The sequence below is a fragment of the Kitasatospora sp. NPDC059462 genome, from assembly GCF_042749955.1.
In the GTDB taxonomy this organism is placed as follows: Bacteria; Actinomycetota; Actinomycetes; order Streptomycetales; family Streptomycetaceae; genus Kitasatospora.
Map to the genome: position 1 here is coordinate 1 of NZ_JBHYUU010000024.1, position 57,370 is coordinate 57,370.

Here is a 57,370-nt window from a genome sequence, read left to right on the forward strand (position 1 = left end):
GGCGGGGCGCGGGGCTGGTGTTCGCGCCACCGGCGCCGCCGGTCACGCCGGGCGCGGACTCGCCGGTGGCCGCCGCCGGGACCGGCTCGATGCCGGCGGGCGCGCCGTTCACGCCGCCCCCACCGTTGCCGCCGCCCGCGCCCGCCGCACCGTTCACGCCCCCGCCCGCCTCACCGGGGGCCGCGTTCGTCCCCCCGGCCGGCGCGCTCTGCGCCTGCGTGCCCGCCGCCCGCTCCGAGCGCCCGGCCGCGACCCCCGGGTGGCCGGCGCCGCTCGGCGAGGCCGAGGCGGTCGTCCCGGGCCTGGTCGGCGTCCCCGCCTGGCCGACCGGCACCACACCGTGCCGCTCGTCCGCGCCCGGCCCGACCGACATGCAGCCGGTCAGCCCCAGCCCGGCCACCGCCAGGACCGCCGCGCCGCGCACCACGGCACTCCGGACCACCGCCGTGTCCCGCTCCGTCACCGCACGCACCACCCGCACCGCACGCATCGCCGCCACCGAGTCCCTCTCCTGCACCCGCCCCGCCCCGGCCGCCCACCCACGCGCGCGGCCACCCTTGCGGGTGTCCAACGCCCGCCCGGGGCGCGCGGACACGGGTGGCACGGCCGGAAGCACCCGGACGGGCACCCGCAGGAGCGCCGGACGAGCGCCCGCAGGAGCCCGGGCCGCCCGCGTTCAGCCCCAGAGCGCCGCGGCCAGCTCCGCACCCGCGTACACCGCCGCCAGGCCCGCCGCGACGCTGCCCGCCACGTTCGCCAGCGCGTACCGCCCGGCCCCGCCGACGGCCAGCCGCAGCGTCTCGTACGAGAACGTCGAGTACGTGGTCAGCGCCCCGCACAGCCCGGTCCCGAGCAGCAGCTGGACGTGCGAGGACGCCGCGCCGGCCGCCACCGCCCCGGTCACCAGCCCGAGGACCAGGCAGCCGGACACGTTCACCACGAAGGTCCCCCACGGGAACACCGAGTCGTGCCGGGACTGCACGGCCCGGTCGGTCAGGTACCGCACCGGCGCGCCGACCAGCGCCCCGGCCACCACCAGCAGCCAGTTCACGCCGCCCCGCCCTCCTCCGCCGCCCCGGCCGGCCCCGGTCCGCCGGGGCGTCCGGCGTACCGGAGCACCTCGCACCGCTCCAGGGTCACCAGCCCCTCCACCGCCAGTCCCTCCAGCTCGGGCAGGAACGCCCGCACCCGCTCCTCCGCGTCCACGATCACCACCGCCACCGGCAGGTCCTCGCTCAGCGACAGCAGCCGCGCCGTGTGCACCATCGAGGACGCGCCGAACCCCTCGACCCCCCGGAACACGCTCGCCCCGGCCAGCCCGGCCGCCCGCGCCCGGTGCACGATCTCGCTGTACAGCGGGCGGTGCCGGCACCGGTCGTTCTCGCCGACCAGCACCGTCAGCCGCAGCGCCGGTCCGCCCAGCCGGGGCCGCCCCGCGCCCGTCACACCGGCCGCCCGGGCCCGCGCAGCAGCAGACGGCGCGTCACCGCGGCCGCCGCCCAGACCGCCGTCAGCGCCGCCACCAGGGTCAGCCCCAGGTACGCCACGGCCGGTCCGGGCCGCCCCTCCTCCAGCAGCCGGCGGACGTCCACCGCGTACGTCGAGAAGGTCGTGAACCCGCCGAGCACGCCCGTGCCGAAGAACGGCCGCAGCAGCGGATGGGCCGGCCGGCCCTCGGTGACCACCACCAGGAAGACCCCGATCACGGCGCACCCGACCACGTTCACCAGCAGCGTCGTCCACGGGAACGCCGAGGGTCCGGTCGTCCACAGCAGCCCCGCCCCGTACCGGGCCGTCGCCCCCAGCGCTCCGCCGGCGGCCACCACCGCCACCGCCGGCCCCTGCCCGCGCAGCACCGGCGGACGCCGCCGCCGGGCCGTCCCGGCCGCCGCACCGTCCGCCACCAAGTCCTCCGAGGTCGCCACAGACCCATGAAACACCGGCCCCGACCGCCTGGCACACCGTCACCGCAGACCCGACAATGAACCGGTGGAGATGACCCGGGAAGAGTTCGAGGTACTGGTCGCCGACGCGCTCGACCGGATCCCGCCGCAACTCGCCGCGATGATGGACAACGTCGCCGTCTTCGTCGAGGACGAGCCCGACCCCGCCGACCCGGAGCTGCTCGGCCTCTACGAGGGCACCCCGCTCACCGAGCGCGGCGAGTGGTACGCGGGCGTCCTGCCCGACCGGATCATCGTCTACCGCGGCCCGACCCTGCGCCTGTGCGAGGACCGCGAGCAGGTCGTCGAGGAGGTCCGCACCACGGTCATCCACGAGGTCGCCCACCACTTCGGTTTCGACGACCACGAGCTCGACGAACTCGGCTGGTCCTGACCCCGCCGCCCACCCGGCCGAAACCCGTTTTGGCGTTCGGCCCCGCATCCCATATGCTTCTCGACGTCCCCGAACGCTGGAAACAGCCGGACAGGCCGCAAGCCCTCATCGTCTAGTGGCCCAGGACGCCGCCCTTTCAAGGCGGTAGCACGGGTTCGAATCCCGTTGGGGGCACGCAGTACCGTAGTAAAGTGTTGTGCCGCAAGACCTGAGTGGTTCGCCACTCCAAGGTCCCGTGGAGCAGTTGGTTAGCTCGCCACCCTGTCAAGGTGGAGGTCGCGGGTTCAAGTCCCGTCGGGATCGCTCGTCTCGCAAGAGACGGTGCAGTACGGCCAGGTAGCTCAGTTGGTACGAGCGTCCGCCTGAAAAGCGGAAGGTCGCCGGTTCGACCCCGGCCCTGGCCACAACGTATGACCAGGCATGATGCCCCTGAAGCAGGTCGCTTCGGGGGCATTTTCGTGCCGTTTGACGCCAACGCTGACGCCAACGGCCCCGAATCGCTCTGGATCTGAGCAGCCAAGATGGCTGCTCCCGGCAATGGGAGCACATGACGTCGATCACAGGACGTTGCCCCGCAAGGGCGGCCGGCGTCCGCAGAATCCCGTTGATCCCCTCCAGCCGAGACTGACACGATCGCCCGGTGGTGACTCCGGAGGACCTCGTCGGTCGGCAAGTGCAAGGCGTGACGTGCTCGTGGTTCCACTCCCGCGACGGCGGTGGCGCGCCCGAGCTGTTGCACATGTGGCTGCATGTGGAGGACCTCGGCCCGGTCCGGTTCCACACGCTGGACCACATACTTGATCTTCGGATCGATGAGCCCCACGACTCCTACGACATGGACACGCTTGGGCATGTCACGGTCAGCCTCGCACCGGATGAGTTCCCTCTCGCACCGTTCGCAGGCAACACGGTCGTCTCCATCCAGCACATCCGACAGCTGTCCATCGACAGCCGCGTCGGCTTCAAGATGACGTTCCAGGTTGGAAGTGTTCGGGTCCTCGCTCTGGCTGATGATCTGGTCGTCACGGCAGCCAGGCTGCCGGGGGGCTGGGAAGACGACCTGGTTCTTGATCCACCGGACACCGACCCGGCGTCCGAGGTTATGCTCCGCATCCTTGCGGAGCAGACTCAGGTCTGCAGGGCGGCACGGGAGGCAGTACTCACAGGCGGTGCCTGCAGGATCGGGGACGGAGTGGTGCCCGCGGAGGTGCTGGCCGGTACTTACGCTGTCCGGCTCGAACACACCCGGGCCGCGAACATCGAGACCATCGGGCTGCCCGAGACCGTGGCGGCCCTGAGGGAGCACGGCGCTCAGCCGGTCCAACTGGGGTCCATCGACAGTCCGGACGGCTCATGGCACTTCGTGGTCTTCCTCGCCACTGACGGTTCGCTGGCGGCCTGCACGGGCGTTCGAAAGATCAGCCCCGAGACAACCTGGGATCGTGGGTAGGCTCGATCATGACGGGCAACGCACAAGGGGCGGAGATCGCCGACTCAGGAGTGGACTGGTCGGGAGTTCGGGAGCAGGTTCTGGCCCTGCGGGACGCCCCGTTCGCGGGTGAGGTCTTCGGGGCTCGTTGGCAGGGTTTCGGGCATGACTTCCTGGTGGAGCCGCCCCTCAGCGAGACCGAGCTGGCGGAAGCCGAGGAAGAACTCGGCGTGTCCCTTCCGCCGGACTACCGCACCTTCCTCCTCGAAGTGGGCGCGGGCGGAGCGGGCCCCTTCTACGGGGTCTTCCCGCTGCGGCGCGACGAGCAAGGCTGGCACTGGTTGGACGGCAAGGTCCGAAGCGACAACACGCTCCTGGGGAAGCCGTTCCCTTCCACAGAGGAGCGGGCTCGCTGGGCGGAGGAACTCGACGCTCGCGAGCCCGTCAAGGACCGCTTCGCCGACGAGCAGTCCTATCTCGCGGCGTACCGCGCCTGGGACGACGAGTGGGAGAAGCTCAACGACGCGATGACAGCCGGGGCGGTATGCCTCAGCCACGAGGGATGCGGCTACTACACATGGCTCGTCGTGACCGGGCCAGAGCGTGGCACCCTCTGGAAGGACCTGCGGGCCTGCGACGGCCCCCTCCAACCGCTCTCCGCCGCCGGTCACGGCGTCAGCTTCAGCGAGTGGTACCTGGATTGGCTGGCCAAGGCAACCAGCCAAGCTCGCGGTCGGTGAGTTCCAAGGCGGCCCCACCGAGTAGCGTGCACCCATGACGTGGCGGGGACCGACGTATCGAACGGTGGACGGGGAGAGAATCGACGGGGCCTGGTGCCACGTCTGGCAGCGGAGTCGATGGGATGCCGAGTACTACCTCGACGACCTGATCGTCTTCGCGGACGGCGCCGTCAGGTGTCAGGACCGGACTGACCTGGCCGGCCTGGAGAGGCTCCTGGCCTCGGGCCGAATCTCCGTGACACGGCCCGGCGCTCCCGCTCTTCCTGACGAACCCTCGAAGTGGCGCTCCCGCCACGGTGAACCGTTGACCCCGGAGGGCTTCCTGAGCGAGGTCGCCGACAAGATCGAGGAACTCAACGGCCGACCGACCACCGGGCAGCGCTGCTGGGAGGCGATCCGCCGCTACCAGCAGGAGCCCGAGGAGCGGAATCGCGAGCTCCTTCGAGACGCCTATCTGGCAGTCCCAGCTCACCGCAGGATCTATGTCCTCGGCGACATGGACCTTCAGGACCGCCCCTTGCGGATCCTGCTCACCGACCTGGGTGAGGCCGTGAACGGGGATGGCCCGGTCGTGACGGCGGACATGCATCAGGAGTCCCTGGACTACTTCCGTCGCGGGGACGAAGGCGTGGCCCGCGAGCAGGAGAGGCGCGCCGTCCAGTACGCCGACGATCCGAGCGGGCCCGGCCAGGCGGCCGTCATCTCCCACCAGACCGTCTTCCCGCAGGGCTGGCCCAAGGCACTGGGCCTGTTCGTACTGCGCAACGACTACCCGGCGCAGATCACCTTCGCTGGCGGGACCTACCCGTCCGTGCTCCACGGCTACTGGGCCCTGTCGGCGGCCGACGCGGCCGATCGCCTGCGGATCCAGAAGGCGCCGTCCGGGCGAGAGGCACAAGACCTGGGAGGCCGGGCGGGCCAACGAGCGGACTGGCCTGCCGTCCGGCTCGCGGTCATGGGCGGACTGCTGCGCGCGAAGTTCACCCAGCACCCCGAGGTCGCCGCAGTCCTGCTCTCCACCGGGGGCGCGACGATCAGCTACACCGGCTTCTCGGACTCGCCCTTCTGGCGGGACGCTCCCGACAGCCGCGGGCGGAACTGGATGGGCCGCCTCCTTGAGCTGGTCCGGTCCGAGCTCCTAGCCGAGCTGTCGCTCGGCGGCCACCGCGATCCCGAGAGTCCAGCAGTGGCCGGGAAGTCCACGCGGTCGCAGATATGACGGGTGCCCACGACGGCCGGCTGCCGCCGGCAACGCCGAAGTCGACACCCACGACCGGGAGCACCGATTCGGGGGAGGTCGACGACCGGGACTTGGCGGCGCACCTGGCGGTCCAGGCGTTCATCGAGATCCGGTACCTGGCCGGCCGCGCTCGGCGGCTTCCGGAGGAGCTCTCGTCCGACGACGCCCTCGACCGCATCAGGCTCCTGGCCGACCTGGGCCACAACCTGCCCGTGGGCACCGGGCCGCGTGCTCGGCGCCCCGTCCGTGGGAAGCACGAAGGCAGGCGGGAACGGGCGATGAGGGAACGGCCGATGAGCTGGCTCTGGAACACTGCCGGCCTGGAGAAGCGAGCCTGGATCGTTTCGCACGTCGAGGATGCCGGACTCCGTTGGACTCCCCCGCCTCCGCTCCCGACCCCGCGCAAGGGGGTCCCCCCGCTCAGCGCGCGGCAACGCCTGGGCCTGCTGGCAGGCTGGCCGGTGAAGACCCCTGCCGGCCGTCGGCCCCTGCCCCGCGAGGCGCGGGTCATGAAGGCTCTGGACAACGAGGCGGTCTTCGCCCTCCACGAGGAAGCCGGGCGCCTGCGGCTCGGTCTGGGCGGGAGCAGTCCGTGGCTCCAAGCCCACCTCGCGCCGGGCGGTCCCCACTACCTGTTCCCTGATCCGGCCGACTACTACTGGCCGGACCCGGAGGCGGGGCGACGCTGGTGGCAGTGCCGCGTGCTCCTGACGATGTTCGACGGCGAGCAGGTCAGCAGCATGCTGGCCGTACTTCCCGAGACCTTCATTGCCCTGCCCTCAACAGTGCCGCGCTTCAAGCAGCGTCATCTCGCCCACATCTCTCGCGCCACCGAACGGGACACCAGCCTCTGGGGCCGGGGCCACAAGACGCGCTGCGGCCCGGAGCACTGCGGATACGTCCCCGCCGAGGAGGAGACCACCTCGACGTGACCGCCTGCTCATGCAGGACTGGCTCCAGGCAGTCGTCGCGCTACGGGGAGGGGCCGACAGCTCAAACCCGCGCCCGTCACCGCCGGTCGACCACGATCAAGGTGCCATCGGGACCGTAGGTCAACATCCGCGGCGGCCCCATCCTGCTGACGGCTGCCCGCAGCACGGCCTCCTTCTCCGCCGGCGTGGGCCCACCCGGCACCGTGAGGTGGAAGCCTCGCAGTGCCACCTCGTACGGATCGATGTCGTCGGGCTCGGGCATACCCTCCAGCACGAAGCCGAAGAAGGCGCGCAGTGCCTCCTCCCCGAGTTCGAGGGGGTGGAACGCCAAGGGGTACGGGTCCTGCTCGCGCCACGCCTCGTCCAGTTCCACCGGGTGCTCACCGGCCCAGAACGGCGCCTCGAACGCGAAGCGCTCGCCGATGTCCTCCACCACCCCGCTGTCGGGCGAGAGGCTGAGCGAGCGGACCAGCTGCCCGTCCTCCCAGACCGCGAAGGCCAGGAAGTCCACCACACTGTGCATCCAGTGCACGACGAGCCGACGCCCCGCGCTCGCGTCGATCAGGTGCTGCGGCAACCGTGAGGGGTAGTCGCTCATCCAGTGCCGGTCGCAGACAACGTCCACTCCGGGGAAGCTGCCCAGGTAAGCGGTCCCGTCCGGCGGGTAGGTCGCGTCGCCGAGCTCGCACCCAGCCGCCTCCGTGACCTCCCACCCAGGGTAGAGACGGCCGACCAGCTCCGCAGTCCGCTCCGGATCCGCTTCCGCTTCCGCTTCCGCCGACAGCCGCAGCGGGCCGGGCGAAGCAGCATCCATGTAGACGAGTAGTCCGGTCTTGGCTCCCACGTGTCGGCCCCTCTCCAGAACGATGACCCCTGGTTCCGGGGCAGGCCGCAAGCTACCAACCGCGTAAGACACCGGTGCCCGGCAAGACCTGGGTCTTGCCGGGCACCGGACGAACTGATGAGCCAAAGCGCGAGGCTAGAAGAGCGCCTCCCCGAGGCGGCTCAGGGCCTTGAGGCGTTCGGCGAGGGAGGCGTGCGCGTAGACCTTCATGGTCACGCCGACATCGCTGTGGCCGGCGATCTCCCGGACGATGTGCGGGGGGACGCCGAGGTCGAGCAGCAGGGTGATGCAAGTGTGGCGGAGGTCGTGGAAGCGGAGGTCGTCCAGGCCGAGACGACCGCGGACCGCGTGCCAGCTGCGGCGCAGGTTGTCCGGCTCGTACGGGGTGCCGATCCGGGACGGGAAGACAAGGTCGTTCTCCTGCCAGTCCATGCCGGCGGCGGCGCGCTCGACGGCCTGACGCTCCCGGTGGTCCACGAGGGCGGCGAGGACCGGCGCGGGCAGCGGCAGGGTGCGCTCGGAGGACAGCGTCTTGGGAAGGACGAGCCGCAGCTCGCCGTCGACCCGCTGGAGGTTGGTGCTCACCGTGAGGGTGCCGCGCTCTAGGTCGACGGAGCTCCAGCGAAGGCCGAGCAGCTCACCCCGGCGCATGCCGAGCATCAGCGCGAGGACGTACAGGGTGTGCAGGCGGTGGCCGCTCAGCTCCTTGAGCACGAGCTTGGCCTGAGCGGTGGTCAGGCCCTTGCCGATCCGGTAGTCGGGCGCGGGGACCTTCACGAGCTTGGCCACGTTCTTGTGGATCAGCTCCTCCCGCACGGCGTGCTCCAGCGCGTTGCGGAGCACGGCGTGCACGGACTGGATCATCCGCGCGGACAGCAGCCGCTTGCAGCACTCACCTGCGGCACAGCAGATCGGCTTGGGCCGCTGCGCGTCCCAGCCGCCCTTGCAGCACTGGCATTCGGCACGCACCCGGTTCAGCCAGACGCGGACCTCCTGGGCGCGCAGGTCGCGCAGCCGTTTGGTGCCGAGGCCGGGTATGAGGTGGACGCGGACCACGCTCTCGTAGCCCTGGTAGGTCTTGGGCCGGCGGTTGGGCAGGACCTCCTCGGCGAGCCAGTAGTTGAGGTACTGGCCAACGTTGGAGTCGGTGTCGGGCAGCGGGATGCCGTTGATGGCGTCGGCCTGCAGCTCGACGAGGGCGTTGTGGACCTCGTCCCAGGTCTTGCCGTAGATGGAGACCCGCTTGCGGAGGCCGGAGGTGGTGATCACGTAGGCGCGGCCGTGGTAGCGGCCGTCCTTGCGCAGGGTGATGCTGCCCGCGCCGTTGGGGTTGCGCTTGGCCATCAGGCTGCCACCTCCGCGAGCTCGGCGACGAACGTCCGGACGACGGCGGCCGGGACGCGGCGGGAACGGCCGATGGTCACCGAGGGCAGGCGGTGGGTGCGGATGAGGTCGTAGACGGTGGACCGGCCGAGCTGGAGCTGGGCCATGACGTCCGGGATGGTCAGCAGGAGCTGCTCGTGCGGGGCCATGGGGTCGGCCGCGCCGGCCGTAGCGGCGACGGGTGCCGAGGCGAGGACCGGACCGCCGAGCGAGCCGGCGGCTTCGGCGGAGGTGAGCGACGGCGGCGCCGGGACCATCGGCGAAGCAACGATCGAGAGTGCCATGCTAGGGACAGGACCCTTCAGTTGGCGGGCGTGCGAGCGCCCAGGTGCGGAGGGATCTGGCCCGGCAGGGGCGAAGGTTTGGCGACTGGACGCCTCTGCCGGGAACAGGAGAGAAGTCCCGACCGGCCCGGTGCGGGGCGGCGGGTGACTGGGAAGAAGCTGTCGGCCCGAAGGCGGCACCGGGACGTGGTCACCGGCGACAGCGTGGATGGACCGTCAGATCGGTCTGTGGGCCGCGCTCGCGGCGGGCATGGCAGGTACGGCGAGACGGCCGAGAATGACCTCGACCTGGGCCGGGCCAGTGGCAGTCTGGCCGACGGCATGGCGACGCGTGGATAGCACGCGGTTCCTTCCCCGGTGGTTGGTGGGCGGCAACCCGGCACCGTGGCTGATCGTCGTGGATGGGCGTTTCACGCGGTTGGTAGCCGCAGTGGGGTGTGACAGTAGCTCTGGATTCCGGCCGCACCAAATGGCACGGCGACGGCCGAGGGGTGCTCGGGCGGTCGGCCAGGAACGGGCTGGTTACTGGTCGATCTCCGAGGACTCCAGGTAGGCGAATTCATCAGGCAGCACGGGGGGCACGACCTCCAGTTCGCGCATGCGAGCACGCCAGTTGCGGAGCGACTGGATGTCTCGTGCGTGAATCCTGTCGAGCTCGGCGACCATGTCGAGGAACTTCGCCCGGTGCTCGGGATCTCTGGCCAGAGCCGCCTCGCGGCGCTTCTCCTCGCCCAGCTCGCGGCTGAGCATCGCGACCGAGACGAGGATGCCGTGCTCGCGGAACATGTTGAGCACGGTCTGCGTGGGCGCCTTCATCGCCTCCTCCCGCGACTCACCAGTCACCCAGGCCACCGCGTCCCACATCGACACTTCCCGCCCCGGCAGCACCTCGATGGTGGGGGCGGTACCGAGAGGGAAAAGCATGGTGATCGGGGGCACTCCGAGGACCTCCGCAAGGACGAGAAGCTCGGCAACATCGACACTCGCCCGCCGACCGCTCTCGAGGTTGGCGATCACGGTGCGCGGGATCGGGTACCCGAGCGCAGCGCATGCGTCGGTGACGTCCTGGGCGCTCAGGCCGAGCTCCTTGCGCCGCGCTCGAAGAGCGTCGGCCACGCGGGCTGTCACCTTGGACGGCCAGTCGGTCTGTGTCATGGATGCAAAATTAGCTCCGATTGTGTGTCGCCGCAAGTCCGTGGTAGGGATTGGGGCAACGACTTCCCGACCCACCGGACGAGGTGAGCCCATGAGTACACAGGAAGACCGGCCTGCTGTGTCGCAAGCCGAAGCCGCGGAGGAGTTCTCCAGACTTTCGCGCGGTGGCCGCTTCCGCCCCGCTAACGCGTAGCCCGAGCGGGCGCGTGCCCGAGCGCTGCCGGTAGACCGTGTCGAGCAGCCTCGCGACATCGGGCGGACCGCCCTGTCTGCCGTGAGCGGATGGGGCCGCTTCGCGTTGGATCTTCGAGGGGGACCGACATAGTGTCGAGCTCGCGCCGCCAAGCGGACGGTCGCTTCAACACCCTCTGCACGGCTGGAAGTTGACCAGCCCTACCGGCTCCATCGAAGGGGCCGCCCACCTACACCGAGGCCCCCGGTGCTACCAACACCGAGGGCCTCCACGGATCCCCTAACCGCCCATCCACGACGATCGACCACGGTGACCGGATTGCCGTCCGAAATGTCACCGGGGAAGGAATCTCCGTGCCCAAGCGTACGACGCCGCGTGCCGCCAGCGCACGCCTCCTCTCGCACGCCCCCTCCCCGAAGGCGGGGTGGTAGGCCATGGCGCGCATCCGCACCATCAAGCCCGAGTACCCCGTCTCGGAGGACCTCGCCTCAGTCTCCCTGACCGCCGAGCGCACGTTCCTGTGCCTGCTCACCCAGGCCGACGACGAGGGACGCCACCGCGACAACGCGGCCGTCCTCAACGGCGCCCTGTGGTCGCTGCGGCCCGAGCACACCGCGCTCGACACCGAGGACGAGCTTCGCCAGCTCGCCGAGACCGGCCTGATCTGCCGGTACACCGGCTGCGACGGCCGCCAGTACCTCCACATCACCAAGTGGCACGAGCACCAGAAGATCTCCCACCCCACCCCCTCGCGCCTGCCCGCCTGCCCCGTCCACGAGAGCGCCGGCTGGTGCGGCAAGTGCAAGGCCAAGGGCCAGGGCTGCGCGCACCCGGCTCCGGAGAACTTCCGGAGCCTTCCGGAACCGCTCGCGGCCCTCGCGGAGACCGTCCCCGCCCAACGGCCCTTCTCGGCCGACGTCGAGCCCGCCCCCGCAGCGGCCCTGCCGGTGCCCGATGCGGCAGCTCCGAGCGAAAGCGCAGGTCAGGAGGCTTCTCCGGAGTATTTCCGGAGGGCTCCGGAGAACGTCGTGCCTGGACCATGGACCTTGGACCATGGACCTACCCCTAAAGGGGGCGGCTTCGCCGCGCCCACCCCGGCACCCTCGTCGGCAGCACCCGACCGGGACGGCCCGATCCTGGTCGCCGCGCCCACCGGCAAGCCGTCGGTGAACGCGGGCGACCTGCTGGCCGAGTACGTCGCCGGCTGCCCGAAGCCGGTACCGGGAGGCGTGCGGGGGCACCTCGGCAAGGTCATCAAGGAGCTGCTCGACGGCGGCACCGGCGCCGACGACATCCGTGCCGGGCTGCGGCTGTACGCGGCGAAGCCGATGAGCCCGAGCGTGCTGCCGAGCATGGTCCACGAGGCGATCAACGCCCAGCCCGCCGGGGCCACCCACGCCGGGCAGAGCGCTGCCCGCGCGCCGTACCGGCCCTTCGCCAACCCGGCCGACGCCCGCGACTACTACGAGGGGGACCTGTGACCAGCCTGCCCAACCCCCGCCGCACGGACGAGCGTCGCGAGCCGCAGCCGGCCTCCGGCGCCGTCCTGCGCCTGGAACGGATGCTGGCCGCCAAGGGGATCGACCCCGACCGGCCCCTGGCTGACACCGACCAGCCCTCCACCGCGCTGGAGCTCGCCGACCGCCGCATCCCGCCGCGCTACCGCCTCGCCGAAGCCGACCACCCGGAGGTCACCACCTGGGTCCAGCAGGTCACCCTGGCCTGCCGACCCGGCCCCAGCCGCACCCCCGGCATCGCCCAAGGGCCCTCGCTCCTGATCGCCGGACCCACCGGCTCGGGCAAGACCCACCAGGCGTACGGGGCGATCCGCAGCCTGCTGAAGGCCGGTGTGCGCCTGCGCTGGACCAAGCTCACCGCCACCGAGCTGTACGCCTCCCAACGGCCCCGCCAGGGCACCGACACCGAGCGGGAGATGCGCGACCTCATGACCTGCTCGCTGCTGGTCCTCGACGACCTCGGCGCCGCCAAGGCGTCCGAGTGGACCGAGGAACTCACGCTGCGGCTGGTCGACCACCGCTACGAGCACCTGCTCCCGACGATCTTCACCACCAACCTGGCGCCCGGCGATATCAAGAACGCCCTCGGCGACCGCACCGCCTCCCGCCTCGCCGAGATGTGCGAACGCGCCATCCTCACCGGCAGCGACCGTCGCAGGCTACGCGTCGCCTGACCGGCGCTGGCGCTCAGCGCCGCCCGGTCAGCGCGCCGGCCTTCCCCGAACTTCACCCCGCCCTTCGCCTCGCCGCTTCGCCATGCCCGCCTGCGGCGAGGCCACCCCTGGAGCACCACCCTTGACCATCGTCGCGATACCTCCTGCCCGCACCCCGTCGGCTCGGGCCACCATCTGGGACCGCCTCGCCGTCGGTCTGCTCGGCGTCCTCGGGTTCGTCCTGTCCTACGACGCACTGCGGCAGATGGCCGGTGCGACCCACGTGCGCGGCCCGCTCACCTACCTGTTCCCGATCATCGTCGACGGATTCATCGCCTACGGTGTTCGAGCCCTGCTCGTCCTGCGCGAGGCCCGCTGGCCCGCCCGCGCCTACGCCTGGACGCTCTTCGCCGGAGCGACCGCCACCAGCGTCTGGGCCAACGCCCTGCACGCCGTCCGCCTCAACGAACTGCCCACCACCGGTAGCGGGCTGAGGCTGACCGACACGGTCGTCGGTGTCCTGTCCACCCTGGCTCCACTCGCCCTCGGCGGTGCCGTCCACCTTTACATCCTGATCGCGCGCCACGGCCACGACACCGCAGCCGCTGAGCAGAACGCCGTTCCGAGCACCGAGACTTCAGCCGACCCAGTGACCGCCAACTCTGAACCGGAGTTCCGGCTGGAACGGGTGGAGGACCGCAGCGATGAGAACGCGCTCCTGGCACTCCTGTCCGCCGCCGGACTTCTGGCCGCCGAGTGGCGCGATGCGCTGCCCGACTCCGAACCGGCAGAAGCCGACGAGCGACCGGTCGATGCCCCGGACACCCAGGCCGAAGCCGCCGAAGGTGCCGCCGGGGCGGAGAGCAAGCCGATCGGGCGTCCGCCGGGCGCGCCGATGGAGCGGCTGCTGGAGGTGGGCCGCGCGGCGGTCGCCGCCGAGGGCCGTCTCACCCGTGCGATCGTCGAACAGGCCGTGCGCGACGCCGGCCTTCCGCTCGGCAGTACCCGCCTCACCGAGCTGATGCGAAAGCTCCGCGAGGAGCAAGCCAACGAACAGAACCCTCCGCACCCCGAGGCCGACTGACCGGCCCTGTTGTCCGGCTGACCGGCCCGGTCGGTCAGCCGGACACCGACTTCTGCCGACCCACCGCCGCACTCGGCAGAAGTCCACCACCCGCCCGGTCACTGCACCCGGCCGGACTCGACTCGCACCGAGGACACCAGTCCCACGCGGTGGTCGGTCCCGGGAAGGCCACGCCTGACACGTCGCCCATACCTGCGGATTCCGGCACGGCCAAACCGGCAACCACCCGGACACTGCCCACCCACACACCCACCAGCCCGAATCGCCAGCCGCCACCGAGGAACGACACGCGTGAACCCCGTCCGACGAACCCTGCACAGCCTGCTCGGGAAGCCTGTAAGCTCCCAGGACCGCAACGGAGTTGACCACCTCCCTGCCCCTGGCGGAGCAAGCGAGTGCGTACGAGGCCCCTGCGGGGCCACGCACACGGACGTCCCCGCCCAGGAGGGCGTGGACGAGCCGGTGCTGCCGAGGGCGGCAGCACCGGAGCTTCACCGCGAGGGCGCGGCGAAGCAGGAGAAGCCCACCAACACGCCGTCCGAGCCCACCGCCGACGTGCTGACGCTCCCAGTCGCCAGCCCTTCCGCGACCACCGCCAGCCGCAAGCAGAGCACCGCGAAACGTCGCCGCCGTGACCCCGAGAACCCCTTGCCGAAGAAGGTCGGCTTCCGCTGCACCGAAACCCAGAAGGCGCGTATCGAGCAGCTGGCCGCCGCAGCCGAACTGAACGTTGCCGCCTACCTGGAGCGCAAGGCACTGGCCGACGACTCCACCGGCATCACCACCCGCGACGAGCAGTTGGAGCGGGCCATCGTGGCGCTCGACGCGGCACGCGGCCAGCTGGCGCCGGTCGGCAACAACGCCAACCAGATCGCCTACCGGCTCAACGCCGGCATCGGCGTCGAACCGGGCCCTGCGGCAGCCGTCCTCGACAGGGCCCTGGCCCTGGTCGCCGAGGTCCGGGCGGCCGTCGCGGAGGTCGACGCGTCGGCCATGCGCCTGGCGAAGGCGAAGCGCCGATGATCAGCAAGCCCATACGCGGGTCCAAGACGCACGGCGCGCTCAAGTACCTCTTCGGTCCGGGCAAGGCCAACGAGCACACCGACCCGCACATCGTCGCTTCCTGGGGCGGCTTCGCGCCCGATCCCGGCCGCGACCCAGGCGACCCCGATGCCACCATGGTCCAGCTCCGCGACGCGCTCGACCTACACGTCGTCCGCTACGGCAAGCCGGTCACCCAGCACGTCTACCACCGGCCCGTGCGGGCGGACCCGACCGACCGCATCCTCAGCGACGAGGAGTGGGGCACCATCGCCCGCCGCATCGTGGCCGCCGCCGGGATCGCACCAGACGGCGACCCGAACGGCTGCCGCTGGATCGCCGTGCGCCACGCCGACGACCACATCCACATCCTCGCGACCGTCGTCCGGGCGGACCTCACGCAGGCCCGCCTGCGCGGTGACCAGTACCGCGTCGAGACCGAACTCACGAAGATCGAACGCGAGTACAAGCTCAAGGACCTCTCCGACACGCGCACCCGCGAGTACCGGGATGCGATCCCCAAGCGCGCCAAGGGCGCGGAGTTGCACAAGGCCCAGCGCCTCGGCCAGGAGGGCACCGACCGCGACCGGCTGCGAACCGCCGTACGCCAGGCCCTCGCCGGGGCCGCGGACGAGGAGGAGTTCACCGCCCGGCTCACCGCGGAGGGCGTGCTCCTCGCCATGCGCCGCGCGCCGTCCGGCGACGTGACCGGATACAAGTTCGCCCTCCCCACCGGCGACGAGAGCGGACCGATCTGGTTCTCCGGCAGCAAGCTCGCCTCCGACCTCACCCAGCCGAAGATCCAGGCACGCTTCACCCTCGGCATCGACGAACCCGCCTTCCCCACGCCCGACCCCCGCACCTGGCCCGCTGACGGCCGCCACCGAGCCAGCACCACCATCGAACGCGCCTACCTGGCCTTCGACGACGACCAGGACGCCGCGCGCGCGGAGGCGGTGATCCGGGGCGGCCTCGAAGTCCTCGACACGCTCGCCGCCACCAGCCCGACCCTCAGCAGGAAGGAACTCCACCAGGCCGCACGAGCCCTGGAGTACACCCGCACCGCCCACACCCGCGCCGCCGGCGCAGACCTGCGCGCGATGCGCTCCGCCGCCCGAGAACTCCTCCACGCCGGACCCGCCACCGGCCGGGGCGAGGACGGCACGGCCGCCGCCACGGCCCTGACCAGCCTCGTGCTGCTCGCCGTCGTGATCGCCAAGTGGCACGCCGCCCAAGGCCACCGCCACCAGGCCGACGCCGCCCGCACGGCGGCGGGACACCTGCGCGCCGCCTACACTCGGCACGCGGCCAAGCCGATCGCCCACCTCACCCTCGAAGGTCAGCTCCTCCCGAAGCCCGACCACGACCGGCAGGCCGACGCCGTCCGCCGCGCCCTGCCCGCCGACCAGGCCACCCGGCTCCTCGCCGAGGAGAACTGGGCGGCCCTCGCCGCCACCCTCGCCCAGGCCGAGGCCGCCGGCCACAACCCGACCACCCTGCTCACCAACGCCGCCGGGCACCGCGAACTCGCCACCGCCGACTCACCCGCCGCTGTCCTCACCTGGCGCATCCGCCGCGACGCCAACCTCCCCGCCCCCGCACCGGCCGCAACCCCCGACGAACTGCGCACCAGGGCCGCCCGCGCCCGCACGACCAGCCGCACCACCGGCACACCGGCTACCCCGGTCATCACACCGCCGGCGCCGGTCGCACCCGACCAGGTGCGCCGAACGCGCTGACCACCCAGGTGGGCGGGTGCGGAGCCTCCGCCCCCGCCCACCAGCCACCGATCCTGCCCAGCTGGACGTCACCCGTCCGCCGCCGCCGAAGCAGAACCCAGCCAACAAAGCAGACCGCCGGGACTTCCCGAGGAATCCCGGTGGCCGGAGCGCCACAACTACCCTGCAGCAAGGTGACGGTGTCGATTCGATGTCCTTCGCGCTGGGAGGGATCCATTCCGGCAGCGCACGTCGTATGGTCCCTTGCTGCCCCGCTGCCGACCCGAAGGGACCGCATGACCGACTACGACCACGACTTCTACAACCCCGCCCCCGAACCCGCGCGTGCCGTCATCCGCGCCGTCCCGCACCCCGCCGAGCTCAACCCGCGCGGCATCACCATTACCTGCACCGGTTGCGGCGCCCGCCGCGACTGGCTCCTCCTCGCCGTCCACGACCAGATCTTCGTCCGCTGCCGCTGCGCCCACGAATGGCGCGAGCCTGACCTCACCCGGGCCGACTTCGACCTGCACTACGTCGAACCCGAGCACGAGTGGGACGACTTCGACACCGCCATGAGAGCCCTCGCCTTCGACGGCCTCCTCGCCGGAACGACCTGGAACCTGGACTGAGGTCCACGCCGCACCCGCCGCTGTTCACCTCCGACGCCTGTCGCGTCACGCCCGGACGACCGAGGGCAGCAGGGCACACAGGCGGCGCTTCGACTACCGGCGGAGGTCGACCCGGATGACGGCGCGCCGACCGTTGGTGCGCCACGGCGTCCCGGCGCCGTCGAGCTGAGCGACGACGCCACGAGGTGGGCGCCCGGGACATCGACGGCGATCGAACGCGCCCACCCTCCGAGGTTCACGAACCGGCTGAGATGCCGAACCGTGCGCGAGTCCCAAAGGTGCACGGAGCCGTCGCCGCCGCTGACCACAATGACCGCCACCGAACCCTCACAGGAGCCCGCCTACGCGGCGGGCTCCAGCACCAGTAGCAAATGCTGCGCTGGTGAGAGCGATCAGGCCGCAGCAGTGAGTTCCCGTGCCCGTTCGGCGAAGTCGACCACGAGACGGTGACCGCCGAACGGCTCCATGCGGCGCTGGAGGTCCTGAACGGCCTCAATGGCGCGGGAGGACTGCACCTGCTTGGTGAGCGAGAGAGTCCGTACACCGGCAGCGTGCGCGGCTTCAAGGTCATTGCGCTGCAGGTGCGATACGGCCAGTGCCGCCTGGGACATCGCGCCGCGCCGGGCACGCTTCTGCTGCCTGGCGTGATCGATGGAGAGGCGGGCGTGCTCGGCCGCGTGGTCGGGCTGGCCGAGGTCGCGGAAGGTGTTGGCGTGCTCGCCGTGGAGGTAGGCGGCGTCGATGAACTTCGCCCACTCGGGGTCCTCGTCCGGCTGGACCCGCTCGAAGGCGGCCTCGGAGCGGATGACGGCCTGAGCGGCGCCGACCTTGTCGCCGAGCTTGGCGAGCGCGCGAGCTTCCAGCGCCCAGAGATCGGCGAGGCAGGCGGGCGAGGAGACCCCGGAGAGTCCGGCCCGTCCGGCTTGGGCGAGGCGGCGGCCCTCCTCAGGATGGCCGAGAAGGGTGGCCTGGTCGGCCATGCCGGCCAGCACGTGGGCGCCGAGCGCGGGGTTGTGCGACTCCTCGGCGAGGCGGAGGGACTGGATCAGATAGCGCTGGGCGGTGCCGTGTTCGCCGTTGTCGTAGGCCATCCAGCCGAGGAGGTACGTCTGCTCGGCGGCGGCCTCGCACAGCGCCTGCCGAACCTGCTCGGTGTAGGTGCGGCGGAGGAGCGGGTAGACGTGAGCGTTCATGTACTGGGCGAGCGCGAGCCGGCCTGAGCCGCCGCCCTGGAAGATGTCCATCTGCTGGAACGCGCCGAACATGTTCCGGACAGCCGTCACGTCTTCCAGCCGTACCTGTGGTCCGGGAGCAGGGGACTGGTCCAGCGTGCTCAGCAGCCAGTCACGCGATGGTCCGACGCCGGCGACAGCGGCGAACGGTGCCATGGCCAGGAACTTGCGACGGTCCACGTCAGCTCTCCCCAGGTTGGTGACGGCTTCCACGGTAGCCGCGTACGAGGAGTTGTACACCAGTGAGCGATCGGCGGACGGGGCGTCTGCGAGGCCGAGATCGTAGGTGGTGACCCGGTAGCCGAGTTCGGCGGAGAACACGTCAGCCAGGATGTCCGGCACCGGCTGGCGTGGAATCTCGCCTCCCACCCAACGACGGACGCTCGTCGTGTCCGGCGCGATGTGAGGCTGGCCCCACTCCTTCGCCTTCGCACGAACTCGCCTGCTCAGCTCGCCCCGGCTGATGCCGGACTGCTCCAGCAGCTGCTCGAGTTTGGTGTTCACCGGTTTCATCGCCAAGGCCCCCAGCACGATCGGTAGCGGAAGTAACACCCTTCGACACCCCCGCCGACATTACTCCCGATTACTCAACGGCGGTTACCTGGTTGCCCGAAGTGATCTGCACCGCTTGAGGAGTACTCAGCCATGAGGACCGAGAGCACAGCAACTGACGTAACGTCACTCGGTTCTCCGGATGCCTGCCTCAACGCAGGGGAATCGAGCGACCCACCCGAGGTCGCGAAGTCGACCGGGGGGAGGTGGTACCGCATGGGCCTCCCCCTGGTCCAGCCCGAGCACATGGAACCGGTACGCGAGATCATCCGCGCGCACCTGCGGCTCTGGCGCAAAGCCGAGTTGAGCTTCATCGCCGAGCTCGGCGTCACGGAGTTGCTCACCAACGTCTACAAGCACACCCGCGGTGACTGCGAGCTCGTTCTGTCGGAGACGGACTCCGGCGTCTTCGTCGGGGTCAGCGACTCCGACGTGACCCTTCCGGTGATCCGGGAGCCGTCCGACGACGAAGTCGGCGGACGAGGGCTGTTCCTGCTCGCGGCCATGGCGGATGGGTTCGGCACCGAGCTGTGTAGATCAGGCAAGCAGGTCTGGTTCCGGCTCGGCCCCGAGGCATCAAGGCCCCACCAGGAGGAGAGCGCCGCATGACGTCGGCACCCACCCTGCCTGTCGCGCCGCCTGGAGGGCTCGGCATGACCCAACCCGGCGTGCTCTACCGGTGCACCTCGTACTTCGACGTGCATGGCACCGAGCTGGCCCAGCTCTTCGACTGGGAGGTACTGCCGAATGCGGAGGCCGCGTACAAGCGCCTGCGGCGAGCCGCTGCCGGCGTCAGCCAAGCACTGAGCCGAAGCACGGACGCCGAGCTTCGAAGGTGGCTGGGCGACCACACCGTCCTTCCGTCCGTGGCTAGGGCGATCGACGGCGGCGGTGGCTACGAACTGGAGCTGTGCGGCACCGGAGTCCGCATGGTGCTCGCCGTTCATCGCATCACCCTGCTGCCTCTGCTGAGTAGACGTCACTTCAGCTGCCCGGCGCTCGCCCTGCGAGGTCGGCGGCTCTGGGCGGACAGTCGCGACAGCGCTGGCTGACCCGGTCACCCCGCGTATCGCGGCGTGCGGCAGAGCTCGGTTCTGACGCCTGTGCGTGCTCGACGCTGCCTTCCACGCCTCACCACTGAGTCAACGACGTGCCGGTGCGCGCCCGAAAAGCCCCTAATGCCCTACAAGAAGCTGATTCGAATGGAGACCCCATGCCCGAGTCCGTGGTGAAGCCCGGTCTGCCGGACCCGCCGTCCGGCTACCGATATCTCGACTTCTTGGGCGGCCCCAGCCACCTTGTCCGCGAGGACACCTGCCGGGGCTGCTTCATGAACCTCGCCGAACGAGAGCTGCCCGACATCCTCGCCCCCGTGTACGACGACGGCGTCATCACCGTCAGGCAGGACGCAGAGTGGGCCGTGCCCGGCTTCATGGTCGTCGGTGTCCGTCCGCACATCGGTGCTCTCGACGAGATGGACCTGCCGCTGGTGGAACGACTCGGGCGGGTGACGCACTCCGTCCGGCGGGCCATGCGCGAGCGGCTGGGTCTGGCGGCGGTGCAGATGTACCAGGAGGAGAAGCTCGACCGGCCGCATTTCCACGTGTGGATGCTCCCGCTGTGGCCGGACACCATGGCGGCCCACCGCATCAACCCGCGGATCTACGAGTCCAACATCGCCCGCTATCTCACCCTCTTCACCCTCGAATCCCACGAGGCGGAGATCCGCCGCTGCGCGGACGAGGTGCGCGACTTCCTCACCGGCGTACCCGTGCTTGGCGCTGACCCGCGCGCCTGAAGCCGAGCGAACCTCGCCCACGGCCGAACAGCCGACGTTCCCGGCTACGGCCGTCGCGCCCAACTGCCGCAGGCGGCCCGTCGCAACGGCGGGCCGCCGTATCGAAAGGAGATCGAACGAATGCGTATCGCACATGTCGCCCCCTTATGGGAGAGCGTCCCTCCCCGGGGCTACGGGGCGGTCGAGTCGCTGGTCGCTGACCTCACCACGACCCAGGTCCTCGACGGGCACGACGTCACCGTATTCGCCTCCGGCGATTCCAAGGTGGCCGGCAACCTCCACAGCATCGGTACGACGGCTCTGCACGCGGACCCGAGTGTCAGCGAGCCCGAGGTCTACCGCATGCTCCAGCTCCAGGAGGTCCGCGACCGCGCCTCCGAGTTCGACGTCATCCACTCGCACGTCCACTCCAACACGGGGTGTATGGCGATCCCGGCGCTCCACGGACTGCGAACCCCGGTGGTCCACACCGTGCACTGCTTCTTCAACGAGGACAACACGCCGCTCTTCCGCCGGTTCGCCGCCGAGCGCTACGTGGCGATCAGCAGAGACCAGCGCTCTCACCTGCCGGAACTCAACTACCTCCGCACCGTCCACCACGGCATCGACGTGGCAGCCTTCCCCTTCGGCACCGAGGCCGCCGACTCGTGGCCGTACCTGGTGTTCCTCGGCCGGATCCGACCCGAGAAGGGTGTCCACGTCGCCATCGAGGCGGCGCACCGCGCAGGACTGCGCCTGAAGATCGCCGGCCGGATCAAGCCTGGTGACCGGGCGTACTTCGAGCAGCAGGTCCGGCCACACGTGGATGGCGACCAGGTGTCCTTCCTGGGTGAGCTCGACTTCCAGCAGAAGGTCGCCCTGCTCGCCGGCGCCGCTGCCACCCTGATGACCTCGCTCATCCCCGAGCCGTTCGGGCTCGTGCCGATCGAGTCGATGGCCTGCGGCACACCGGTTGTGTCGCTGCGCGCCGGGGCCGCCCCCGAACTCGTCCGGGACGCCGTCACCGGCTTCCTCGCCGACAACGCCCAGCAGATGGCCGACGCGATCCGCCGCCTGCCCGCGATCGACCGCGCCAGCTGTCGCGCCCACGTGGCCTCGGAGTTCTCGATCCGCCGGATGGCGGACGGCTACCAAGCCGCCTACCTGATGGCCATGCAGGGCTGATCCGCTCGGCTTCGCACTGCTCAACTCACCTCCCCACTAGCGCCAGTGAGGCATCATGCGCAGTGTCATCCTCAGCGCGGGCAAGAGCTGCTTCGTGGCCTGCCCCGGCTGCTACAACTACTTCGGCCGCACGATCACCGAGACGCCCCAAGTTCTCAGGTTCGCGGCCGGCTTACGCGACCGGTTCGGCATCGAGAAGATCACCGTCGGAGGCGGCGACCCGCTCACCCGGCCGGACATCGTCACGTTGCTCACGGGCCTCCACGACCTGGGCCTCCAAATCCACCTGGACACCGTCGGCACCGCTTTCCTCGGCGCGGCCCGAATCCGCTTCATGGGCACGGGCGCCGTCGAGCAGGTCGCCGCCGATGATGTGGCCGCCGTCAGCGACCTGATCGGCATCCCGCTCGACGGAAGCACCGACGCCGTGCAGCAGCAGTTCCGCCGACACGCGACCGTCGCCTCGCAGCTGGCGGTCTTATCCCTCCTGGAGAAGGCTGGAGCCCGGATCTGCGTCAACACCGTCGTCCACTCCGGCAACACGGGTGACATCGCGGCGATCGCCGGCCTGCTCAGCGGATTCGTCGGCATCGTGGAGTGGCAGCTCTTCCAGTTCATGCCGATCGGGCCCTTGGGTCACCGGAACCGCGAGCGCTACCTGATCAGCGAGGGCGACTTCCAGCACGCCGTTGCCATCGCCCGTGACAACGCGCCCGGACACGTCAGGATCGCGGCCAAGAGCGCGGGCGGACGCAAGCACCGTTACCTGCTGATCGACTCCGCCGGCCTCGTGTGGACGCCGGAACAGTCGCAGGAGACCGTTTGGCACAGCGAGGACGCCAACGACCGTCGGCACCTGATCGGCAACGTCAGCGATGCCGACATCCTCGACCGCCTGGCCGCGCTGGAGAACGCTGTCACGGAGGTCCCGGCATGACGGCCGCCGACCTGCTCGTCGTTGTCGCCCACCCCGACGACGAGACCCTGCACTGCGGCGGGCTTCTCCACCGCACCGCCCTTCGTCGCGGCACAACGGTCACCGTCACCCTGACCCGCGGAGGCGCGGGGAGGACACTCGGCATGTGCACCGAAGAGGACCTTCCCGCCGTTCGTGAACAGGAGTTGCGTCGCGCCGCCGAGGCGCTCGGAGTCACCTGCGCTGAAGTGCACGACCTTCCCGACGGCAGCCTCAGCGACCACGAGGACACCGGGACAACTCTCGTTCTGGAGGCGCTGCGTCGCTGGAAGCCCCATCGAGTGGTGGCCTTCCCACCAAACGGGATGAACGGCCACCCGGACCACCGCGCCGCACACCGGATCGCCCTCGCTGCGCTCGACCGCTACGACGCCAGCCCGGATGTGCTCCTGGTGACCAGCACGATCCAGTACACCGAACCGGCCAGACCAGGCTTCCTCGACCCCAGGCAGGTCGAGGCGATGCGGCTACCACCGACCCTGCGGATGCAGTTGGGCGATGCCCTGGAGACGAAGCTGCGCGCCATGGGCCACTACGAGACCCAGGCGCGCAGCGTCGCGAAGATCCTTCGCTGCTACCCGGAGACGCTTCTCACCGAGGCGTTTCACCGGGTGTCCGGCTGACGATCCGACGGCTCACACAGCGGCGGTCAGCAGCTTGCGGACGTGCTCCACCGCCTCGGCCACCGGCACGGACTGGGTCTCGCCGGTGGCCCGAGTGGTGACCTCGACCGTGCCGTCGGCCAGGCCGCGGGCGCCGACCGTGATCCGGTAAGGAATGCCGACCAGTTCGACGTCGCGGAACTTCACACCGGGTCGCTCGTCACGGTCGTCCAGCAGGACGTCGACCCGCTCGCCCTGCAGCTGCCGGTACAGGCCCTCGGCGGCCTCGACCACCTTCTCGTCGCCAGTGCCGAGCATGACGACGGCCACCTCGAACGGGGCGACGGAGACGGGCCAGATGATGCCCTTGTCGTCGTGGTGCGTCTCCACAATGGAGGCCAAGGCGCGTTCCACGCCGATTCCGTAGCTGCCCATGATCGGGATGACGCGCTCGCCGTCCTGGCCAAGCACGGTCACGCCGAGGGTCTCGGTGTACTTGCGACCGAGCTTGAAGATGTGGCCCACCTCGATCGTGACCACTACCTCCAGCGGTGTGCCGCACTCGGGGCAGGGCTCGCCGGCGGTCACCTCGCGCAGATCCGCCCACCGCTGCACCGCGATGTCCCGCTCGACCGACACGCCGCGCAGGTGGACGCCGTTGGTGTTGGCGCCGGTGGTCATGTCGGTGCGGCCGCGGAGGGCTTCGTCCGCGAGGATGGGCAGCTCGGCGACGCCGACCGCGCCCAGGCTGCCGGGGGAGGCCCCGAACGCCGCCTGGATCTCCTCGGCGGTCGCGGGCCGCACCGCCGTGGCGGCGAGGGTGTCGATGAGCTTCTGCTCGACCAGGTTGTGGTCGCCGCGGACCAGGATCAGGGTCAGCTGGTCGTCGACCACGTACACCAGCGTCTTGATCTGCCGCTCGGCCGGCACATCGTGCTGGACGGACAGCTCTTCGATGGTGCGCGCGTTCGGGGTGTCGAACCGCTCGGGGGCGTCCAGGCCGGGGCCGTCCACCACACCGGGCAGCGTGGAGGTGGCCTTCTCGGTGTTCGCCGCGTAGTCGCATCCGGGGCAGCGGACTACCAGGTCCTCGCCGGCGTTCGACGGGCTCATGAACTCGACCGACGCGCTGCCGCCCATGCTGCCGCTGGACGCCTGCACCGGGATCGCGGGCAGGCCCAGGCGGGCGAAGATCCGCTCGTAGGCGGCCTTGTGCAGGTCGAAGGAGCGGTCGAGTCCGCCGGCCTCGATGTCGAAGCTGTAGGAGTCCTTCATGGTGAACTCGCGTACCCGAAGCAGGCCGCTCTTCGGGCGGGCCTCGTCCCGGAACTTGGTCTGGAACTGATACCACATCTGCGGTAGGTCCCGGTATGACTTCAGCTCCTGCGACAGGACGGTGAAGATCTCCTCGTGCGTCATGCCGAGCGCCAAGTCCGCACCCTTGCGGTCCTTGAGCCGGAACATCTCCTCGCCCATCACCTCCCAGCGGCCACTGCGCTGCCAGATCTCCGCCGGGTGGAGGGCGGGCAGGATGAACTCCTGGGCGCCGATCGCGGTCATCTCCTCGCGGATGATGTCCACGATCTTGGCGCGGACGCGCACGGCCAGCGGAAGCAGGGAGTAGTGGCCGGCCATGAGTTGCCGGACGAACCCTCCTCTCACCAGCAGGCGGTGACTCACCGCATCCGCGTCCGCCGGGTCCTCCCGGAGAGTGGGCACGTACAGCTGGGACCAACGCATAGGACCGGAGACCGTCCTCTCGGTGAAACTGCGGAGTGTCGCGGCGGCGCTCACGCCGACATCACGACGGGGAACGCATTCTAGTGGCGGAGCCCTGCCCGAATCGCTCCGTTTTGAGAAGCCCAGGTCAGAGACCACATGCAGAACGGCATCCCTGACGACACGAACGGAGGCCGATGGCCGACACTCCGGATGAGACGCCTCGCAGCGATCAATCCGTCGACGCCATCCGCCGTTACTACGACACTCTCGGTGAGGGAGAGCACGACCGGCTCACCAAGGATGTCGCCGGCCGAGTCTCCTTCGAGATCCACCGCCGCTTCCTTGCCCCGTATCTGATTGCAAATCAGCGAGTGCTGGAGGTGGGCGCGGGCCCAGGCCGCTTCACAACCGTGCTCGCCGAACACGGCGCCCGCGTAGTGGTCACCGATATCTCGCCCGTCCAACTCCACCTGAACGAAGCCCACGTCGCTGCAGCGGGTTTCGAACGCGCCATCGAAGCACGCCACACACTCGATGTCCGCGACACGAGCCGCTTCCCTGACGCCACGTTCGACATGGTCCTCGCCTACGGAGGCCCGCTCTCGTACGCCTTTGAGCAGGAACGCGAGGCCCTCGCCGGCCTCCTCCGCATCGTGAAGCCCGACGGCATCGTGGTCGCCTCGGTGATGTCCCTATGGGGAAGCTGGCGAGCCCGCTTCCCCGGCGCCACTCAACTCGCCATCCGCTACGGCACCGACGTCACGGACGCCGTCATCCGAACCGGCGACCTGCGCCACGTACCCGGCATGGTCCACGTCTGCCGCATGTTCACCTGGGAGCAACTCACCACCCTCGTCATCGAATGCGGCGGCGAGATCCTCGCGGGATCGGCGAGCAACTGGGCGAGCCTCGAAGACCCAGATGTCCTGGCAGGTATTGAGGAGTCCCCGCAGCTCTGGGAGCGATTCCTCGCCTACGAGGCCGCTGCCTGCGCCAGCCTCGGTGCCCGCGATGGAGGCACCCACATCCTCGTCGCGGCTCGGCGACGCGGCTGAGTTCCCGGACGGGACAGCCACCAGGAACCCATCGCTCGGGCACTCGCCGGGGCAGCCATACTGGCGCCGTGGCAGGAACTCGACGTCGGTGCCACGGAACGAGCCTGGCGCCACTACGAACTGGGCAACAGGACGAGGCCATGAATTACCGGCGTCAGCCGCGGCTTCTGGCCAATCGCACGGGGTCGGCCCGCCAACGCGCCCGAATCGACCAACTGGTCGGTAAGTTCGAAGCATCGCGGTGAGGGCGGTGATCTCCTCGGCTATCACTGCCTGCGGGAAGCCAAGACGTGCAGGAGCGCCACCAGGGTTCCCGAACCCATGAGCTTCCCCTCCGCCATGAGCATCGGGATCTCGGACATCGGCACCCACGCCACGTGGCCGGCCTCCTCACCGTCCTCGGGCGCGCCCACGAGGGTCGCCCCCTGGCCGACGAACACCTCGTGCGGCGAGTCCACCATGCCGACCATCGGCTGGAACGTAACCACGTGGTCGAGGTGATCCGGCCGCCAGCCGGTCTCCTCCTCGACCTCGCGCAGCGCAGCCCCCAGACCGTCCTCTCCGGGATCGACGACGCCACCAGGAAGCTCCCAGCCCCAGGACTGCGGCACGAAGCGGTACCGCCAGAGCATCAACACACGATCATCGGCATCCAGCACCGCAGCTATGGCCACGCGCTTCAACCGCACGACGTGATGCTCGAAGCGCGCCATGCCAGGCGGCTCAACGTCCACGAGCGCCAGCTGTACCCATGGGTTGTCATAAACCACGCGGTCGCCGTAGATCTTCCACGGCTCGAGCCCATCGGCCTGAGTGCCCATCAGCAATCACATCCTGCGAAGGCGGCAGTGGGCATAGTTGACCACACCTGCCGAGTGGCGGCGCACGTTGAGCGCTGTGAACCAGCCTCGTTCGTGGATGATCGCCCTCACGCTGGTCGGCGGGAGTCTCCATTGCATGGTGGCCGCCGAGTGCGCCGACCCGGTCGTGGCTGTGTTCGGGGTGAGTCCGGTTCCCCAGAGCTTCGCGGCCAATCTGGAGAAGCCGCTGCTTGGTCCTGGTTGTCCTCACCAACCGCGTCGGCAACCGAGCGGACTTCCGGCGAAGCGTAGAACCTTTCGGCGGGCCTCGTCGACCTTCTACCTCAAGGCAGGCCGGAAGATCGGCCGTATCGACGTCTGACCAGTGTTTGGGGTGGTGGGGCCTGGCCCCACCACCCCAAACACTGTCGAGTCGAGGTCTAACCCGCTACTCAGATGACCCGCGTGGAGAGACGTCCGTCAGCCAGCGGCTTCGACAGCTTCGTCCTCGCTGACAAGCTCGTCCGGGTCCACCCCGAGGGCTTCCGCGATGGCCTCGAATTCGGCCAGCGCGGCCTTCAGATCCTCGACAATCTCCTGGGCGATCACGCCGGGCGGCAGCTGGCTGTCCGCGTCGTCCAGTGCCGGGTCCTTAAGCCAGGTGATATCGAGGTTGACCTTGTCACGCGCGATCAGCTCGTCGTAGGTGAAGGGCTTGAACCGCCCCGACTCAAGCTCCGTACGCTCGATACGAGGCCTGCCCGGCAGGTACCCGCGGACGAACTCCTGAAGGTCGGCTCGGCGAAGGGGCCGGGTCTTCAAGGTGAAGTGCTTGGCAGTGCGCAGGTCGTAGACCCAGGTGACGGTGGTGTGCGGCTTGCCGTCGGTCCGCGGGGCCTTCTTGTCGAAAAACAGGACGTTCGCCTTGACGCCTCCGGCATAGAAGATCCCAGTGGGCAGCCGAAGGATCGTATGCAGGTCGAAGTCCTGCAGCAGCCGGCGCCGGATCTTCTCGCCCGCCCCGCCTTCGAAGAGAACATTGTCGGGCAGTACGACGGCGGCTCGGCCCTCGATAGCCATCAGCGACATGATGTGCTGCAGGAAGTTGAGCTGCTTGTTGGTGGTGCTGGCACGGAAGTCGTCGCGGTCGTAGGAGATATCCTCCCGCTCGGACTTCCCGTCGGTACCGATCACCGTGATCGCGGACTTCTTCCCGAACGGCGGGTTCGCCAGGACGAGCGATGCGTGACGCGACGGCTTCTTGGCGAGGGCGTCCTCGACCTTAATCAGCGAGGGGCCATCGCTGTGACCGATGCCGTGGAGCAGCATGTTCATCGCCGCGAGGCGGGCCGTGCCGGGCACCAGCTCAGTCCCGAAGATGTTGGTCTCGAGGTCAAGCCGCTGCTCACGAGACATGCTGCTGCCGTAGTGCTCGCGGATGTATTGCCGAGCGGCGATGAGGAATCCGCCCGTGCCGCACGCCGGATCGGTGATCGTGTCCTTGAGCGTCGGCTGGGTCACCTCAACCATCGCATCGATCAGCACACGAGGGGTGAAGTACTGGCCAGCACCAGTCTTGGTGTCTTCGGCTCCCTTAGCGAGGAGGCCCTCGTACGCGTCGCCCTTGAGGTCAGTCCCGGTACCGGTCCAGTCCTGGCCGCCGATTAGATCGACGGCGAGCTTCTGCAGCAGCGCGGGCTCGGTGATCCGGTTCTGTGCCTTGGCAAAAATCGTTCCGAGGGTCGTTCCAGGATGCTTCGCAAGCTCGGTGAGGGTGCTGCGGTACTGCTCCTCCAGAGCGACGCCCGTCTTAGAGACGAGCGCCTGCCAGTCGTACTCGGCCGGGACGATGCGCGCAGCGGAGGGATCGTCGGCGAATGGGTCGGTGGCGATCTCGTCGGCCATCTTGAGGAAGAGCAGGTACGAGAGCTGTTCGACGTACTCGATGGTGGAAAGGCCGTTGTCACGCAAGACGTTGCAGTAGTTCCAGAGCTTGGCTACCAGAGCGCCGGTCTGGGCGGAAGCGGCGGTGGTCATACGTCGAACTCCTGCTGGGCGGTGGTGGTGCGGGCGCGCTGGGGGACGCGTCGGCGAGCTGGCTTGGCGGTAACAACCTGACGCTCGGCCGCGACTCGGACGAGCATCACGTCTGCCGGCTCGTCGCTGGGATCTTGGTGAACGAGTTGGCCAGAGAAGGCTTGCGTGAGGAGGGCGCGGCGGAGGGAAATGCATCGCAGGCGGGATCGCGCGACTAGCCCTGACACGTTGTCCATTACCGAAAGGTCGTCCTCGATGCGTTCGACGATCCGCTGCTGGTCGGCTGGAGGTGGAACAGGCAAAGGAAACTTTTTAATCTTCGAGAGGCTGATAGATGCGAGGTTCACGCTCTGCTTCCCGTTGTGCTCGAACCAGATTCCTGAACCGTTGGCGTACCAAGAGAGGAGCTTGGGATTGATCTCATTGGCCAGCACGCGGGCCCTGAACACATGGTTCTGATGGATGGCTGTCGGAATTTGCCCTTCCCACACCCAGCCGCGACCGAGCTTATCGCGGTCCCCGCCCTCGTTCATGAGTACGTCACCAGGCTGAAGCGCCAGCGCCTCCGCCTTCTGCACCGGTACTCTGATTACAGAAACCTCACCCAGATCCAGTCGCCCACGCTGGACATTGGCGACTCGGAGGTAGGGGACCTCGGGCAGTTCCGGGTCACTCTGCTTCTTGCTGTCCTTGGTGACGCCGCCAACGACTTCAGCCACATCCTCCAAGCGGCGCCACTGCCATTCGCGCGGGACACGCGGAAGGTTTTCATCGACAGTGCCAGCAGGGGTGGGGAATTCAGCCGCATCCGCGTCCGCGCCTACCGTGTACCCGAAGGTCGGATTGGAAAGCGTATTGCGGAGACCCCGAAGGCGAACGGAACAACGCTCCACCAGTGCTTTAGCTGCATTCAGGCGCGACAGATGGTCATCAATCGAGTCAACGATGCGCTGCTGTTCTGCAAGAGGCGGAAGGGGGATGTGAACCCGCTTCACTTTCGTGGTGCTCAGCGTATACAGGCCGCTCGTGGACTGTGCCACATTGAAAAGCTCAGCCGAAACAACCGGGGCATTCCACACAGCTTCGAGGTATTCGGAGGAAACCGCAGGGCCTGGACGGACTCGAATGAGGTGATTCTGGTGCACGGCATCTTTGATTGCTCCACGCCATCTTGCCGCTCGGCCAATCTGCTGGGGACTGCCGTTGCCTTCGACTACGAGCAGGTCGCCCACTTCGAGGCGGTACCGATCGATCTCGCCATCGAACAGTTCAACCTCATGCACCTCGGCGAGGTCTAGTGACCCTCGGCCTACATTCGCGACCCGAAGGAAGGGAAAAGCATTCTTGACAGGTCGGCGCTTTTGCTGCTTTTGAATTCCGCCACTAACCTCGGCAATGTCGCCAATCGATACCCATGACCACCCCTGAGGCAGCGGGCTCTGTTCTTCGTTCTTGCTCACGCCAGTTCCTGGTTCAGTTCCGTCAGCAGCTTCCGAGCAGCTCCGGGATCGCCGCCGAAAGCGGCAATAAAGCCGCGACTTCCACCGCGCTCGGTGAAAGGTTCGTGCCGAAGAGCCCCTACCTCAACACCGACATCGCTGGCCACGCGGTGGCAGATCCGTTCCAGCCACCACATCTGCTCGTCGCTATACCGGGCGCCGGCCTGCTGCTGCCGTAGCAGCCAGCCTGCGAAGCGTTCCCCGACCGACGTGCGGTAAGGCCGGAGCTCACTGTCTGCCCCTAGCTCGAAGCGGATTAGCGAGATCAGGTCAGGAATACCCGCCGTCTGACCAGGTTGCGCTACGGCACGGCCCAGGTCCTCGTACGCCTGCCAGAGTATCTGGGGCGTCCAGTCGTACTGCGGGCGCTTGATGTAAGTAGCGAGCTCCCGCAGGGCCGCGTACGCGACGTCCGGTGCCACCCGCTTCTGACCGAGGGCGATCTCGATCGCGGTCAGCTCGTCGCGCTGCCTGTCCAACAGGCTGTGCCAGTCGGATACGTACTTCTGTGCTCGCTCCTCACGAGGAACCTCACGGAGGGTCGTGATGGTGGCGACGGTCACCTCGTCGATCGTCAGGTCTTCCTGGCGCCGTATCCCCATGATGACCCTGCGGAGTTCGGCATTCGCCAGCGGAATGGTCGCGTCAAGGATCAGCTGTCGCGCCGCTGCCGGCCCATCTCTCAGCAAGACCCGCTCTTGGCGCTCCGGATCGCACGCATCGGTCAGCCACCCGGTGATGGTCACCAGGCTGACGCCGCCTGCGGCGTGCGCGATCGTTTCGTGTTGTTCGTTCGTCAGCTGCCTGCCCAACCGGCCGAGTCGGCGCGCCAGCACCTCGGTCTCCTCGGCGCTGATCGCCTTGGAGGCAGCCTTGTCGAGCAGCTTCTGCAGCGACATCCCAGGAGCAGTGGGAAGCGGCCTGGCCTCCACCAACGGAGTGTCAGTGACTCCTGCGGCGTCGATGAGCAGGAAGCGGTCCTTCACCACGGGCGGGAAGGACTCGTCGGCGCCGGGCGTGACCTCGCTCAGCTCGGTCGGGTCAATCGACCGAGCTCCTCGCCCCTTCATCTGCTCGAACAGCACCGCGCTCTTGACCGACCGCATGAAGATGACGCACTCGAGCGCGCGCACATCGGTACCCGTGGCGATCATGTCTACGGTCACAGCGATACGGAGGCGCGGCGAGTTGCGCAGGTCGTTGATCAGCTCATCCGGGTTCTGACCACTCTCCCGGCTCTTGTATGTGATCTTCGCGGCGAAATCATCACCACGCCCGAAGACCTCCCGCGTCTGCTTGAGTACCTCCTCCGCGTGCGCTTCGCTGACCGCGAAGATCAGAGTCTTCGGGACCTCCTGTCGGCCGGGGAACCAGCCCTGCCAGTTGTCCCGGTAGGTCTGCAAGACCGTGCGGATGTCATCCTCGGCGATGACCGAGCGTCCGAGCTGCTGGCCCGAGTAGGCGAAGTCGTCCTCGAGCTCCTCCAGCCGCCGGCGCCGTGAAGCTCGGTCGAGTACGGGGACCGTCGTCCCCGCCTCGATGGTGGAGCCCTCCTTGTGGACGTCCGTCAGCAGTTCCACCACGTCGAAGTCGACGTTCACGCCGTCGGCGACTGCCTTGGCGAAGGAGTAGCTGGACACCAGGTTCTGGTCGAAGAAGCCCTTGGTCTGTGCTGTGGGAGTAGCGGTGAGCCCGACCAGGTGGGCATCGAAGTACTCGAGTACGCCACGCCACAACCCGTAGATGGACCGGTGGCATTCGTCGACCACGATCAGATCGAACGACTCGATCGGCACATCCGGGTTGTACACAACCTCGACAGGACGGCCGTTCTCGAACGCTTCATCGGCCGCATCCGCGCGGTCATCCGCCGCATCGTCGTCGACCAACGGCTGGCCGCGCAGCAGCGAATGCATCTTCTGGATGGTGCCGATGACCACCGAGGAGGTCTCTTGCAGCCCTGCCGCGCCTAGCCGGTCCACCCCGTACAGCTCGGAGAACTTCCGGCCGTCGTCCGGCGTGGTGTAGTTGCGGAACTCGGCGAGCGCTTGCCTCGCGAGGTTGTTCCGGTCCACCAGGAAGAGCACACGCTTCGCCTGCGAGTACTTGAGGAGCCGGTAAACCTCCGTCACCGCGGTGAACGTCTTACCGGCGCCGGTGGCCATCTGGATCAGTGCTCGCGGCCGATCCGCAGCGAGCGAGGTCTCGAGACCAGTGATCGCCTCGATCTGGGCAGGCCGAAGGCCACCGGTTTCCAGCGCCGGCATGGTCCGGAAGCCAGCCCGCAAGGTCGGCGCCTGCGGATGCTCGTCCGCGCGACGCATCCATGCCGCGATCGTCTCGGGCCGGTGGAAGGAGAAGACCTCGCGGGACCGTGCCTCCGGATCGATCCGGTTGATGAAGTAGGTCTCCGCGCCGGTTGTCGCGTAGCGGAAGGCGAATGGCTCACTCTCACGCCAAACCGCGAGCCGGAACTCCTTGAGTACCCCACGCGCGTAGCGGTCGTTCTGGGCCAAGGCGTGGCTCAGTGCCTCGCCCTCACGCTTGGCCTCGACCACACCGACGATAGAGCCGTCGACATACAGGACGTAGTCCGCGCGCCCGGTGGCCACCGTGAACTCGCGAACAGCCACGCCGCGGCCCGCAAGCGGGTTGAGGTCTTCGCGATCCTGGATCACCCAGCCCGCTTCGACGAGCATCCGGTCGATGACCTCACGGGCCTGGACCTCGCTCAGCGGCTTGGCCCGCTGAGCCCGCTCCACGATCGCCTCACGTGCCGCGCGCGCCACCGGCGCCGGCTGCTTGCGAGCCTGCTCGTAGTCCTGCTGCTGAACCTGGCGAAGTGCGGCGATCTCCCGCTCGAGCTGATCGATCCGAGAGGCGAGCTCGGCACGACTGGCTGCCGCGCTCTCGACGAGGGTCGCGGCCTCGTCCTGCGCGCGCTGTTCGGCCTCGGCCTGTGCCTGCCGGGACTCTGCCAGCTTCGTCCGGGACAGGGCGAGGTCACGGCGGTAGCTCTCCAGCTCGACGTGAAGCTTCGCGATCTCGGCCGGGTCGGTGACGCCCTGATCAGCGGTAGGAGCAGTCGGAGGAACGAAGGCGGTGACGGTCCGCTTGCCGGAGACGGCGAGGTGGAACCAGTTGCCCAGTTCGTAAGCGGTCTCGATGGCCTTGAGCGCACGGACCGTGTCGAACAGGTGCTCGTGGGCCGCGCGGTTCCTACTCCTACGCAGCTCATCGAAAGCGGTGCGCACCTGCGGGGTAAGGGCACCGATGCGCGTCAGAGCAGCCAGCCGATCGACCTGCCGGTCACCGTCGACCCGGAGGCCCACCCTCGTGACCAGCTCTTCGGTCAGGATCTCACCGAACTGGCCAGCTTGGACCAGAGCTGCGTTGGGGTTGGTGAAGACCGTGGCCTCCGCCAATGCGCCGTATAGCGCGAGCAGGGGCTGGTACTGGAAGAGCACACCGAAGTTCGGGGACCGTCGGGCAAGATCCCGAAGCCGCTCGTCCATATACTCCGTCCGTCCACCGCACGCGGGCGTGCCCATCCACTAATCCAGGTGCAGCGACCCAGACTACGCAAAAAGCGCGCCGCCCGTGTGCGATCCGAGGACCGGCGGGCTCGGAGCTGCGCTCTGCTCGCCGGTCCTGCCGCAGAGCCGTCCAATACGACCTCGCGGTGGAATCGATCACGCCATGACGCGTCGTACCGCACCTGCGCCGAACTCCGCGACGTAGATGTCACCCGAGTCTGCGACCGTGAGCTGGCTCGGCTTCCTGAGGCCGGCGGCCAGAGTCCTCACCCGCCCGTCCGTGAGGCGGAGCAACTTACCGTTCGCGAAGTCGCTCAGCAGGATCCCCTCACTGCTCCAGGCCACTCCGTTCAAGCCCGCCAGCGTCTGGCCTTCCAGTAGGTCCAGCGGATCACTGTCCGGCGTCTCGAGCTGGACCTCCCAGAGCACGTTCCGACCGTGCTGGCCGGGAGAGCAGAGCACGTGGAGCACGTCGCCCGCGTAGGACATGGCCACGGGCTGGCCGGGCACGGACCCGAGCAGCGTGGAAGTGCCGTCCATCTTCACCCGCTTCAGAGCACCTGTGAACATCGCCACGATCAGATCGTCGCCGTCCCAGATGAATGCCATCGGCGTGCCAGCCGGCCCTTCGGGGAGCCTGATCAGCTTGCTACTGGCGTAGTCGCTGCTGTGGTGGAGCACCAGAATTCCGGGACGGTCAACAAGCCGGAGGGCGAGCTCTCCGTCGGCTCGGGCAGCCATGGAACCCGATCCCAGGTTCCGCAGAAGACGGGAGGGAACTGCGGCAACCAGGCGGTAGACACCGTCCGAACCCACCCGCCACAGTTCTTGCCCCCGCGTGCTCACCATCAGTCCGTTCGGGGTCCAGGCGACACCAGCCACAGGAGGAAGTCCGGAGAGGAAGGTCGTGACCGTCCCGGTCGGATGCGCGGCGATCTCCAAGCTCGCTTCTGCTGTGCAACCGTCGTGGAGGCACCGGAGCACGCTCCTTCCCGGTCCCTTGGCGAAGACGGCTCCACCCTTGAAGACAGCGACCTTCTCGTTGCTGGACTCGACCTGGGGGTCATCGATGGGGGAGGTCCAGGTCGCGGTGCCGTCAGTGAAGTGACCCAGCACCCGCAGTGGAGTCTTGCCCTTGCCACGCAGCAGGAGGTGAGACGGCTCGATGCTGATCTTCATCAGACGCTCGGGGTGAGCAGGGGCGACCGGCTGACCGTCGAAGACTCCGTTGTCTTCCCACAGCCTGCGGAGGGGGTCACCTGGCCGGTTGCGCACCCAAGCGCTGCCGATCCCGTGGTCAGAGCCGGCCCAGTGCCAGGAGACGTAGTGACCCACTTGGTACGTCTCGCGCGTCGCCAAGATCCGCTCACCCGGGACGCCCGCTTCGAGAGTCGCGAGCCGCACGCCACCCAGATCCAGTTGGCGGTGCCCGGACTCATCGGCAAACAGCGGAATGTTCACCTCCACCACCCGGTACCAGTTCGTCTGACCGGGCGCGAGAGTGATCCACACCACGTGTGCGGGCCCTTGGCGAGTCCCGTCGACCAGGTGGATCCGGTGTTCACCAGCTGGCACGCCAGCGACGTCCACGGTCAACGTGCCCGTCTGGAAACTGGTCTTTTCGAGCTTGCGCTTCTCGTCCAGCCACACCTCCACTTGGCTGCCAGCTCTCTCCACCCACAGCGTGAGCGTGGTCCCCTGGTCATGGCGGTACCCACGAACCGCGGGTGCCCGATCGACATCGCGGTCCAGCAGGTCGAGCAGCGAGCTCGCGTGAGCGAGGATCCGCAGGCACTCACGGCGCGATCGGCAGGGCAGCAAGGGCCGGTCCTTGTGGGATCGGTCCCCCTTGAACAGCCCGATCGCCCCGGCAAACAGTTCGAAGAGGCGGTCGGCGTCTCGCTCTCGATCTGAGATGCGGATACCGTCCTTCCTCTCCTTGAACGCGGAGCTGACGAGCTCGTTGCCGATGGCAGGACTCCCGATCCTCTGCTGCACCTCGTGCTCGAGCCGCCGGAAGGCAGCGAAGATGGCGTCGTCAAACCGGTCCGCCCTCAGCAACTGCGCGCACACTTCGACCACCTCCGGGCGGAGGAGCGTCAGATGGACGGCCAACTCCCCGTCCCCCGCTCCCGGCAGTGCAGGATGATCAGTTCCAGCCTTGGGGGCGGCGTGGGGCACTTGCGGCTCGGGCAGCCGGTGGGTGCTCTCCCCGTCCAGGAAGGCGAGCAGCCCCTCGACTCCCTGGACACTGCGGTACGGCCGAGTACCTCGCCGGTTCACGCTGAACTGCCACTGCCAAGGGCTGACCATTTGCCTGTTGCTCCCCCTCCACAGCTGTGGAAGCAGGTCTGCAAGAACGAACAGGCGGCCCATCAGCTCACGGGCGCGCGTGACTTCACTGGTCGGAGGAACAGAGTCCCCGCCGGCCGAGCTCAGTGGCAGCTTCAGGTGTGCAGCGAAGTCCAGGCTGGAGGCGACGAGGTCCTTCTCGGGATCAGCAGAGCTGTTCTGCTCCAACTCCACGGTCCACTTGACGAACTCACTCAGTCGGGCCAGATCGCCCGGGCCGCCTTGGCAGGCTGCCACTCCACGGAGAGTGAGCCGTACCTCGTCCTGGTCCGAATAGCCGTGAGCCTGCCATGGATCGGCAACGTAGCGGGAGCTGATCGCGACCAAGGCCGCCTGGGCGTCCTCGATGCCGAGGTCGCGGTCGGCCTTGAGGTCGACGGCCGTGAAGGTCGGCCAGGATCCTCGCTGTCCCATCAACTCGTACACGGTCTGGAGTAGAACCTGATCCTGGGAGTTCAGCACGTCGTCGGTCACGGCACGATTCTCGTGCGTGGGCTGGGGTCGGCGCACGGAGATTGTGTTGGAGGTTGCAGAACGTGCACCCCGGGTGCTGGGGATCCAGGGACAGGGCGACACGAAGATCGCGGAAGGCGAGCCAGTGCAACGCCTTGCTGGCGCAGTGCGGACTAGGAGCTGTTGAAGGTTCGGATCTCGCAGTGACCCAGTTCCGGGCTGGCGTCTCTGGTAGAACTCGGGGTCGTGGCGCGTTTTGACGTGACGGATGCCGAGTGGGCCTTGATCGAACCGCATGTGCCGGTGGCGGCCACCGGGCCGCTGCCCCGGCGGGTCCGGGAGCAGTTCAACGGGGTGTTGTGGCGGTTTCGTACCGGCAGCGGCTGGCGGGACGTCCCCGAGCGCTACGGAGCGTGGAGCACCGTGTACGCCCGCTTCCGGAGCTGGGTGGCCAGCGGGTTCTTCCAACTCCTGATGGACGAGTTGATCGCGGAGGCTGCCTCGCGCGGGGTGGTCGGGCTGACGCTGGTCAGCGTGGACTCCACGATCGTGCGGGCCCACCACGAGTCGTCCGGGCTGGCGGTCGCCGGCGAGACCCTGGATGCGCTCGAACAGGCCCTGACCGAGGAAAAGGGGGTTCCACTGCCGCGGCAGAAGGCCGTGTTGAGGGTGACGAGGCAGCGGGACCGGACGACACGTCCGACCCCGACCAGGTTCGTTCCCAGGCACGCCGTCGGCGCAAGGCCCGGGCCGCCAAAGCCGAACTCGGCCGGTCCCGGGGCGGGCTGAGCAGCAAGATCCATGCCGCTGTCGACTCCGCGGGCCTGCCACTGGCGTTCGTGCTGACCCCGGGCCAGGCGGCCGACTGCCGGCAGTTCCAGACCGTGCTCGACAAGATCCGGGTGCGCGGCCCGGTGGGCCGGCCACGCACCCGGCCGGACGCGGTGACCGCCGACAAGGCCTACTCTTCGAAGGCCAACCGCGCCTACCTGCGCAGACGCGGGATCACCGCGGTGATCCCCGAGCGGGCGGACCAGGCGGCCAACCGGAAACGGAAGGGCTCCGCGGGCGGTCGGCCGGTCACCTTCGATCCCGACCGCTACAAGCGGCGCAACCACGTCGAACGGTGCTTCCAGAAGATCAAGACGTGGCGCGGCCTGGCCACTCGATACGACAAGAGCCCGGAGAGCTACACGGCAGGCCTGCACCTCCGCGGATCGATCATGTGGTTGAAGTCACTGACCTCAACCACATGATCCGAACCTTGAACAGCTCCTAGCCGGTTGACGCCAATGCTGACGCCAACCGTCCGGAATGATGGCGTCCGGCAGCAGCCTTCTACGGACGACAGAAACGCCCAAAACGGGGCATCTCGACGCCCCGGCTTGGCCTGAAAAGCGGAAGGTCGCCGGTTCGACCCCGGCCCTGGCCACAGGTGCCTGAGAAGGCGGGAAGGCCCCGGAGAGATCCTCTCCGGGGCCTTCCGCGTGTCCGGGGCACGCCCGGCCTCCGCCCGGCCTCCGCCCGGGCTGCCGGGCGGGTCGGGCGTGCCCCGGTCCCGGGCGGTCAGCTGTCCAGCCACCCCCCGTCGGCGGCGATCAGCGAGCCGTCGGCCGCGTAGAGGCGCAGTTCGGCCGGGATGCCGCGCTTGGCGACGGCGATCCAGCGGGCCTCGGAGTCGCCGAGCGCGAGGATGGCCGGCTCGGCGGTGACGCCGTCGCGCCACCGGATCTCGGCCCGGGCGACGCCCGGGCCGATCAGTCCGGCCTGGGCCCGGGGGACGTGGAACAGCGGGTCGGCCTCGCCGTTCTTGGACTGGGCGCCCAGCCAGACCTTCGGGAACTGCTCGCCGGGGGCGTGCACGAAGCCCGCCGGGCCGCCCGGCGGCGCGATCAGGGCGTCGGCGGGAGTCGCCAGCCGCCGGCCGTCCAGGACGTAGTAGAAGACCACGCGGTCCGCGTCCGGGCGCCCGTACTGGTCGACGTAGTCCGCGGTCGGCGCCGCCCCGGTGTAGCCGGCCGAGGCGTCCTCGGCCCAGATCAGCCGGGCCTGCTCGTGGATCCGCTCCGCGCCCGGGGCCGGCCACAGGGCCGCGACGACGCTCCACGGCTTGCCGTCCACGGTGCCGGAGAGCACCTGGATCCGGGCCGGGTCCAAGGGGTCGCGGGGATCGTGCTGCGGGGCGGCCGCGGCGCCCGGGGCGGCGCCCGGCACCAGGACCGCCGAGACGCCGGCGGTCGAGACCGTGACCGCCGCGGTGCCGGCCGGACCGCCCGCTCCGCCGCCCACCCCGCCCTGCACCGCCGCGACGCCCCCCGCCACCGCGACCAGGGCCAGCGCCAGCGCCGCGCCCAGCGACGTCCGCCGCCGGGCCACCCTCCGCCGGCCGCCGGCCAGCACGGCCTCGTACGGCGCCGGGCCGCTCTCGACCGTCCCCGCCAGCCCGGACAGCGCCCGGGCCACCTCCTCGCCGCCCTCGGCCGCCGCGTCCGCGGGCGTCCCGTCGTGGTTCATGCCGCACCTCCGATGCTCGTCGTGCTGATGAGTGAGGAGAGCTCGCGCAGCTTGGCGATGCCCTTCGACGCCTGGCTCTTGACCGTGCCGACCGAGCAGCCCATCGCGGCGGCGGCCTGGGACTCGCTCAGGTCCTCCCAGTACCGCAGCACCACCGCCTGGCGCTGTCCGGGCGGCAGCGTGCCGAGGGCCGCCAGCAGGGCGGCCCGGTCGTCCAGCCGCGCGAAACCGTCCGGACCGGTGCGCTCCGGCACGGCGGTGACCAACTGCTCCGGCACCCGGCGCCGGAAGCGGCGGGCGTGCTCGTTGACCACGATCCGGCGCACGTAGGCGTACGGCTCGTCGGCCCGGGTGACCCTCCCCCAGGCGGCGTAGGTCCGTTCCAGCGCGGTCTGGACCACGTCCTCCGCCAGGTAGCGGTCCCCGGTCAGCAGGAACGCCGTCCGGATCAGACGTGGCCAGGCCCCGGTCACGAACGCGTTGAACTCCGCGTCCCGCTCGGCCTTCTTGGCTCCCATGAGCACCTCCTCACCCCACCAGAGCCCACGGCGGCCCCGGACCGTTGCCGGGAACGCCGACGGCCGGCCCGGGAGGACCGGCCGAACGGGCAGAACGGGAGGTCAGGGCCTCCGCGGACCGGATCAGCGGCTGTCGCCGGAGGCCCTGGTCATGATCTCCAGATTGTGGCCGCTCGGGTCCTCGAAGTAGGCGCCGCGGCCGCCGGGCCAGGCGTTCACCCGGCCGGGGTGGCGGTGGAAGGGGTCGGCCCAGTAGGTGAGCCCGCGCTCCCGGACCCGGCCGAGGACGGCGTCGAACTCCTCCTCGCCGACCAGGAAGGCGTAGTGCCCGGTGGGAACCGGGCCGTCGACCCGCATCACGTCCAGGGCGACGCCGTTGGCGAGCCGCACGACCAGGAACGGCTCGCTGCGCACCGGGGCGGGGAGGCCGAGGACCTCGGCGAGGAAGCGGGCGGTCTCCTCCTCGTCCCGCGCCGGGACGATCGTGTGATCGAGCTGAACAGCCATGGAACGTTTCCCTCCTGGGCCGGCGGACGTCTGCCGAGCGTAGGACTTCAAGTCCGCTTCACATCAAGCGCGCCCGAGCCGGGCCATGAGCCGCGCGGCGGGACGTACCGCGTCGCGCGGGGGCGGTCGGCTGCTCTTAGTACCTTTTCATCATCAGATCGACACAACTACGATGACGTCCTGTGGGCATGATCGATCGTCATCTCCAGATCTGCGTCATCGGCGCCGGTCCGCGCGGCCTCTCGGTACTGGAGAGACTCTGCGCCAACGAACGAACCGGGCCCGGCGGGGCCACCGTCACGGTGCACCTGGTGGATCCGGCGCTCCCCGGCCCCGGCCGGGTCTGGCGCACCGACCAGTCCCGGCACCTCCTGATGAACACGGTGGCCTCGCAGATCACCGTGTACACCGACGACAGCGTACGCATCGAGGGCCCGGTCGAACCCGGTCCGAGCCTGTACGAATGGGCCCGATCGCTTGCCCGGGAGGGCCGTTCTCCGGACCACCCGGCCCGCCACGACGACGTGACGCTGGCCGAGGCCGCCGCGCTCGGCCCGGACACCTACCCGACCCGCGCCTTCTACGGGCACTACCTGCGCGACGCCTTCCGGGCCGTGGTCGCCGCCGCACCGCCCACCGTCACCGTCCGGGTGCACCGCTCCCGGGCGGTCGCGATGGCCGACGCGCACGGCTTCCCCGGCGGCCCGCAGGGCGTCCGGCTGGAGGACGGCACCCGGCTGAACCGGCTGGACGCCGTCGTGCTCGCCCAGGGCCACGTCCCCGCCCGGCTCACCGCGCGCGAGGAGCGCACCGCAGGCCTGGCCCGGATCCACCACCTCGACTACGTCACCCCCGCCAACCCCGCCGACGTCCACGTCGCCGCCCGACCCGGCCAGAGCGTCCTGCTGCGCGGCCTCGGCCTCAACTTCTTCGACCACATGGCGCTGTTGACGCTCGGCCGCGGCGGCCGCTTCGAACGGGTGGAGGGCACCCTGGTCTACCGGCCCTCCGGCGCCGAGCCGAAGCTCTACGCCACCTCCCGGCGCGGCATCCCGTACCACGCGCGCGGCGAGAACGAGAAGGGCGCCCACGGGCGCCACCTGCCCCGGCTGCTCACCACCGAGGTGGTCGCCGAACTGCGCGAACGCACCCGCAAGGGCGAGTCGGTGCGCTTCTCCGCCGACCTCTGGCCGCTGGTCTCCCGCGAGGTGGAGGCCGTCTACTACGGCGCGCTGCTCACCGCCGGGGGCCGCGACGCCGAGCGTGAGGCGTTCACCGACCGGTTCCTGACCGCCGCCGACCCGGCCGCGGTACTGGACGCGTACGACGTCCCGCCGGACCGCCGGTGGTCCTGGGAGCGGCTCTCCCGCCCGTACGCAGGCCGGGAGTTCGCCGACCGCGCGGACTTCCGCGACTGGCTGCTCGGCCATCTGCGCCAGGACGTCGCCGAGGCCCGGGCGGGCAACATCAGCGGCCCGCTGAAGGCCGCCCTGGACGTGCTGCGCGACCTGCGCAACGAGATCCGGCTGGCGGTCGACCACAGCGGCATCGAGGGCGCCTCCTACCGGGACGACCTGGACGGCTGGTACACCCCGCTGAACGCGTTCCTGTCCATCGGCCCGCCGGCCGAACGGATCGAGCAGCTGATCGCGCTGATCGAGGCCGGCGTGCTGGAACTGCTCGGCCCCGGCACCGAGATCAGGATCGACCCGGTCGACCCGGCGTTCACCGCGCACTCCACCACCGTCCCCGGCCCGCCGGTCCGGGCCTCGGTGCTGGTCGAGGCCCGGCTGCCGGAGCCGGACCTGCGCCGCACCGACGACCCGCTGCTGCGCCACCTGCTGGACACCGAGCAGTGCGCCGCCTACCGGATCCCCGGCGAGTCCGACGGCGGCTACCAGACCGGCGGACTCGCCGTCACCGAGCGGCCCTACCGGCTGCTGGACGCGCGCGGCCGGGCGCACCCGCGCCGCTTCGCGTACGGCGTGCCGACCGAGTCCGTGCACTGGGTCACCGCCGCGGGCATCCGCCCCGGCGTCGACTCGGTGACCCTGGGCGACTCCGACGCCATCGCCCGCGCGGTGCTGGCGCTCTCCCCCGCGCCCGAGTGGCCCGCGGTGCCGCCGCCGCGCGACGGCGGCGAGGGCACCGACGGCGCCGCCGGGACGTTCCCGCTGCACGGGACCGGCGGCACGGGCGGGACCGGCGGCACCGGCCGGCCCGGCCCCGCCCGGACCGGCGGAACCGACGAGACCGACGAGACCGAACCGAGAGGCGTCGTCGTATGACCGACCAGCACCCCGACCCGGCCGGGGCGGACACCGACTCCGGACTGCTCTCCCCGGTCCGGGCCGGCACCCCGGTCGAGGCCGCCGTCTCCGACCGCGCCTGGCTCCAGGCCATGCTGGACGCCGAGGCCGCGCTGGCCCGCGCCCAGGCCGGGCTGGGCACCGTGCCCCCCGCCGCGGCCGCCGCGATCACCCGGGCCGCCCGGGCCGAGCACTTCGACGTCCGCGCCCTCGCGCTGGCCTGCCGGGAGACCGCCAACCCGGTGGTCGGCCTGGTGCAGGCGCTGAGCCGGGTGGTGGCCGCCGAGGACCCGGCCGCCGCCGAGTACGTGCACCGCGGTTCCACCAGCCAGGACGTCCTGGACACCGGCGCGATGCTGGTCGCCGCCCGGGCCCTGCGGCTGGTCCGGGCCGACCTGGACCGCACCGCCCGCGCGCTCGCCGCGCTGGCCGCCGAACACCGTGACACCCTGCTGGCCGGCCGCACCCTGGCGCTCCAGGCGGTGCCCACCACCTTCGGCCTCAAGGCGGCCGGCTGGCGGCAGCTGGTGCTGGACGCCGACCGCCGGCTCGCCGCCGTCCTGGCGGACGGACTGCCGGTCTCGCTCGGCGGCGCCGCCGGCACCCTGGCGGGCTACCTGGAGTACGCCCGGCTGGACGGCCCGGACCCGGACGTCGAGGCCGGCGACTACCTGGACCGGCTGGCGGAGGCCTTCGCGGCGGAGACCGGCCTGGCCCGCCCGGCGCTGCCCTGGCACGTGCTGCGCACCCCGATGGCCGACCTGGCCGCCGCGCTGGCCTTCACCACCGGGGCGCTCGGCAAGATCGCGGTGGACGTGCAGTCGCTGACCCGCACCGAGGTCGGCGAGGTGGCCGAACCGGCCGTGACCGGGCGCGGCGCCTCCTCGGCGATGCCGCACAAGCGCAACCCGGTGCTGTCCACCCTGCTGCGCAGCGCCGCCCTCCAGGTGCCGGTGCTGGCCGCCGGGCTGACCCAGTGCCTGGTCACCGAGGACGAGCGCTCCGGCGGGGCCTGGCACGCCGAGTGGCTGCTGCTGCGCGAGTGCCTGCGGCTGACCGGCGGCGCCGCGCACACCTCGGCGGAGCTGGCCGAGGGCCTGCTGGTCCGCCCGGAGCGGATGCGGGCCAACCTGGAGCTCACCGGCGGGCAGCTGGTCTCCGAGCGGATCGCCGCGCGGCTGGCGCCGAAGCTGGGCAAGGCGGAGGCCAAACGGCTGCTGACCGACGTCTCGCTGACCGCCGACCGGGAGGGCCGGGCGCTGGCCGAGGTGCTCGGCGAGCGGCCGGAGCTGGCCGGGCACTTCACCCCGCGGGAGATCGCCGCGCTGTGCGACCCGGCCGGGTACACCGGCGCGGCCGGCGCCCTGGTGGACCGGGCGCTGCGGGCCTGAGCGCGCCTCCCGCGGACCGCCCCGGCCCCCGCCCCAACAGTCCCGCGCGCCCCGGGTGATGATGGCCGGTCACCCGGGGCGTAGGCTGCCGGCCGTGGACGAACTGACCTTCCGCGCGAAGGACCGGTACCACTGGTCCTGGCCTTTCGCCGTCGTGGCCGGGATCGCCGTGGCCGTCGCCGGCGTCCGGGTCGTGCACGACTTCGGCACGACACCCCTCTCCTGGGCGATCGGCGCCCTCCCGGTCCTCCTCCTCCCCCGGCTGCCGGCCCGCGCGTCGTGGAGCACGGTGGGGCCCGCCGGGATCACCTTCCACGGGGCCTTCACCCGGCGCGGCCGCACCTACCCCTGGCACGAGGTCCGGTGGATGGAGGTGTACCGGCAGGAGACCCGGTTCGGGACGTACCGGACCCTGCAGATCCACTTCGCCGACGGGCGCAGCCGCTTCCTGCCCGGGCTCGTCCAGAACCACTCGCACCCCTCCCCCGACTTCGAGGAGCAGGTGTACCGCGTCCGCAACTGGTGGCACCTGAACACCGAACCCGCCGGCCGGGTCCGCCCGCCGAAGAAGTTCCTCGACCTCCCGACCTCCCAGCTGGTGGGCCTGGTCGCCGTGCTCGCCATCGGTCTCGTCCTCCCGGTGGTCGTCCTCCACCGGTGGTAGGAGCCCCCCTCCCCCGGTAGGAGCCCCCCTCCCGCACGCACCGCGTCCGCGCCGATCCGGACGGTGACCGCGGCACCCCGGGCCGCCGTTGGCAGCGGACGGGCGTCCCCTGTGACACTGGAGTCGCTCGAAAACCGAGGTGCGCTCCGCCGCATCTCCTTGCGAACCTAGAGGGATGCCCGCCGTGAGTTCTCCCGCAGTCCAGTCCGCCGCCGAGTCCGCCCGGAGCGACGGGCCCGGCATCGGCGAGCTGGCCGCGCGCCTGCCCGAGCTGACCCTGCGCGACCAGGTGCGGATCGGCCGCCGGCTGGACGGCGCGCGCCGGGTCCGCAAGCCCGAGGCGCGCGCGAAGATCGCCGCCGAGATCGCCGCCGACGTCGCCAGGGCCGAGCTGCTGGTCGAGCGCCGCCGCGCCGCCGTGCCCGCCGTCGACTACCCCGCCGAGCTGCCGGTCAGCCAGAAGAAGGACGAGATCCTCGAAGCCGTCCGCGACCACCAGGTGGTGATCGTGGCGGGCGAGACCGGCTCCGGCAAGACCACCCAGATCCCGAAGATCTGCCTGGAGCTGGGCCGCGGCGTGCGCGGTCTGGTCGGCCACACCCAGCCCCGCCGGATCGCCGCCCGTACGGTGGCCGAGCGGGTCGCCGAGGAGCTGCGCAGCCCGCTCGGCGAGGCGGTCGGCTGGAAGGTCCGGTTCACCGACCAGGTCGGCCCGGACACCCTGGTCAAGCTGATGACCGACGGCATCCTGCTCGCGGAGATCCAGACCGACCGCGAGCTGCGCCAGTACGACACCCTGATCATCGACGAGGCGCACGAGCGCAGCCTCAACATCGACTTCCTGCTCGGCTACCTCAAACAGCTGCTGCCCCGCCGCCCCGACCTCAAGGTGATCATCACCTCGGCGACCATCGACCCGGAGCGGTTCTCCCGGCACTTCGAGGATGCCCCGATCGTCGAGGTCTCCGGCCGCACCTACCCGGTCGAGGTCCGCTACCGCCCGGTCGTGGACGAGGCCGGCGAGGACGGCGACGCCGACGAGGCGGACCGCGACCGCGACCAGATCCAGGCGATCTGCGAGGCCGCCGAGGAGCTCCAGGCCGAGGGCCCGGGCGACATCCTGGTCTTCCTCTCCGGGGAGCGCGAGATCCGCGACACCGCCGACGCGCTCACCAGGCTGAAGCTGAAGAGCACCGAGATCCTGCCGCTCTACGCCCGGCTGAGCTCCGCCGAGCAGCACAAGGTCTTCCAGCGCTCCTCCTCCCGCCGGATCGTGCTGGCCACCAACGTCGCCGAGACCAGCCTCACCGTCCCCGGCATCAAGTACGTGATCGACCCGGGCACCGCCCGGATCTCCCGCTACAGCCACCGCACCAAGGTCCAGCGGCTGCCGATCGAGGCGATCAGCCAGGCCAGCGCCAACCAGCGCAAGGGCCGCTGCGGCCGCACCTCGGACGGCATCTGCATCCGGCTCTACTCGGAGGAGGACTTCCTCTCCCGCCCCGAGTTCACCGACGCCGAGATCCTGCGCACCAACCTGGCCTCGGTCATCCTCCAGATGACCGCCGCCGGACTCGGCGACATCGCCGCCTTCCCGTTCCTGGACCCGCCGGACTCCCGCAACATCAAGGACGGCATCAGCCTGCTGCACGAGCTGGGCGCGCTCGACCCGGAGGAGAAGGACGTCCGCAAGCGGCTCACCCCGCTCGGCCGCAAGCTGGCCCAGCTCCCGGTGGACCCGCGGATGGCCCGGATGGTGCTGGAGGCGGACAAGAACGGCTGCGTGCGCGACGTCATGGTGATCGCCGCGGCGCTCTCCATCCAGGATCCGCGCGAGCGCCCCGCCGAGAAGCGCCAGGCCGCCGACGAACGGCACCGCCGGTTCACCTCGGAGACCTCCGACTTCCTCTCCTTCCTGTCGATGTGGCGCTACGTGCGCGAGCAGCAGCGCGAGCTGTCCTCCTCCGCGTTCCGCCGGATGTGCAAGGCCGAGTTCCTCAACTACCTGCGGATACGGGAGTGGCAGGACATCTACTCCCAGCTGCGCACGGTCGCCAAGCAGCTCGGCGTCACCATCGAGGAGGCGCACGACGACGCCGAGCCGGACGCCGACCGGATCCACCAGTCGCTGCTGGCCGGCCTGCTCTCCCACCTCGGCCTGTACGACGTGGAGAAGCGCGAGTACGGCGGCGCGCGCGGCGCCCGGTTCGCGGTCTTCCCCGGCTCCGGCCTGTTCAAGAAGCCGCCGCGCTGGGTGATGTCCGCCGAGCTGGTGGAGACCTCCCGGCTCTGGGCCCGGATCAACGCGAAGATCGAGCCGGAGTGGGTCGAGCCGCTGGCCGGCCACCTGGTGAAGCGCAGCTACAGCGAGCCGCACTGGGAGAAGAAGGCCGGGGCCGTCATGGCCTTCGAGAAGGTCACCCTCTACGGGGTGCCGGTGGTCGCCCAGCGCAAGGTCAACTACGGCCGGATCGACCCGGAGCTCTGCCGCGAGCTGTTCATCCGCAACGCCCTGGTCGAGGGCGACTGGGAGACCCACCACCGCTTCTTCGCCGAGAACCGCAAGCTGCTCAGCGAGGTCGAGGAGCTGGAGAACCGGGCCCGCCGCCGGGACATCCTGGTCGACGACCAGACCCTGTTCGACTTCTACGACGGCCGGCTGCCCGACGACGTCGTCTCCACCCGGCACTTCGACTCCTGGTGGAAGCAGGCCCGCCGGGAGCAGCCCGACCTGCTCAACTTCGAGAAGTCGATGCTCATCAACGACGCCGCCGACGGCGTCGCCGAGGCCGACTACCCGGACCACTGGCAGCAGGGTGCGCTCCGCTTCAAGCTCACCTACCAGTTCGAGCCGGGCAGCGACGCGGACGGCGTGACCGTGCACATCCCGCTGCCGGTGCTCAACCAGGTCACCGCGGAGGGCTTCGACTGGCAGATCCCCGGTCTGCGCGAGGAGCTGGTCACCGCCTGGATCAAGGCGCTGCCGAAGGCGGTGCGGCGCAACTTCGTGCCCGCCCCGGACTACGCCCGCGCCGCGCTGCGCGAGCTGAAGGGCCACCAGGAGCGCCAGGAACCGCTGCTGCCGGCCCTGGAGCACGCCCTGAAGCGCCTGACGGCGGTGACCGTGCCCCCGGAGGCCTGGGACGAGGAACGCGTCCCCGAGCACCTCAAGGTGACCTTCCGGGTGGTGGACGGCCGCAAGAAGCTCGCCGAGTCCAAGGACCTGGAGGACCTCCGGCTGCGGCTCAACCCGAAGCTGAAGGAGACGCTCTCCTCGGCCGCCTCCGGCCGGGGCATCGAGCGGTCCGGGCTGACCGCCTGGCCGGAGGACCTGCCGGTGCTGCAGCGCACCTTCGAGCAGCGCTCCCGCGGCCACTCGCTGCGCGCCTACCCGGCGCTGGTGGACGAGCGGGAGACGGTCGGCATCCGGCTGTTCGACACCCCGGAGGCGCAGGAGGCGGCGATGTGGGAGGGCACCCGGCGGCTGCTGATGCTCTCCACCACCTCGCCCGCCAAGTCGATCCAGGGCCGGCTGGGCAACCAGGCCAAGCTGGCGCTGTCGTACAACCCGCACGGCTCCGTTCCGGCGCTCTTCGAGGACGTGGTGGCCTGCGCCGCGGACCGGCTGATGACGCTGGCCGGCGGTCCGGCCTGGGACGAGGCGGCGTTCGGCGTGCTGCGCGACAAGGTCCGGGCCGACCTGTACGACCTCTCGGCGGACACCACGCTGAAGACGGCCACCGCGCTGATCGCCTTCCACAAGGCGTCGACCCGGCTGAAGTCGGTGAGCAGCCCGGTGCTGCTGAACGCGGTGAACGACATCCGGCTGCACCTGGCCTCGCTGGTGCACCCGGGCTTCGTCGCCGAGACCGGCTGGCAGCGGCTGCCGGACCTCAAGCGCTACCTGCTGGCGGTGGACCGCCGGCTGGAGGCGCTGCCCAACCACCCGCAGCGCGACGCCCAGCAGCTGCTGAAGGTGCAGCAGGTCCAGCGGGCCTACGGGGAGCTGCTGGCGGCCGTGCCGGCCGGGCGGCAGCCGTCCCCGGAGGTGCGGGCGATCCGCTGGATGATCGAGGAGCTGCGGGTCAGCTTCTTCGCGCAGTCGCTGGGCACGCCCTCGCCGGTCTCGGAGAAGCGGATCACCAAGGCGATGGAGGCGGCCAGGGCCACGCTCTGAGCTGCGCCGGGGGCCCCCGGGAGCCGGTTCGGAGCCGGTTCGACCTGGGGCCCCCACATGGGCTACGATCTGTCTTGTTCGCAGCGCGGCCCGCAAGGGAGAGCGGAGCGGACGGATCAGGAACACTCTGGTCCCGTGGAGCAGTTGGTTAGCTCGCCACCCTGTCAAGGTGGAGGTCGCGGGTTCAAGTCCCGTCGGGATCGCCGTAGGCGAAAGGCCCGGAACCGTTTGGTTCCGGGCCTTTCGCGTTTCCCGCTCCGGCCCTTTTACCCGGACTAGGTCTAGACCACAAGTGACCGTGCGTGTGATAGTCGTCACCCGCCTTTCCCGGGAACCGCCCGTTCGGACACCCTTCCCAGAAGGCACTAATTTAATATGTAAAATTGTACTGCTATTCACAGTAAATCCCCCCCACCCCTTCCCCCTCAAATCGTTATCCGGAGTTCAACATTCCGGGGTGGATCGCATCAGTACGACAGTCCTGTAGAACGCACTCCGCGGGGGTGCGCCGGGACAAACAAAGGGGCTGCTTACCGGACCCGGCGGAGTCCGGTAAGCAGCCCCTTCGAAAGAGCCTTGAGCGTTCGACCTGTCAGGCCTCGGTGCGCTGCGCCGGAATACCGGCCAGCAGGGCGCGCACCTCCGCCTCACGGTAACGGCGATGGCCGCCCAGCGTGCGGATCGACGTGAGCTTGCCGGCCTTGGCCCAGCGGGTCACGGTCTTGGGATCCACACGGAACATGGTGGCGACCTCTGCCGGAGTCAGCAGGGGCTCGGCATCGGGGGTACGAGCGGTCATGAGCGGCCTCCTCGGGAGAACCGAACCAGGGCGGTTCTATCCTTCAAATTCTGCACCTTGGCCCGCGATGCCCGAAATGGCATAGACGGGCCGAGTCGGTTATAGGACGAACGGCTTGTCCTGGTGTCTACAACTACACCATCCGTCCAGCCCTATCGACCAAACCGCCAAAATTGACCCCTCACGGGTTCAAGCCCGGCGGATGGCGATGGACCACCCCATAACGGGCGGTCACCCTATAGTGACATTCGGTTACGAGGGGACCAGACCCGCCGTTTCCCCGCAAAGCACGCATCGACTCCAGAACCACCCAAAAGTGGGCACGCTCACGTGAACTTGGGCTGGTTGTCCCATTTTTGCACATAGGGGTGAGTTCGCGTCAACAGTGAGTAGTGTCACGTTCGACAGGTATTGACCCGAACCGGGACCTTGGTCATACGGCTCAGGCCGTAGGACTCTTACAGTCTTACAAGTACCACCGACGCCCGCCCCGGCCAGCGGTGACGCCGCCTCAGCCGGCCCGCGCCCGCCCGCACCCGCACCCGTGGCCGCCCGCACGCGGCCCGCCCGGCTCAGTTCGCGTGGCGCAGCGCCAGCACCTGCCGCCAGCGCACCGTCAGCGCCTCGTAGGCCCGCAGCGCCTCCGCCGAGTCCCCCGCCCGCAGCGCCCGCAGCCCGTCCTCCAGTTCCCCCGCCGAACGGTCCGCCAACAGCCGCTCCGGCCCCAGCAGATGCACCAGCCCCCCGTAGTCCAGCTCCACCAGCGACCGCGGATGGAACTCCTCCAGCCACCGCCCGACCTGCTCCGCCCCCCGCACCAGCTCCCCTTCCGGCACCGCCTCGCGCAGCGCCCGGTACGCCCGGGCCACCCGGCGGCGCGCCTGCGCCATCGGCGTCAGGTAGAACAACGACGCCCGGTCCCCCCGGACCCCTTCCCCCTCCTTCTCCCCCGCCCCTGCGGGAACGAAGCATCGATCCTCGTCCCCGAACGGCAGGAACCACCGCACCGGCACCTCCCACCGGCTGGTGAGGATCCACGGCCGGGCGTCCGGGTGGTCCGCCCGCCAGCGCTCCCGGTCCGCCTCCGCCTCGGCCCGGGTGGCCGGCGGCAGCGCGGTGTCCAGCAGCGCCACCGGCGCCCCGGCCCGCAGCTCCTCCAGGGCCTGCCAGTTGCGCAGCCTGGTCGCCCAGGGGCAGATGTACAGCACCCCGTCCACCAGCCGGACGAAGGCCCGCTCGCTCTCCCGCTCCGGCAGCGCCCGCGGGGTCCGGCCGACCAGCTCGGCCAGCGCCGTCCGCTGCTCCGCCAGCGCCGCCGCGGCCACCGAGCGGCCCGCCTCCGGCGCGTCCGGGCCGTGCTCCGCCGCGTAGACCTGCCAGTGCGCCCGCTCGGGCTCCGGGTAGGCGGCCAGCGGCTCGTAGACCCGCAGGTGCGCGGCGTAGGGCGGCAGCACGGAGGTACGCACGACGGTCACGTCCTGCATCGTCGCACGCACCCCCCGCCGCCCGGGAGTGTCCGGTCGCCGCGGGCCGGCCGGCGCCGGGCGGCGGCGCCGTTCGCGGACGCGCCCCCGGGGCCCGAACGGGCTGCTGGCGCCCTCTTCGTCTCACCCCTCGGACAAGCGGCCCGAGCTTCGTCAAGGGTGCGGATCGGCGACGCCCTCGGGGCTACGCTTCGCCCTAGGCGCCCGCACCACAGCAAGCGGGCCTCGAATACTGGAGTCACCACAGTGACCGACGTACAGACCGCCGCCCCCTCGCACTCCGCACCCGGCGTGCTCGGCAGGATCTTCGGCAACTCCCAGGACGGCGCCACCGGCGACGGCCACGAGCAGGTCGTGCTCTGCCACGACCGCTCCTCCGGGCTGAAGGCGATCATCGCCATCCACTCCACCGCGCTGGGCCCGGCCCTCGGCGGCACCCGCTTCTTCCCGTACGCCTCCGAGGAGGCGGCGCTGGAGGACGCGCTCAACCTCTCCCGCGGCATGTCCTACAAGAACGCGCTCGCCGGGCTCGACCTCGGCGGCGGCAAGGCCGTCATCATCGGCGACCCGAACAAGGACAAGAACGAGGCGATGCTCCGCGCCTACGGCCGGTTCGTCGAGTCGCTGCGCGGCCGCTACATCACCGCCTGCGACGTGGGCACCTACGTCCAGGACATGGACGTCGTGGCGCGCGAGACCGGGTTCGTCACCGGCCGCTCGCCCGAGCACGGCGGCGCCGGCGACTCCTCCATCCTGACCGCCTTCGGCGTCTTCCAGGGCATGCGCGCCTCCGCCCAGGCCCGCTGGGGCCAGCCCACCCTGCGCGGCAAGCGGGTCGGCGTGGCCGGCGTCGGCAAGGTCGGCCACTACCTGGTCGGTCACCTGGTCGCCGACGGCGCCACCGTGGTCGTCACCGACGTCTCCGAGGCCGCCGTCAACCGGGTGCGCGCCGCCCACCCGGAGGTGGAGGTCGTCGCCGACACCGCCGCGCTGCTCCAGGCCAAGCTGGACGTCTACGCGCCCTGCGCGCTCGGTGGAGCGCTCACCGACGACAGCGTGGCCGCGCTGGGCGAGCACGGCACCGTCGTCGTCTGCGGCGCCGCCAACAACCAGCTGGCCCACCCGGGCGTCGAGAAGGACCTCGCCGACCGCGGCATCCTCTACGCCCCGGACTACCTGGTGAACTCCGGCGGCGTCATCCAGGTCGCCGACGAGATCGACGGCTTCAACTTCGAGCGCGCCAAGAACAAGGCGACGAAGATCTTCGACACCACCCTGGAGATCTTCACCCGGGCCGCCGCCGACGGCGTGCCGCCGGCCGTCGCCGCCGACCGGCTCGCCGAGAAGCGGATGCGCGAGATCAGCGCGCTGCGCTCGGTGCTGCTGCCGGGCGCCCGCCGGGGCTGATCCCGGCCGGACCGCGAGCGGACCCGGCCCGGTGACCGGCCGGTGACCGACCGATGGTGCGCGGGGGGCGTCCCCATCCGTCCCCCGCGCATCACAATGTGGAACCGGATTCTCACTTCTGCACCCGATCGGGTGATCCAACGTCCCCCTTGGGGGGATAATCGGTGCGGAAACAACGGACCTGAGACACCTGCGGACAGCGCACAGAAAGCCGCAAAACCTCCCCTGACCTGGGACGACCTGGTCGCGGGTGCGGCTGGTGCGCGCCACGTCACACCGACGACGTACCGTCCAGCGGCAGAAACAGGTACCGTTGATGCTCCAAGGGACGGTTCTCCCCATTCGGGCAGGCCGCTCCTGATCATGAACACGTGTCAGACTCGGGGCCGTGAGCCCCATCGTTGAGGGGGTCGACCCATGGGGCGCGGCCGGGCCAAGGCCAAGCAGACGAAGGTCGCCCGCGAGCTGAAGTACAACAGCGGCGGGTTCGACGCCAATCGTCTCTCCAGCGAGCTGGGCGTATCGCCCTCCACCTCCCCGATCGAGCCGGAGCCGATCGAAGAGGACGAGGACGACGACCCGTACGCGGAGTACGCGGCTCGTTACGCCGATGACGGCGAGGACGACGACACCGAGTCGGGTACCGGGCCCTCCCAGGCCCGCCGTCGCGCGTAGTCTCCCAGTCTGACCGGACCGGCTTCGGTGCCCAGCGCACCGGGCCGGTTTTCGGCGTTCCCGCACGACCGCACCGACGGGCCCGCCCCGGACGGCGCGGCGGGCGGACGCGAAGGGCCCCTCCGGCACGGCCGGAGGGGCCCTCGTGCGTCACCGGACGGGCTCAGCCCGCCGTGAAGCCCTCGTAGGCGTTGTAGAGGGCCGCGCCCTCGGTGTGCTCGTCGGTGCGCTCGACGATGTCGCCCAGCACCCAGGACTCCACGCCGCGGTCCTCCAGGACCGCCAGCACGGCGTCCACCGAGTGCGGCGGGACGACCGCGACCATGCCGACGCCCATGTTGAGCGTCTTCTCGATCTCCAGGGTGGCCACCTTGCCGACCTCGGCGACGGTCCGGAAGACCGGCAGCGGGGTCCAGGTGCCGCGGTCCAGGCGGGCGTGCAGGCCGGCCGGGATCACCCGGGCCAGGTTGGCCGCCAGGCCGCCGCCGGTGACGTGCGAGAAGGCGTGCACCTCGGTCGCCCGGATCAGCGCCAGGCAGTCCAGCGAGTAGATCCGGGTCGGCTCCAGCAGCTCCTCGCCGAGCGTGCGGCCGAACTCCTCGACCTTGCGGTCCAGCTTCCAGCCGGCCTGGTTCAGCAGCACGTGGCGGACCAGCGAGTAGCCGTTGGAGTGCAGGCCGGAGGCGGCCATCGCGATCACCACGTCGCCCGCCCGGACGCGCTCGGCGCCCAGCAGCTCGTCCGCCTCGACGACGCCGGTGCCGGCGCCCGCGACGTCGTACTCGTCCGGCCCGAGCAGGCCCGGGTGCTCGGCGGTCTCGCCGCCGACCAGGGCGCAGCCGGCCAGCGCGCAGCCCTCGGCGATGCCCTTGACGATCGAGGCGACCCGCTCCGGGACGACCTTGCCGACGCAGATGTAGTCGGTCATGAACAGGGGCTCGGCACCGCACACCACGATGTCGTCGACGACCATGCCGACCAGGTCGTGGCCAATGGTGTCGTGCTTGTCCATGGCGGCCGCGAGGGCCACCTTGGTCCCCACGCCGTCGGTGGCCGAGGCCAGCAGCGGCCGGCGGTAGTCCTTGAAGGCGGAGACGTCGAAGAGGCCGGCGAAGCCGCCGAGACCGCCGACCACCTCGGGGCGGTTGGCCTTCTTCACCCACTGCTTCATGAGCTCGACGGCGCGGTCGCCCGCCTCGATGTCGACGCCGGCGGCGGCGTAGGTGGCGCCGTTCTGGTCGGTAGTCACTGCTGTGCGGCCCTCTCGGGTCTGTGGTGGGGGTTGGAACGCCGGTGGGGTCCCGGTTGCGGGACCCCACCGCGGGTTCGTCGTTACGGGCGGCGCAGCGCGTCGGCCGCGCCCGCCCCGCCGAGCAGCGACTGGACGCCGTCCAGGTCGCTGCCGCTGGTCGGCTTGCCGCGGACCGCGGGGGTCTGCTGGCCGCCCTTGATCTCGGCCTCCAGCAGGAGCTTGCCGAGCAGCGCCGGGTCCGGCAGCTCCATCGGGTACTCGCCGTCGAAGCAGGCTCGGCAGAGCCGGTCCTTCGGCTGTTTGGTGGCCTCGATCATGCCGTCGATCGAGATGTAGGAGAGCGAGTCCGCGCCGAGCGTGCGGCCGATCTCCTCGATCGTCATGCCGTTGGCGATCAGCTCCGCGCGGGTGGCGAAGTCGATGCCGAAGAAGCACGGCCACTTCACCGGCGGCGAGGAGATCCGGATGTGGACCTCGGCGGCGCCGGCCTCGCGGAGCATCTTCACCAGGGCGCGCTGGGTGTTGCCGCGGACGATCGAGTCGTCGACCACGACCAGGCGCTTGCCCTGGATGACCTCGCGCAGCGGGTTGAGCTTGAGCCGGATGCCCAGCTGGCGGATGGTCTGGCTGGGCTGGATGAAGGTGCGGCCCACGTAGGCGTTCTTCACCAGGCCGGAGCCGTACGGGATGCCGCTGGCCTCGGCGTAGCCGATGGCGGCCGGGGTGCCGGACTCGGGCGTCGCTATCACCAGGTCGGCCTCGACCGGGGCCTCCTTCGCCAGCCGGCGGCCCATCTCCACGCGGGAGAGGTGGACGTTGCGGCCGGCGATGGTGGTGTCCGGGCGGGCCAGGTACACGTACTCGAAGACGCAGCCCTTGGGCTTCGCCTCGGCGAAGCGCGAGGTGCGCAGGCCGTTCTCGTCGATGGCGATGAGCTCGCCGGGCTCGACCTCGCGGATGAAGGAGGCGCCGCAGATGTCCAGCGCCGCCGTCTCGGAGGCGACCACCCAGCCGCGCTCCAGCCGGCCCAGCACCAGCGGGCGGATGCCCTGCGGGTCACGGGCGGCGTAGAGCGTGTTCTCGTCCATGAAGACGAGCGAGAAGGCGCCCTTGACCTTGGGCAGGACGACCTTCGCCGTCTCCTCGATGGAGAGGTCCGGGTGGCCGGCGAGCAGCGCCGTCACCAGGTCGGTGTCATTGGTCGCGGCCGTCCGCCCGGAGCGGGAGACGTGCTCCTCGCCGGGGAGTTCGGCGACCATCGCCGCCAGTTCGGCGGTGTTCACCAGGTTTCCGTTGTGACCGAGGGCCAGGGAGCCGTGCACGGTCGCCCGGAAGGTCGGCTGGGCGTTCTCCCAGACCGAGGAACCGGTGGTCGAGTAGCGGGCGTGTCCGACGGCGATATGCCCGTGCAACGACCCCAGCGAGGCCTCGTCGAAGACCTGGGAGACGAGTCCCATGTCCTTGAAGACGAGAATCTGGGAGCCGTTGCTCACTGCGATGCCCGCGGATTCCTGACCGCGGTGCTGCAGGGCGTAAAGGCCGAAGAACGTGAGCTTGGCGACCTCCTCGCCGGGAGCCCAGACACCGAAGACGCCGCAAGCGTCCTGGGGGCCTTTCTCGCCGGGAAGAAGATCGTGGTTGAGTCTTCCGTCACCACGTGGCACGCCTTCGAGTCTAGGCCAGCCGACCCGGCGTTCCGGCACCCGGTCGGCCGGATCTGAACGGGTGTGGGCCGGTAACGCGCGTAGACAAAACCCCTTACCAGCGGCGGGTTTCGCCGTCCGGACCCGGCCGGCGAACGCGCCGGGCCTTGCGGTTCGCGCCCGTTGGCGCGTTCCGGGCGGGTACGGCGCTTCGCCCCGCGTTCGCCCGCCGTTCGTCCAACGTGAGCCTGCTCACCCGGGGGCCCCGTCGGCGCGGGAGGCCCGGGCGGCGGGCAGCAGCAGGCCCCAGCACCCCGGGTGGACCGTCCAGGTGCGGGCCCGGACCGGGCCGACCGGGTGGCCGTCCGCCTCGTAGCCGAAGCCGCGGCCGGCCACCGAGACGCTGGCCGCCCGGGCCCGGAGCAGGGCGCCGGGGGCGCGCACCACGATCTCCATCACGCCCTCGCCGGCCGAGTCGCCGGACGGCAGGGTCACCTGGACCACCCGGACCGGCCGGTGCACGTCGGCGAGCAGCCGCCCGTCCGCCTCGACCCGCAGCCGGGAGCTCTGCTCGCCGTGGCCCGGCTCGCCGCGTCCGGTGCGCCCGGCCGGTCCGGTCCGCGCGACCCGCTCCGGGGTGAGTACGGTCCCCTGCTCGGCCGCAGCCAGTTTCGCCCATAGCGAACGCCAGCCGCTCGGACGGCCCACCGGGCGCCGCGCCCCGCCGCCCGAGATCCGCACCCCGCCGAGCGCCACCCCGCCGCCGTCGTCCACCAGCAGGTCCAGCTTCCGCGCCGCCCCCGCCAGCACCGCCCGCGCGGCCGCGACCGGAGCCGGCGGCACGCCCAGCCCGCGGGCCGCCGCCACCTCCTCCGGACGGCCGACCGGGACCAGCCCCACCGGGTCCGTCCCCAGCTCACGTTGGCGGTACAGCGCCTGGAGCACCCGCTGCAGCGCGAGATCGGAACCGATCACGACCGGTCGCCTCCGGCCGCGGTGCGAAAGCACCCGGTCGAGCTCGGAGGGCGTCTCCGGGCAGGCCACCTTGACGTCCGTCCCGCCGGAGAGAA

At 70.2% G+C, this 57,370-nt stretch carries 46 protein-coding genes, 4 tRNA genes and 2 pseudogenes (1 of these 52 cut by a window edge); 29 read left to right on the forward strand and 23 right to left on the reverse strand.

All coding sequences use genetic code 11. The annotated features are described in order from the left end of the window. From ACFXAM_RS09545 to crcB (ACFXAM_RS09560), 4 genes and pseudogenes are all read right to left on the reverse strand, one after another. Nucleotides 1-499, reverse strand: a pseudogene (locus tag ACFXAM_RS09545) (hypothetical protein); the annotation flags it as partial. Between the two features lie 177 nt (nt 500-676). Continuing rightward, nucleotides 677-1,051 carry a fluoride efflux transporter CrcB gene (crcB, locus tag ACFXAM_RS09550; protein ID WP_380289174.1) on the reverse strand — a complete coding sequence of 125 codons (375 nt, stop codon included), beginning with the start codon at nt 1,049-1,051 and terminating at the stop codon, nt 677-679. Next, a complete protein-coding gene (locus ACFXAM_RS09555; RefSeq protein WP_380289176.1) occupies nt 1,048-1,446 on the reverse strand; it encodes a DUF190 domain-containing protein in 399 nt (132 codons plus the stop codon). The genes crcB (ACFXAM_RS09550) and ACFXAM_RS09555 overlap by 4 nt, the downstream gene beginning before the upstream one ends. Beyond that, entirely contained in the window at nt 1,443-1,925 is a 483-nt protein-coding gene (gene crcB, locus ACFXAM_RS09560; RefSeq protein ID WP_380289178.1) for a fluoride efflux transporter CrcB, read from the reverse strand. The genes ACFXAM_RS09555 and crcB (ACFXAM_RS09560) overlap by 4 nt, the downstream gene beginning before the upstream one ends. 70 nt (nt 1,926-1,995) lie before the next feature. Here crcB (ACFXAM_RS09560) and ACFXAM_RS09565 point away from each other — a divergent pair, with 70 nt between their 5' ends. The 8 genes from ACFXAM_RS09565 (at nt 1,996) to ACFXAM_RS09600 (ending at nt 6,678) form a co-directional block, all read left to right on the forward strand. Continuing rightward, nucleotides 1,996-2,337 (forward strand): metallopeptidase family protein, encoded by a 342-nt coding sequence (locus ACFXAM_RS09565; protein WP_350547852.1) that lies wholly within the window; start codon nt 1,996-1,998, stop codon nt 2,335-2,337. A 101-nt stretch (nt 2,338-2,438) separates the two neighbouring features. Beyond that, nucleotides 2,439-2,511, forward strand: a tRNA-Glu gene (locus ACFXAM_RS09570). 55 nt (nt 2,512-2,566) lie between these two features. Further along, nucleotides 2,567-2,640, forward strand: a tRNA-Asp gene (locus ACFXAM_RS09575). A 27-nt stretch (nt 2,641-2,667) separates the two neighbouring features. Beyond that, a tRNA-Phe gene (locus tag ACFXAM_RS09580) sits at nt 2,668-2,741 on the forward strand. Nucleotides 2,742-2,977: 236 nt separating this feature from the next. Beyond that, complete coding sequence (locus tag ACFXAM_RS09585; protein WP_380289180.1) at nt 2,978-3,787, forward strand: hypothetical protein; 810 nt, start codon at nt 2,978-2,980, stop codon at nt 3,785-3,787. Between the two features lie 8 nt (nt 3,788-3,795). Continuing rightward, entirely contained in the window at nt 3,796-4,506 is a 711-nt protein-coding gene (locus ACFXAM_RS09590; protein WP_380289182.1) for an SMI1/KNR4 family protein, read from the forward strand. A gap of 34 nt (nt 4,507-4,540) precedes the next feature. Beyond that, nucleotides 4,541-5,725 (forward strand): NADAR family protein, encoded by a 1,185-nt coding sequence (locus ACFXAM_RS09595; protein ID WP_380289184.1) that lies wholly within the window; start codon nt 4,541-4,543, stop codon nt 5,723-5,725. Nucleotides 5,726-6,255: 530 nt separating this feature from the next. Beyond that, a complete protein-coding gene (locus ACFXAM_RS09600) occupies nt 6,256-6,678 on the forward strand; it encodes a hypothetical protein (RefSeq protein ID WP_380289186.1) in 423 nt (140 codons plus the stop codon). Nucleotides 6,679-6,754: 76 nt separating this feature from the next. Here the strand turns inward: ACFXAM_RS09600 and ACFXAM_RS09605 are convergent, their stop codons facing one another. The 4 genes from ACFXAM_RS09605 to ACFXAM_RS09620 form a co-directional block, all read right to left on the reverse strand. After that, the gene (locus ACFXAM_RS09605) at nt 6,755-7,522 is read right to left on the reverse strand and encodes a DUF6928 family protein (protein WP_380289188.1); all 768 of its coding nucleotides are present in this window, start codon (nt 7,520-7,522) and stop codon (nt 6,755-6,757) included. Between the two features lie 135 nt (nt 7,523-7,657). Continuing rightward, nucleotides 7,658-8,866, reverse strand: a complete 1,209-nt coding sequence (locus ACFXAM_RS09610; protein WP_380289190.1) for a tyrosine-type recombinase/integrase — start codon at nt 8,864-8,866, stop codon at nt 7,658-7,660. After that, complete coding sequence (locus ACFXAM_RS09615; RefSeq protein WP_380289277.1) at nt 8,866-9,054, reverse strand: helix-turn-helix domain-containing protein; 189 nt, start codon at nt 9,052-9,054, stop codon at nt 8,866-8,868. The genes ACFXAM_RS09610 and ACFXAM_RS09615 overlap by 1 nt, the downstream gene beginning before the upstream one ends. A gap of 657 nt (nt 9,055-9,711) precedes the next feature. Continuing rightward, nucleotides 9,712-10,344 (reverse strand): helix-turn-helix domain-containing protein, encoded by a 633-nt coding sequence (locus ACFXAM_RS09620; RefSeq protein ID WP_380289192.1) that lies wholly within the window; start codon nt 10,342-10,344, stop codon nt 9,712-9,714. A 627-nt stretch (nt 10,345-10,971) separates the two neighbouring features. Between ACFXAM_RS09620 and ACFXAM_RS09625 the strand changes: the two genes are divergently transcribed. From ACFXAM_RS09625 to ACFXAM_RS09650, 6 genes are all read left to right on the forward strand, one after another. Further along, entirely contained in the window at nt 10,972-12,018 is a 1,047-nt protein-coding gene (locus tag ACFXAM_RS09625) for a hypothetical protein (protein ID WP_380289194.1), read from the forward strand. 80 nt (nt 12,019-12,098) lie between these two features. Beyond that, on the forward strand, nt 12,099-12,728 hold the full coding sequence (locus ACFXAM_RS09630; RefSeq protein WP_380289279.1) for an ATP-binding protein: 630 nt from the start codon (nt 12,099-12,101) through the stop codon (nt 12,726-12,728). A gap of 121 nt (nt 12,729-12,849) precedes the next feature. After that, nucleotides 12,850-13,791: a DUF2637 domain-containing protein gene (locus ACFXAM_RS09635; RefSeq protein ID WP_380289196.1), complete on the forward strand. Its 942-nt coding sequence runs from the start codon at nt 12,850-12,852 to the stop codon at nt 13,789-13,791. Nucleotides 13,792-14,241: 450 nt separating this feature from the next. Beyond that, a complete protein-coding gene (locus ACFXAM_RS09640) occupies nt 14,242-14,814 on the forward strand; it encodes a plasmid mobilization protein (protein ID WP_380289198.1) in 573 nt (190 codons plus the stop codon). Beyond that, nucleotides 14,811-16,571, forward strand: coding sequence for a hypothetical protein (locus ACFXAM_RS09645; protein ID WP_380289200.1), 1,761 nt, complete (start codon nt 14,811-14,813; stop codon nt 16,569-16,571). The genes ACFXAM_RS09640 and ACFXAM_RS09645 overlap by 4 nt, the downstream gene beginning before the upstream one ends. 275 nt (nt 16,572-16,846) lie before the next feature. After that, a complete protein-coding gene (locus ACFXAM_RS09650; protein ID WP_052707436.1) occupies nt 16,847-17,182 on the forward strand; it encodes a hypothetical protein in 336 nt (111 codons plus the stop codon). Between the two features lie 392 nt (nt 17,183-17,574). Here ACFXAM_RS09650 and ACFXAM_RS09655 read toward each other — a convergent pair whose 3' ends face one another. Continuing rightward, nucleotides 17,575-18,927 carry a transcriptional regulator gene (locus ACFXAM_RS09655; RefSeq protein ID WP_380289281.1) on the reverse strand — a complete coding sequence of 451 codons (1,353 nt, stop codon included), beginning with the start codon at nt 18,925-18,927 and terminating at the stop codon, nt 17,575-17,577. 255 nt (nt 18,928-19,182) lie between these two features. On the opposite strand from ACFXAM_RS09655, the gene ACFXAM_RS09660 reads away from it, so the two are divergent. From ACFXAM_RS09660 to ACFXAM_RS09685, 6 genes are all read left to right on the forward strand, one after another. Then, nucleotides 19,183-19,575: an ATP-binding protein gene (locus tag ACFXAM_RS09660; RefSeq protein WP_380289202.1), complete on the forward strand. Its 393-nt coding sequence runs from the start codon at nt 19,183-19,185 to the stop codon at nt 19,573-19,575. Beyond that, on the forward strand, nt 19,572-20,018 hold the full coding sequence (locus tag ACFXAM_RS09665) for a hypothetical protein (RefSeq protein WP_380289204.1): 447 nt from the start codon (nt 19,572-19,574) through the stop codon (nt 20,016-20,018). The genes ACFXAM_RS09660 and ACFXAM_RS09665 overlap by 4 nt, the downstream gene beginning before the upstream one ends. A gap of 161 nt (nt 20,019-20,179) precedes the next feature. After that, nucleotides 20,180-20,764 carry a hypothetical protein gene (locus tag ACFXAM_RS09670; RefSeq protein WP_380289206.1) on the forward strand — a complete coding sequence of 195 codons (585 nt, stop codon included), beginning with the start codon at nt 20,180-20,182 and terminating at the stop codon, nt 20,762-20,764. A gap of 120 nt (nt 20,765-20,884) precedes the next feature. Continuing rightward, a complete protein-coding gene (locus ACFXAM_RS09675; protein WP_380289208.1) occupies nt 20,885-21,928 on the forward strand; it encodes a glycosyltransferase family 4 protein in 1,044 nt (347 codons plus the stop codon). 55 nt (nt 21,929-21,983) lie between these two features. Then, nucleotides 21,984-22,865, forward strand: coding sequence for a radical SAM protein (locus ACFXAM_RS09680; RefSeq protein WP_380289210.1), 882 nt, complete (start codon nt 21,984-21,986; stop codon nt 22,863-22,865). Then, a complete protein-coding gene (locus ACFXAM_RS09685) occupies nt 22,862-23,527 on the forward strand; it encodes a PIG-L deacetylase family protein (RefSeq protein ID WP_380289212.1) in 666 nt (221 codons plus the stop codon). Before ACFXAM_RS09680 ends, ACFXAM_RS09685 begins: the two co-directional genes overlap by 4 nt. Nucleotides 23,528-23,539: 12 nt before the next feature. Here the strand turns inward: ACFXAM_RS09685 and ACFXAM_RS09690 are convergent, their stop codons facing one another. After that, nucleotides 23,540-25,246: a proline--tRNA ligase gene (locus ACFXAM_RS09690; RefSeq protein ID WP_380289214.1), complete on the reverse strand. Its 1,707-nt coding sequence runs from the start codon at nt 25,244-25,246 to the stop codon at nt 23,540-23,542. A 176-nt stretch (nt 25,247-25,422) separates the two neighbouring features. On the opposite strand from ACFXAM_RS09690, the gene ACFXAM_RS09695 reads away from it, so the two are divergent. After that, on the forward strand, nt 25,423-26,283 hold the full coding sequence (locus ACFXAM_RS09695) for a class I SAM-dependent methyltransferase (protein ID WP_380289216.1): 861 nt from the start codon (nt 25,423-25,425) through the stop codon (nt 26,281-26,283). Between the two features lie 266 nt (nt 26,284-26,549). Here ACFXAM_RS09695 and ACFXAM_RS09700 read toward each other — a convergent pair whose 3' ends face one another. The 5 genes from ACFXAM_RS09700 to ACFXAM_RS09720 form a co-directional block, all read right to left on the reverse strand. Further along, nucleotides 26,550-27,104: an NUDIX hydrolase gene (locus ACFXAM_RS09700; RefSeq protein ID WP_380289218.1), complete on the reverse strand. Its 555-nt coding sequence runs from the start codon at nt 27,102-27,104 to the stop codon at nt 26,550-26,552. A gap of 459 nt (nt 27,105-27,563) precedes the next feature. Beyond that, on the reverse strand, nt 27,564-29,120 hold the full coding sequence (locus ACFXAM_RS09705) for an N-6 DNA methylase (RefSeq protein ID WP_380289220.1): 1,557 nt from the start codon (nt 29,118-29,120) through the stop codon (nt 27,564-27,566). After that, entirely contained in the window at nt 29,117-30,580 is a 1,464-nt protein-coding gene (locus ACFXAM_RS09710) for a restriction endonuclease subunit S (protein ID WP_380289222.1), read from the reverse strand. The genes ACFXAM_RS09705 and ACFXAM_RS09710 overlap by 4 nt, the downstream gene beginning before the upstream one ends. Continuing rightward, nucleotides 30,577-34,134, reverse strand: a complete 3,558-nt coding sequence (locus ACFXAM_RS09715; protein WP_380289224.1) for a DEAD/DEAH box helicase family protein — start codon at nt 34,132-34,134, stop codon at nt 30,577-30,579. Before ACFXAM_RS09715 ends, ACFXAM_RS09710 begins: the two co-directional genes overlap by 4 nt. A gap of 177 nt (nt 34,135-34,311) precedes the next feature. Further along, on the reverse strand, nt 34,312-36,981 hold the full coding sequence (locus tag ACFXAM_RS09720; protein ID WP_380289226.1) for a TIGR02391 family protein: 2,670 nt from the start codon (nt 36,979-36,981) through the stop codon (nt 34,312-34,314). A gap of 225 nt (nt 36,982-37,206) precedes the next feature. On the opposite strand from ACFXAM_RS09720, the pseudogene ACFXAM_RS09725 reads away from it, so the two are divergent. Next, nucleotides 37,207-38,216: pseudogene (locus ACFXAM_RS09725) on the forward strand (IS5 family transposase). 310 nt (nt 38,217-38,526) lie between these two features. Here the strand turns inward: ACFXAM_RS09725 and ACFXAM_RS09730 are convergent. The 3 genes from ACFXAM_RS09730 to ACFXAM_RS09740 form a co-directional block, all read right to left on the reverse strand. After that, nucleotides 38,527-39,474: a hypothetical protein gene (locus ACFXAM_RS09730; protein ID WP_380289228.1), complete on the reverse strand. Its 948-nt coding sequence runs from the start codon at nt 39,472-39,474 to the stop codon at nt 38,527-38,529. Then, nucleotides 39,471-39,992: a SigE family RNA polymerase sigma factor gene (locus ACFXAM_RS09735; protein WP_380289230.1), complete on the reverse strand. Its 522-nt coding sequence runs from the start codon at nt 39,990-39,992 to the stop codon at nt 39,471-39,473. Before ACFXAM_RS09735 ends, ACFXAM_RS09730 begins: the two co-directional genes overlap by 4 nt. Before the next feature lie 123 nt (nt 39,993-40,115). Continuing rightward, nucleotides 40,116-40,499, reverse strand: a complete 384-nt coding sequence (locus ACFXAM_RS09740) for a VOC family protein (protein WP_380289232.1) — start codon at nt 40,497-40,499, stop codon at nt 40,116-40,118. 188 nt (nt 40,500-40,687) lie between these two features. Between ACFXAM_RS09740 and ACFXAM_RS09745 the strand changes: the two genes are divergently transcribed. The 5 genes from ACFXAM_RS09745 to ACFXAM_RS09765 all read left to right on the forward strand — a co-directional run bounded on the left by ACFXAM_RS09745 (nt 40,688) and on the right by ACFXAM_RS09765 (nt 49,243). Next, nucleotides 40,688-42,787: an FAD/NAD(P)-binding protein gene (locus tag ACFXAM_RS09745; RefSeq protein ID WP_380289234.1), complete on the forward strand. Its 2,100-nt coding sequence runs from the start codon at nt 40,688-40,690 to the stop codon at nt 42,785-42,787. Next, on the forward strand, nt 42,784-44,199 hold the full coding sequence (gene pcaB / locus ACFXAM_RS09750) for a 3-carboxy-cis,cis-muconate cycloisomerase (protein ID WP_380289236.1): 1,416 nt from the start codon (nt 42,784-42,786) through the stop codon (nt 44,197-44,199). The genes ACFXAM_RS09745 and pcaB overlap by 4 nt, the downstream gene beginning before the upstream one ends. 94 nt (nt 44,200-44,293) lie before the next feature. Further along, on the forward strand, nt 44,294-44,863 hold the full coding sequence (locus tag ACFXAM_RS09755; RefSeq protein ID WP_380289239.1) for a hypothetical protein: 570 nt from the start codon (nt 44,294-44,296) through the stop codon (nt 44,861-44,863). Between the two features lie 175 nt (nt 44,864-45,038). Further along, nucleotides 45,039-49,040, forward strand: a complete 4,002-nt coding sequence (hrpA, locus tag ACFXAM_RS09760) for an ATP-dependent RNA helicase HrpA (protein WP_380289241.1) — start codon at nt 45,039-45,041, stop codon at nt 49,038-49,040. Between the two features lie 129 nt (nt 49,041-49,169). After that, nucleotides 49,170-49,243 (forward strand) — tRNA-Asp (locus ACFXAM_RS09765). Nucleotides 49,244-49,632: 389 nt separating this feature from the next. Here ACFXAM_RS09765 and bldC read toward each other — a convergent pair. Together bldC and ACFXAM_RS09775 are read right to left on the reverse strand one after the other, a co-directional pair. Then, a complete protein-coding gene (gene bldC / locus ACFXAM_RS09770) occupies nt 49,633-49,839 on the reverse strand; it encodes a developmental transcriptional regulator BldC (protein ID WP_014137253.1) in 207 nt (68 codons plus the stop codon). A gap of 572 nt (nt 49,840-50,411) precedes the next feature. Next, nucleotides 50,412-51,323: a hypothetical protein gene (locus ACFXAM_RS09775; RefSeq protein ID WP_380289244.1), complete on the reverse strand. Its 912-nt coding sequence runs from the start codon at nt 51,321-51,323 to the stop codon at nt 50,412-50,414. Between the two features lie 246 nt (nt 51,324-51,569). On the opposite strand from ACFXAM_RS09775, the gene ACFXAM_RS09780 reads away from it, so the two are divergent. After that, nucleotides 51,570-52,730, forward strand: coding sequence for a Glu/Leu/Phe/Val dehydrogenase dimerization domain-containing protein (locus ACFXAM_RS09780; protein ID WP_380289246.1), 1,161 nt, complete (start codon nt 51,570-51,572; stop codon nt 52,728-52,730). 417 nt (nt 52,731-53,147) lie between these two features. Further along, complete coding sequence (locus tag ACFXAM_RS09785; protein WP_327679361.1) at nt 53,148-53,405, forward strand: DUF3073 domain-containing protein; 258 nt, start codon at nt 53,148-53,150, stop codon at nt 53,403-53,405. Between the two features lie 163 nt (nt 53,406-53,568). On the opposite strand, the gene purM is transcribed toward ACFXAM_RS09785, so the two are convergent. The 3 genes from purM to ACFXAM_RS09800 form a co-directional block, all read right to left on the reverse strand. Continuing rightward, nucleotides 53,569-54,654, reverse strand: a complete 1,086-nt coding sequence (purM, locus tag ACFXAM_RS09790; protein ID WP_380289251.1) for a phosphoribosylformylglycinamidine cyclo-ligase — start codon at nt 54,652-54,654, stop codon at nt 53,569-53,571. Between the two features lie 83 nt (nt 54,655-54,737). Further along, a complete protein-coding gene (gene purF / locus ACFXAM_RS09795) occupies nt 54,738-56,321 on the reverse strand; it encodes an amidophosphoribosyltransferase (protein WP_380289253.1) in 1,584 nt (527 codons plus the stop codon). A gap of 231 nt (nt 56,322-56,552) precedes the next feature. After that, nucleotides 56,553-57,370, reverse strand: the 3' portion of a protein-coding gene (locus ACFXAM_RS09800; RefSeq protein ID WP_380289255.1) for a diacylglycerol kinase. 109 nt of this gene lie beyond the right edge of the window; only the last 818 of its 927 coding nucleotides appear in the window; the start codon falls outside the window, past its right edge — the gene reads right to left on this strand; the stop codon is at nt 56,553-56,555.

Excerpts from the sequence above, each read along its gene's own strand:
- ACFXAM_RS09565 (WP_350547852.1), top strand. The coding sequence starts at position 1,996 with ATGACCCGGGAAGAGTTCGAGGTACTGGTCGCCGACGCGCTCGACCGG.
- ACFXAM_RS09590 (WP_380289182.1), top strand. The coding sequence starts at position 3,796 with ATGACGGGCAACGCACAAGGGGCGGAGATCGCCGACTCAGGAGTGGAC.
- ACFXAM_RS09595 (WP_380289184.1), top strand. The coding sequence starts at position 4,541 with ATGACGTGGCGGGGACCGACGTATCGAACGGTGGACGGGGAGAGAATC.
- ACFXAM_RS09600 (WP_380289186.1), top strand. The coding sequence starts at position 6,256 with ATGAAGGCTCTGGACAACGAGGCGGTCTTCGCCCTCCACGAGGAAGCC.
- ACFXAM_RS09610 (WP_380289190.1), bottom strand. The coding sequence starts at position 8,866 with ATGGCCAAGCGCAACCCCAACGGCGCGGGCAGCATCACCCTGCGCAAG.
- ACFXAM_RS09615 (WP_380289277.1), bottom strand. The coding sequence starts at position 9,054 with ATGGCCCCGCACGAGCAGCTCCTGCTGACCATCCCGGACGTCATGGCC.
- ACFXAM_RS09620 (WP_380289192.1), bottom strand. The coding sequence starts at position 10,344 with ATGACACAGACCGACTGGCCGTCCAAGGTGACAGCCCGCGTGGCCGAC.
- ACFXAM_RS09625 (WP_380289194.1), top strand. The coding sequence starts at position 10,972 with ATGGCGCGCATCCGCACCATCAAGCCCGAGTACCCCGTCTCGGAGGAC.
- ACFXAM_RS09630 (WP_380289279.1), top strand. The coding sequence starts at position 12,099 with ATGCTGGCCGCCAAGGGGATCGACCCCGACCGGCCCCTGGCTGACACC.
- ACFXAM_RS09645 (WP_380289200.1), top strand. The coding sequence starts at position 14,811 with ATGATCAGCAAGCCCATACGCGGGTCCAAGACGCACGGCGCGCTCAAG.
- ACFXAM_RS09650 (WP_052707436.1), top strand. The coding sequence starts at position 16,847 with ATGACCGACTACGACCACGACTTCTACAACCCCGCCCCCGAACCCGCG.
- ACFXAM_RS09655 (WP_380289281.1), bottom strand. The coding sequence starts at position 18,927 with ATGAAACCGGTGAACACCAAACTCGAGCAGCTGCTGGAGCAGTCCGGC.
- ACFXAM_RS09660 (WP_380289202.1), top strand. The coding sequence starts at position 19,183 with ATGGGCCTCCCCCTGGTCCAGCCCGAGCACATGGAACCGGTACGCGAG.
- ACFXAM_RS09665 (WP_380289204.1), top strand. The coding sequence starts at position 19,572 with ATGACGTCGGCACCCACCCTGCCTGTCGCGCCGCCTGGAGGGCTCGGC.
- ACFXAM_RS09670 (WP_380289206.1), top strand. The coding sequence starts at position 20,180 with ATGCCCGAGTCCGTGGTGAAGCCCGGTCTGCCGGACCCGCCGTCCGGC.
- ACFXAM_RS09675 (WP_380289208.1), top strand. The coding sequence starts at position 20,885 with ATGCGTATCGCACATGTCGCCCCCTTATGGGAGAGCGTCCCTCCCCGG.
- ACFXAM_RS09680 (WP_380289210.1), top strand. The coding sequence starts at position 21,984 with ATGCGCAGTGTCATCCTCAGCGCGGGCAAGAGCTGCTTCGTGGCCTGC.
- ACFXAM_RS09685 (WP_380289212.1), top strand. The coding sequence starts at position 22,862 with ATGACGGCCGCCGACCTGCTCGTCGTTGTCGCCCACCCCGACGACGAG.
- ACFXAM_RS09690 (WP_380289214.1), bottom strand. The coding sequence starts at position 25,246 with ATGCGTTGGTCCCAGCTGTACGTGCCCACTCTCCGGGAGGACCCGGCG.
- ACFXAM_RS09695 (WP_380289216.1), top strand. The coding sequence starts at position 25,423 with ATGGCCGACACTCCGGATGAGACGCCTCGCAGCGATCAATCCGTCGAC.
- ACFXAM_RS09700 (WP_380289218.1), bottom strand. The coding sequence starts at position 27,104 with ATGGGCACTCAGGCCGATGGGCTCGAGCCGTGGAAGATCTACGGCGAC.
- ACFXAM_RS09705 (WP_380289220.1), bottom strand. The coding sequence starts at position 29,120 with ATGACCACCGCCGCTTCCGCCCAGACCGGCGCTCTGGTAGCCAAGCTC.
- ACFXAM_RS09715 (WP_380289224.1), bottom strand. The coding sequence starts at position 34,134 with ATGGACGAGCGGCTTCGGGATCTTGCCCGACGGTCCCCGAACTTCGGT.
- ACFXAM_RS09730 (WP_380289228.1), bottom strand. The coding sequence starts at position 39,474 with ATGAACCACGACGGGACGCCCGCGGACGCGGCGGCCGAGGGCGGCGAG.
- ACFXAM_RS09735 (WP_380289230.1), bottom strand. The coding sequence starts at position 39,992 with ATGGGAGCCAAGAAGGCCGAGCGGGACGCGGAGTTCAACGCGTTCGTG.
- ACFXAM_RS09740 (WP_380289232.1), bottom strand. The coding sequence starts at position 40,499 with ATGGCTGTTCAGCTCGATCACACGATCGTCCCGGCGCGGGACGAGGAG.
- ACFXAM_RS09745 (WP_380289234.1), top strand. The coding sequence starts at position 40,688 with ATGATCGATCGTCATCTCCAGATCTGCGTCATCGGCGCCGGTCCGCGC.
- pcaB (WP_380289236.1), top strand. The coding sequence starts at position 42,784 with ATGACCGACCAGCACCCCGACCCGGCCGGGGCGGACACCGACTCCGGA.
- hrpA (WP_380289241.1), top strand. The coding sequence starts at position 45,039 with ATGCCCGCCGTGAGTTCTCCCGCAGTCCAGTCCGCCGCCGAGTCCGCC.
- bldC (WP_014137253.1), bottom strand. The coding sequence starts at position 49,839 with ATGACCGCTCGTACCCCCGATGCCGAGCCCCTGCTGACTCCGGCAGAG.
- ACFXAM_RS09775 (WP_380289244.1), bottom strand. The coding sequence starts at position 51,323 with ATGCAGGACGTGACCGTCGTGCGTACCTCCGTGCTGCCGCCCTACGCC.
- ACFXAM_RS09785 (WP_327679361.1), top strand. The coding sequence starts at position 53,148 with ATGGGGCGCGGCCGGGCCAAGGCCAAGCAGACGAAGGTCGCCCGCGAG.